General features: G+C 35.3%; 51 protein-coding genes, 1 tRNA gene and 1 pseudogene (1 of these 53 running past the window's edge). 28 read left to right on the top strand and 25 right to left on the bottom strand.

The features are described 5' to 3' along the window. From H603_RS0107585 to H603_RS0107575, 3 genes are all read left to right on the top strand, one after another. Nucleotides 1–599, top strand: the 3' end of a protein-coding gene (locus H603_RS0107585) for a dihydrolipoyl dehydrogenase family protein (RefSeq protein WP_051219221.1). 877 nt of this gene lie to the left of the window's left edge; the window shows 599 of its 1,476 coding nt (coding positions 878–1,476); the start codon falls outside the window, past its left edge; its stop codon occupies nt 597–599. A gap of 196 nt (nt 600–795) precedes the next feature. Continuing rightward, nucleotides 796–1,875 (top strand): glycoside hydrolase family 113, encoded by a 1,080-nt coding sequence (locus H603_RS0107580; protein ID WP_026708018.1) that lies wholly within the window; start codon nt 796–798, stop codon nt 1,873–1,875. Nucleotides 1,876–1,889: 14 nt separating this feature from the next. Continuing rightward, on the top strand, nt 1,890–2,576 hold the full coding sequence (locus H603_RS0107575) for a haloacid dehalogenase type II (protein WP_026708017.1): 687 nt from the start codon (nt 1,890–1,892) through the stop codon (nt 2,574–2,576). An 87-nt stretch (nt 2,577–2,663) separates the two neighbouring features. On the opposite strand, the gene msrB is transcribed toward H603_RS0107575, so the two are convergent. From msrB to H603_RS0107545, 6 genes are all read right to left on the bottom strand, one after another. Further along, nucleotides 2,664–3,221 carry a peptide-methionine (R)-S-oxide reductase MsrB gene (gene msrB / locus H603_RS0107570; protein ID WP_026708016.1) on the bottom strand — a complete coding sequence of 186 codons (558 nt, stop codon included), beginning with the start codon at nt 3,219–3,221 and terminating at the stop codon, nt 2,664–2,666. A gap of 6 nt (nt 3,222–3,227) precedes the next feature. After that, complete coding sequence (gene msrA / locus H603_RS0107565; protein ID WP_026708015.1) at nt 3,228–3,860, bottom strand: peptide-methionine (S)-S-oxide reductase MsrA; 633 nt, start codon at nt 3,858–3,860, stop codon at nt 3,228–3,230. Nucleotides 3,861–4,010: 150 nt separating this feature from the next. Then, nucleotides 4,011–4,973, bottom strand: a complete 963-nt coding sequence (locus H603_RS0107560; RefSeq protein WP_026708014.1) for a nucleoside hydrolase — start codon at nt 4,971–4,973, stop codon at nt 4,011–4,013. 20 nt (nt 4,974–4,993) lie between these two features. Continuing rightward, nucleotides 4,994–5,983: a phosphotransferase gene (locus tag H603_RS0107555; RefSeq protein WP_026708013.1), complete on the bottom strand. Its 990-nt coding sequence runs from the start codon at nt 5,981–5,983 to the stop codon at nt 4,994–4,996. A 180-nt stretch (nt 5,984–6,163) separates the two neighbouring features. Then, complete coding sequence (locus H603_RS0107550; protein ID WP_026708012.1) at nt 6,164–9,163, bottom strand: TonB-dependent receptor; 3,000 nt, start codon at nt 9,161–9,163, stop codon at nt 6,164–6,166. Nucleotides 9,164–9,207: 44 nt separating this feature from the next. Next, on the bottom strand, nt 9,208–9,903 hold the full coding sequence (locus tag H603_RS0107545; protein WP_026708011.1) for a TIGR04282 family arsenosugar biosynthesis glycosyltransferase: 696 nt from the start codon (nt 9,901–9,903) through the stop codon (nt 9,208–9,210). A gap of 502 nt (nt 9,904–10,405) precedes the next feature. On the opposite strand from H603_RS0107545, the gene H603_RS0107540 reads away from it, so the two are divergent. The 4 genes from H603_RS0107540 to H603_RS0107525 all read left to right on the top strand — a co-directional run bounded on the left by H603_RS0107540 (nt 10,406) and on the right by H603_RS0107525 (nt 14,610). Then, a complete protein-coding gene (locus H603_RS0107540; protein ID WP_026708010.1) occupies nt 10,406–11,080 on the top strand; it encodes a cupin domain-containing protein in 675 nt (224 codons plus the stop codon). 322 nt (nt 11,081–11,402) lie between these two features. Beyond that, nucleotides 11,403–12,566, top strand: a complete 1,164-nt coding sequence (locus H603_RS0107535) for a hypothetical protein (RefSeq protein WP_026708009.1) — start codon at nt 11,403–11,405, stop codon at nt 12,564–12,566. 465 nt (nt 12,567–13,031) lie between these two features. Next, nucleotides 13,032–13,370, top strand: coding sequence for a P-II family nitrogen regulator (locus H603_RS0107530; protein ID WP_026708008.1), 339 nt, complete (start codon nt 13,032–13,034; stop codon nt 13,368–13,370). A 34-nt stretch (nt 13,371–13,404) separates the two neighbouring features. Beyond that, nucleotides 13,405–14,610: an ammonium transporter gene (locus tag H603_RS0107525; RefSeq protein ID WP_035675652.1), complete on the top strand. Its 1,206-nt coding sequence runs from the start codon at nt 13,405–13,407 to the stop codon at nt 14,608–14,610. A 51-nt stretch (nt 14,611–14,661) separates the two neighbouring features. On the opposite strand, the gene H603_RS0107520 is transcribed toward H603_RS0107525, so the two are convergent. Next, a complete protein-coding gene (locus H603_RS0107520; protein ID WP_026708006.1) occupies nt 14,662–15,021 on the bottom strand; it encodes a hypothetical protein in 360 nt (119 codons plus the stop codon). A gap of 220 nt (nt 15,022–15,241) precedes the next feature. On the opposite strand from H603_RS0107520, the gene H603_RS0107515 reads away from it, so the two are divergent. The 16 genes from H603_RS0107515 to H603_RS0107435 all read left to right on the top strand — a co-directional run bounded on the left by H603_RS0107515 (nt 15,242) and on the right by H603_RS0107435 (nt 35,422). Further along, complete coding sequence (locus H603_RS0107515) at nt 15,242–15,502, top strand: heavy-metal-associated domain-containing protein (protein ID WP_026708005.1); 261 nt, start codon at nt 15,242–15,244, stop codon at nt 15,500–15,502. A 180-nt stretch (nt 15,503–15,682) separates the two neighbouring features. Continuing rightward, on the top strand, nt 15,683–16,015 hold the full coding sequence (locus H603_RS0107510; protein WP_026708004.1) for an ArsR/SmtB family transcription factor: 333 nt from the start codon (nt 15,683–15,685) through the stop codon (nt 16,013–16,015). A gap of 18 nt (nt 16,016–16,033) precedes the next feature. Continuing rightward, nucleotides 16,034–16,504, top strand: a complete 471-nt coding sequence (locus H603_RS0107505; RefSeq protein WP_026708003.1) for a DUF6428 family protein — start codon at nt 16,034–16,036, stop codon at nt 16,502–16,504. Between the two features lie 16 nt (nt 16,505–16,520). Continuing rightward, on the top strand, nt 16,521–17,153 hold the full coding sequence (locus tag H603_RS0107500; protein ID WP_026708002.1) for an arsenate-mycothiol transferase ArsC: 633 nt from the start codon (nt 16,521–16,523) through the stop codon (nt 17,151–17,153). A gap of 2 nt (nt 17,154–17,155) precedes the next feature. After that, a complete protein-coding gene (arsB, locus tag H603_RS0107495; RefSeq protein ID WP_026708001.1) occupies nt 17,156–18,226 on the top strand; it encodes an ACR3 family arsenite efflux transporter in 1,071 nt (356 codons plus the stop codon). An 867-nt stretch (nt 18,227–19,093) separates the two neighbouring features. Continuing rightward, complete coding sequence (nirB, locus tag H603_RS0107485) at nt 19,094–21,604, top strand: nitrite reductase large subunit NirB (protein ID WP_026708000.1); 2,511 nt, start codon at nt 19,094–19,096, stop codon at nt 21,602–21,604. A 49-nt stretch (nt 21,605–21,653) separates the two neighbouring features. Beyond that, on the top strand, nt 21,654–22,031 hold the full coding sequence (nirD, locus tag H603_RS0107480; RefSeq protein WP_026707999.1) for a nitrite reductase small subunit NirD: 378 nt from the start codon (nt 21,654–21,656) through the stop codon (nt 22,029–22,031). 187 nt (nt 22,032–22,218) lie between these two features. Next, a complete protein-coding gene (locus H603_RS0107475) occupies nt 22,219–22,806 on the top strand; it encodes a DUF4202 domain-containing protein (RefSeq protein WP_026707998.1) in 588 nt (195 codons plus the stop codon). Between the two features lie 10 nt (nt 22,807–22,816). After that, nucleotides 22,817–24,613: a sensor histidine kinase gene (locus H603_RS0107470; protein WP_026707997.1), complete on the top strand. Its 1,797-nt coding sequence runs from the start codon at nt 22,817–22,819 to the stop codon at nt 24,611–24,613. Between the two features lie 93 nt (nt 24,614–24,706). Then, entirely contained in the window at nt 24,707–25,369 is a 663-nt protein-coding gene (locus tag H603_RS0107465; RefSeq protein ID WP_026707996.1) for a response regulator transcription factor, read from the top strand. Nucleotides 25,370–25,545: 176 nt separating this feature from the next. Then, entirely contained in the window at nt 25,546–27,024 is a 1,479-nt protein-coding gene (locus tag H603_RS0107460) for an MFS transporter (protein WP_026707995.1), read from the top strand. 279 nt (nt 27,025–27,303) lie between these two features. Beyond that, entirely contained in the window at nt 27,304–27,951 is a 648-nt protein-coding gene (locus tag H603_RS0107455) for an HAD family hydrolase (RefSeq protein ID WP_026707994.1), read from the top strand. Nucleotides 27,952–28,010: 59 nt separating this feature from the next. Beyond that, nucleotides 28,011–28,646 carry an HAD family hydrolase gene (locus H603_RS0107450; protein WP_084157728.1) on the top strand — a complete coding sequence of 212 codons (636 nt, stop codon included), beginning with the start codon at nt 28,011–28,013 and terminating at the stop codon, nt 28,644–28,646. Nucleotides 28,647–28,874: 228 nt separating this feature from the next. Next, a complete protein-coding gene (locus H603_RS0107445) occupies nt 28,875–30,131 on the top strand; it encodes an alginate export family protein (RefSeq protein ID WP_026707992.1) in 1,257 nt (418 codons plus the stop codon). Nucleotides 30,132–30,343: 212 nt separating this feature from the next. Continuing rightward, nucleotides 30,344–33,853 carry a nitrate reductase gene (locus H603_RS0107440; RefSeq protein ID WP_026707991.1) on the top strand — a complete coding sequence of 1,170 codons (3,510 nt, stop codon included), beginning with the start codon at nt 30,344–30,346 and terminating at the stop codon, nt 33,851–33,853. 141 nt (nt 33,854–33,994) lie between these two features. Then, nucleotides 33,995–35,422 carry a rubredoxin gene (locus H603_RS0107435; protein WP_026707990.1) on the top strand — a complete coding sequence of 476 codons (1,428 nt, stop codon included), beginning with the start codon at nt 33,995–33,997 and terminating at the stop codon, nt 35,420–35,422. A 133-nt stretch (nt 35,423–35,555) separates the two neighbouring features. Here H603_RS0107435 and H603_RS0107430 read toward each other — a convergent pair whose 3' ends face one another. The 13 genes from H603_RS0107430 to rocD all read right to left on the bottom strand — a co-directional run bounded on the left by H603_RS0107430 (nt 35,556) and on the right by rocD (nt 50,122). Further along, entirely contained in the window at nt 35,556–36,860 is a 1,305-nt protein-coding gene (locus H603_RS0107430; protein WP_026707989.1) for a M28 family peptidase, read from the bottom strand. 485 nt (nt 36,861–37,345) lie between these two features. Further along, a complete protein-coding gene (locus H603_RS0107425; protein WP_026707988.1) occupies nt 37,346–39,967 on the bottom strand; it encodes an AAA family ATPase in 2,622 nt (873 codons plus the stop codon). Nucleotides 39,968–40,374: 407 nt separating this feature from the next. Beyond that, nucleotides 40,375–41,382, bottom strand: a complete 1,008-nt coding sequence (gene moaA, locus H603_RS0107420) for a GTP 3',8-cyclase MoaA (protein WP_026707987.1) — start codon at nt 41,380–41,382, stop codon at nt 40,375–40,377. Further along, entirely contained in the window at nt 41,369–42,283 is a 915-nt protein-coding gene (gene moaCB / locus H603_RS0107415; protein ID WP_026707986.1) for a bifunctional molybdenum cofactor biosynthesis protein MoaC/MoaB, read from the bottom strand. Before moaCB ends, moaA begins: the two co-directional genes overlap by 14 nt. A 126-nt stretch (nt 42,284–42,409) precedes the next feature. Further along, nucleotides 42,410–42,847, bottom strand: a complete 438-nt coding sequence (locus tag H603_RS0107410) for a molybdenum cofactor biosynthesis protein MoaE (protein WP_026707985.1) — start codon at nt 42,845–42,847, stop codon at nt 42,410–42,412. A 10-nt stretch (nt 42,848–42,857) separates the two neighbouring features. Continuing rightward, nucleotides 42,858–43,937 carry a HesA/MoeB/ThiF family protein gene (moeB, locus tag H603_RS16610; RefSeq protein WP_035675650.1) on the bottom strand — a complete coding sequence of 360 codons (1,080 nt, stop codon included), beginning with the start codon at nt 43,935–43,937 and terminating at the stop codon, nt 42,858–42,860. A gap of 45 nt (nt 43,938–43,982) precedes the next feature. After that, nucleotides 43,983–44,219, bottom strand: coding sequence for a MoaD/ThiS family protein (locus H603_RS0107400; RefSeq protein WP_026707984.1), 237 nt, complete (start codon nt 44,217–44,219; stop codon nt 43,983–43,985). Continuing rightward, a complete protein-coding gene (cobA, locus tag H603_RS0107395) occupies nt 44,216–45,013 on the bottom strand; it encodes a uroporphyrinogen-III C-methyltransferase (protein WP_026707983.1) in 798 nt (265 codons plus the stop codon). Before cobA ends, H603_RS0107400 begins: the two co-directional genes overlap by 4 nt. A gap of 9 nt (nt 45,014–45,022) precedes the next feature. Beyond that, nucleotides 45,023–45,583, bottom strand: a complete 561-nt coding sequence (locus H603_RS0107390; RefSeq protein ID WP_026707982.1) for a molybdenum cofactor guanylyltransferase — start codon at nt 45,581–45,583, stop codon at nt 45,023–45,025. A 42-nt stretch (nt 45,584–45,625) separates the two neighbouring features. Then, nucleotides 45,626–46,372 (bottom strand): sulfite exporter TauE/SafE family protein, encoded by a 747-nt coding sequence (locus H603_RS0107385; protein ID WP_026707981.1) that lies wholly within the window; start codon nt 46,370–46,372, stop codon nt 45,626–45,628. A 6-nt stretch (nt 46,373–46,378) separates the two neighbouring features. Then, nucleotides 46,379–47,551 (bottom strand): molybdopterin molybdotransferase MoeA, encoded by a 1,173-nt coding sequence (locus H603_RS0107380; RefSeq protein ID WP_026707980.1) that lies wholly within the window; start codon nt 47,549–47,551, stop codon nt 46,379–46,381. A gap of 312 nt (nt 47,552–47,863) precedes the next feature. Next, nucleotides 47,864–48,826: an arginase gene (locus tag H603_RS0107375; RefSeq protein WP_026707979.1), complete on the bottom strand. Its 963-nt coding sequence runs from the start codon at nt 48,824–48,826 to the stop codon at nt 47,864–47,866. 12 nt (nt 48,827–48,838) lie between these two features. After that, a complete protein-coding gene (gene rocD / locus H603_RS0107370) occupies nt 48,839–50,122 on the bottom strand; it encodes an ornithine--oxo-acid transaminase (RefSeq protein WP_026707978.1) in 1,284 nt (427 codons plus the stop codon). A gap of 232 nt (nt 50,123–50,354) precedes the next feature. On the opposite strand from rocD, the gene H603_RS0107365 reads away from it, so the two are divergent. The 3 genes from H603_RS0107365 to H603_RS0107355 all read left to right on the top strand — a co-directional run bounded on the left by H603_RS0107365 (nt 50,355) and on the right by H603_RS0107355 (nt 52,729). After that, complete coding sequence (locus tag H603_RS0107365; RefSeq protein ID WP_026707977.1) at nt 50,355–50,807, top strand: Lrp/AsnC family transcriptional regulator; 453 nt, start codon at nt 50,355–50,357, stop codon at nt 50,805–50,807. Between the two features lie 110 nt (nt 50,808–50,917). Further along, on the top strand, nt 50,918–51,691 hold the full coding sequence (locus tag H603_RS0107360) for a dienelactone hydrolase family protein (RefSeq protein WP_026707976.1): 774 nt from the start codon (nt 50,918–50,920) through the stop codon (nt 51,689–51,691). A 57-nt stretch (nt 51,692–51,748) separates the two neighbouring features. Further along, nucleotides 51,749–52,729, top strand: a complete 981-nt coding sequence (locus H603_RS0107355; RefSeq protein ID WP_394359125.1) for a M28 family peptidase — start codon at nt 51,749–51,751, stop codon at nt 52,727–52,729. 209 nt (nt 52,730–52,938) lie between these two features. On the opposite strand, the gene H603_RS0107350 is transcribed toward H603_RS0107355, so the two are convergent. From H603_RS0107350 to H603_RS0107335, 4 genes are all read right to left on the bottom strand, one after another. Then, a tRNA-His gene (locus H603_RS0107350) sits at nt 52,939–53,014 on the bottom strand. Nucleotides 53,015–53,090: 76 nt separating this feature from the next. Beyond that, a complete protein-coding gene (gene bshB1 / locus H603_RS0107345) occupies nt 53,091–53,807 on the bottom strand; it encodes a bacillithiol biosynthesis deacetylase BshB1 (protein WP_026707974.1) in 717 nt (238 codons plus the stop codon). 53 nt (nt 53,808–53,860) lie between these two features. Then, nucleotides 53,861–54,943, bottom strand: coding sequence for an isochorismate synthase (locus H603_RS0107340; RefSeq protein WP_026707973.1), 1,083 nt, complete (start codon nt 54,941–54,943; stop codon nt 53,861–53,863). Between the two features lie 40 nt (nt 54,944–54,983). Beyond that, nucleotides 54,984–55,415 carry a PaaI family thioesterase gene (locus H603_RS0107335; RefSeq protein ID WP_026707972.1) on the bottom strand — a complete coding sequence of 144 codons (432 nt, stop codon included), beginning with the start codon at nt 55,413–55,415 and terminating at the stop codon, nt 54,984–54,986. Between the two features lie 381 nt (nt 55,416–55,796). Between H603_RS0107335 and H603_RS17740 the strand changes: the two are divergent. Both H603_RS17740 and H603_RS17735 read left to right on the top strand, forming a co-directional pair. After that, nucleotides 55,797–56,516: pseudogene (locus tag H603_RS17740) on the top strand (HNH endonuclease signature motif containing protein); the annotation flags it as partial. Beyond that, complete coding sequence (locus tag H603_RS17735) at nt 56,511–57,377, top strand: T9SS type A sorting domain-containing protein (RefSeq protein WP_262487957.1); 867 nt, start codon at nt 56,511–56,513, stop codon at nt 57,375–57,377. The pseudogene H603_RS17740 and the gene H603_RS17735, both read left to right, overlap by 6 nt. A 72-nt stretch (nt 57,378–57,449) precedes the next feature. Here H603_RS17735 and H603_RS0107325 read toward each other — a convergent pair. Next, nucleotides 57,450–57,671, bottom strand: a 222-nt coding sequence (locus tag H603_RS0107325) for an IS3 family transposase (protein WP_026707971.1), incomplete at its 5' end; no start/stop codon positions are given.

Below are 57,671 nucleotides of genomic sequence, written 5' to 3'. Positions count from 1 at the left end.
ATATCGAAGTCGAAAAGGAGCATATTGTAGTGAATGACTATTTGCAGACGACTAATAAAAATGTCTTATTGTGTGGTGATATTGCTGGAAATTTACAATTCTCACATGCCGCAGAGCAACACGGACGTTTGATATTAAATAATTTGATTTCGCCTTTAAAGAAAAAATTAAATAACAAGCACATGTCTTGGGTCACTTTCGCTGATCCTGAATTGGCTACTTTTGGCTTAAACGAAAAGCAACTAAAAGAGCAGAATATTACTTTCGAAAAAGTAGTGCAAGACTTCGCTAATGATGATCGCGCTATTGTAGATGATTATCGCTATGGAAAACTAATTCTATACATTTCGAAAGGGTTTTGGTTCCAGAAGCAGCGCATTTTAGGAGGAAGCATGATTGCCCCAAAAGCAGGTGAATTAATTCAAGAATTAATCTTGGCAAATGTATCTGGAATGTCAATTAACACTATTGCTGGAAAAGTGTACCCTTATCCTGTGGCAACAAGAATAAATCAGAAAGCAGTAGGACAATTGAAAATGAAATTAATTACTGACAATACTAAGAAGTTAATTCAGCTAGCTTTTAAAATGTTTAGTTAATTACCTTCAATAGCTCAGTTTTAGGAAAATTTAAAGATACTGTCTAAAATTAAAATCTTAAATTTCGAAAACGAGACATTTGATTGTACTAGTTAAACCGCATTCGTATTAGTGGCAACATGAACTATTTCGAATAAAATAAAAAATTGACCATTTATAATATTTGTAGTCAAGCAAAATAAGAACATTTCCTTTTATGAAAAAAAATATACTTTTATTTTCTTCTATAGTACTCACGTTAAGCATAGGCTATCACTTTTTCAATAATCAAAGTAAAAGTGAGGCTCCTGCCAAAGTAAAACCAGTTTTTGCGTTAACAGAAACTACCAGTACTAGTGACGTAGCAAAACCTATGGAATTTAAAGGGATGAACCTCGTTGCTCCTATCAATACGTTAAATAAAAGCACACTAGAAGATTTAGAAAGCAATTATGTAAATGCAGTTTCAATTATCCCTTACGCTTATGTAAATATGGATGAAGCAACTGTAAACTATAATAACAAAAGGCAATGGTGGGGCGAACGTACAGAAGGAATAATCACTAGTGCAAAAATGGCGCACAGTCACAATATGACAGTGATGTTAAAACCACATTTATGGGTCAATCACAATTTTTACACTGGTAATTTAAATTTTGATACCGAAGAAAAATGGCAACGCTGGGAAACTGATTATGAAGAGTACATTCTGAATTTTGCTGAACTTGCAGAACAACAAAAAATAGAAGTTTTTTGTTTTGCTACTGAATTAGGGAATTCGGTCGCAAAAAGACCTACCTATTGGAATCAACTAATTGCTAAGATTAAAAAGGTATACAAAGGGAAATTGACCTATGCCGCTAACTGGGATGATTATGATAAGGTTCCTTTTTGGAGTGAATTAGATTACATAGGCGTTGATGCTTATTTTCCGTTGTCAAATGAGCAAAATCCATCCTTAAAATCGGTGAAAAATGGTTGGTCAAAACACTTAGAAAAAATGCGTGTAATTCAAAAAAAAGAGGATAAGAAAATTATGTTCACTGAGTATGGATACCGCAATTCTGACTATGCTGTAGAAGCTCCTTGGACCGAACATAAAAACGAACTAAACAATGAAGCACAAGCAATCGCTTATGAAGCATTGTATCAAACGATGACAAAAGAGAGTTGGTTTCTAGGCGGTTTTGCTTGGAAATGGTACGCCGATGATTACCATAGAAAACCAACAAATAAAGTAGATTATACTCCGCAGGAAAAACCTGCTTTAGCAATTATAAAAAAATGGTATAAATAATTAATTAAATAAGCATGAGCACAATAAAAAATAAACCCGTAATAGTATTTGATGTAAACGAAACTTTACTCGATATGACACCTTTAAAAAAATCAGTGAATGATTTATTAGGGGAAGAGCAAGGATTTAAGATATGGTTTGGAATGTTACTACACTATTCTACGGTATCTAACAATATAGAAGAGTATAATGACTTTACTACAATTGCTTTGGCAACCTTAAAGATGGCAGCCGTTTCAATGAAAATAGAAGTTAGTGATGACCAAATTAAAAATACGTTATCACTAATCAAGACGCTGCAAACATATCCTGATGTAGAGAAAGGACTAACCTTATTGAAAGAAAGCGGTTTTAGATTAATCACATTGACCAACTCTCCTGATGGTGCTTTGCAAGCACAATTAGAAAATTCTAAATTAACGCATTTTTTTGAGCAAGCTTTGAGTATTGACGCTCTAGGAAAATACAAGCCAGCTCCAGAAACCTATCGCTGGGCAGCTGAAAAACTAGATGTTACACCCGAAGAAATGCTACTTGTAGCAGCTCACGGATGGGATATCGCTGGCGCGTCACACGCAGGACTAGCGACTGGTTTTGTAGCCCGTGAAGGTCAATCACTTTATAGTCTGTCTAAAGATCCCGATTTTATAGCAGACGACATTTTAAAAATGGCTGAGAAATTAGTTGCTGCTTATAAGTAAGAACAACTCACATATAAAACCCAAAAGGGCGTTTGTTTCAATGAAACAAACGCCCTTTTTTCGAACAAAACAATTAACCAAATCTAATTACTTGGACTCTTGAAACAACATTGCTCCTGAGTTCATGCAATATCTCAATCCCGTAGGTTTAGGTCCGTCATCAAATAAATGACCTAAGTGCCCTTCACATCGTGCACAAACAATTTCTCCACGCACCATTCCTAGGCTTTTATCTACTACTTCTTTAACACGGTTTTTATCAATCACATCATAAAAACTTGGCCATCCTGTCCCTGAGTTGAATTTAGTTTCAGATGAAAATAATGGCAGTTTACAAGCAGCACAAAAATAGTGTCCCTTTTTATGATTCTCATTGAATTCATTTTGAAAAGGACGCTCCGTTCCTTTCTTACGTAAAATGTAATATTGATTATCAGTAAGTTGTTTTTTCCACTCTGCTTCCGTTTTTTCCACCTTTGTTAATGAGGTATCATTTAACGAAAGACCAATCTGCTGCATAGTAATATTTGTATCATTTGCAGCTACATCTCCAACTTCCTTTCCCTCACTTTTATTTGCTTGCATGCAGGCCATAAAACCAAATGCAATCAATGCTAAAGCGGCAATCTTTGTATATCTTTTCATAATTGTTTAAGAATTAGGTTTTAAAGCTCCTTTATAAGTCTTTTTAAATTTATTGTATCTTGGTACAGAAACTCCTTTTACATAAGGCTGATTGGGATTATGCTTTACATAATCTTGGTGGTAATCCTCAGCTTTATAAAATGCAGTCACTGGTTTCACTTCAGTTACAATAGGATTTGCAAATGCTTTCTTAGCTGTTAACTCTTTGATTTTATCTTCGATGATTTTCTTCTCAACTGCATTTGCGTAAAAAGCAATAGAACGGTAAGATGATCCACGATCTGGTCCCTGTTGATTAGGTGTTGTAGGATCTTGGGATGCGAAAAACACATCTACCAACTGGCTGTAAGAAACTTTTTTTGGATCATAAAATACAGCTACTGCCTCAGCATGACCTGTTTTATTAGAACCAACTTGTTCATAAGAAGGATTTTTCATAGTTCCCCCAGAATATCCTGAAACTGCTTCATCTACTCCTACAACCGCTTCAAAAACATGCTCACTGCACCAGAAACATCCCTCAGCAAATACAGCAACGGCTTTTCCTGCTTTGGGTGTTAACGATAATTTTTCAGTTTGTGCTTTACAACTTAATATTGTAAACATAACCAAAGCTAAACTTGCTATCTTCATTTTCATATCCTATTCTATTTTTAATTATAAAGTTCTATTAATCAATTTACTAAACTAAAAGAATACTGTTTTATCAGCAGTTTTTTTCTTTATGTATTGTTTAGTAATATACGAACGATTTCATGTAGCGGTTTTATAACAAGTCCTAAAGTTTTGTTAGTTTTTGACACTCATCGTTTCTAAAATCTTTTCTTCAAAACCTTGTAGTGCACGAATAGCATAATCTACTTTCCTTTTGGCTTTATATTTGTAAGAGACTTCTAAGAAATTTTTATAAGGCGTATTCGGTTGTACTTCTAGAGCGTCATTCTTTCGATAATTAACTTTGATAGGAATGTCTTTGTAATAAGTGAAGTATTCTGGATGCGTAATTACGCCAAGTGTAGAACAATCAAAAGGAATGAATCCTCTCACGCCAAAATACTTTTGGTTTTTATCCATCCATGGTTGCACGACATCAAATAGCCATTTGTCTGCTTCTAATGATTGGTCTAAACTAGCCAAGTCAATATTTCCAATGTGCGTATACGAACTAGGCTCATATCCAGCAAAAACTAAAGGAATTGAAGAGTTCAAAACGACATCCATAGATTTATAATCCAATTCATAATTGTAATCGAATACATTTAATTTTCCGTTCCCTGGGTTAAAAGGCAACCCTTCTGTTCTTGCCGCACAAATAGAGATTTTTTCAATTTGAGGAATAATATCAGGATGATTCTGAATCAAAGTAGCGATATTCGTCATTGGTCCCAATGCTAAAATCGTCAATTTCTCTTTTTTCAACGCTTTATATAGTGCTCTTGTACCATCATTTTCTACCCCTAAATCGTCAGCATTTGGTGATCCTTTATATACTGGAATTGCAGCGCCTTTGTTGTGCCAACCTAAAATTTTATTGATAATAGGAAAACTATAATCAACATACGTAATTGAACTAATTCCTACGATTTCAATCTGTGGTTGCTTTAATGCCATAATCAAAGTAAAACCATCATCTACTTCACGTGCGGTTTTATCAGGCATCCCAATCATAATATCGGTATCAAACCAAACTTTCTTCTGTGCTTGTACTGCCGCCGAAAGTAAAAGTGCTAGTGCTATTATTTTAATTTTCATATGTATTGTTCTTGTTGTTTCTATTCTATTATTAAATTCTGTGCAAAAATAAGCAACGCTCCTTTTGTTTCTAAGTCCATTTTTAATGGCAATTGTGCCAGACCAATCAAGCGTCTCATAATTTCAGTTCCAATAAACCCATTCAAAATTGTAAAGTTCAAATCGTTGAAAGCGGTGTAATGTTCTTTAATGTAAGCAACTGTATTTGGGTCTTGCTGTGTTAAATATAAATGTGCAATAAATACCCCTAAATCGAATTCGCGCATTCCATAAAAACAGAATTCTGGATCGATAATTTTAATTCCTGAATTAGTTTTCAACCAGCTTCCTGGATAAAAATCACCGTGTAGTAAATACTTTCCTTTCGATAAATACAAAGATCCCAAACGCTCTACTTTATCTTTTAATTCTCTATTTTGTTTGTAAGGCATGGCTAGTGCTTGCAATCCCTCTTGAACGACATCTAGATCAAATCCATTCTCTTCTTTAAAAGGATATTCAAATACATGTTCGTAATTTAAAGTACGCATGGCAGTATTAGCGAGTTCGTCATCAACGACCGTTTTTTGAAAATCAGTATGCAATCCATTTAAATAGATCACTATTTCTTGCAGCTCTTCTTCTTTAATTTTTTGGTTCAAACCATATAAAACAGCATAGTCATTAGTTTTACCTAAATCCTCTAATGCTATTAAATTATTTACAACATCTGTGCCCATTAAAATAGGCATAGCATCTTGAACATTTTTAGACGCAGCAATTTTATTATAAAAAGCCCCTTCGGTAATAGCGCGTTCTGCCGGCGCCGCTACTTGCGGATATTTTTCTACATAATCACGAGACTGCTTTACTATAAATGATCGTGTTTCTGTTTCAACACGCAAAACACAATTCATATTGCCTTCTCCCGGTTTATTTAAGGAAACGATTGTTTCATCATCCTGCAACCACTGTTGTTGCTTTAAATAAACTGCCAATTTCTCTGGCTCATTTGCATTTAATATAAACATAACTCTAATTTTATTTTAACGTGTTCGCTTTACTTAGTAAACAAACATCTTGGTTTTACTGTAGATCGAACTCTTATAATTTTCGAAAATAAATCTAACACTATTTCTGTTGTTTAAACATAAGCTGTTATCGAGTGATAAAACTTGCAAGACATTACTGCCTTGCAAGTATCATTATTTTTAAAACAAGTAACGAACACCAAACTGAAACTGTCTTGGTGGAGACGCATTTCTTTGTGTGAACAATCCGCTAGCGCTTGAACCGCCTTGAATTTGGTTACTTTGTGTTGCGTTATTACTGTATCCGCTCAAGTTTTCTGCATTGAATAAGTTGAAGATATCAGCACGCAATTCGATTTTATTGTTACCTGAAATTGTGATTTGGTGTTGCACTCCTAAATCAAATGTAGTACTCCATGGCAAACGATCGTTGTTTCTACTTTCTCCTGGAAAACGGTCACTATTACCTTGATATGCATCAGAAAAACTAGCGCCATCACCATTTAAATCAGTGGTACCAAAACCTAGTGGAATTCTATTAATAGGTTGTCCGCTTTGTAGCAATCCTGCAAGGGTAACAGTAGTTCCTTTAAAAGGATAATAACTATAAATTCCATTAATATTATGCGTTCTATCATTTACAGATGGTCCCCATTCGTTAGCAAAATTATTCCCATCAGATGCTCTAAAGTTAATTCCCTCGGTATCATTTTTACTTGAAGACAAAGTATAATTCAATCGGTAAGAATAATCATCAGTACCTCTCGTTTTTTGATAATTAAAACTCATGGCATAATATCTTGACTTCCCTTCGTTTTCACTAACAATCACGCTCCTAGCGATACCCGTTACGGTTTGACCATTAATCACAGCACTACTCACACCATTAACATTAGTAGATATAGGAATAGGTCTTGTTGCATCTGCTTCATTACGAGTTCTAATAACCACATTATCTGGATCAATAGGATATTCTGCCACTGCGTTTAAGTTGCGTAAACGTGATAAATTTTCTCCACGATTGTGAACTAAATCCACAAAAAACATGCGCTCATCAGTCAATTGCAATTGGTATCCTAAAGCAAATTCATGAGAGTACGAATTCTTATATCCATTTGGGTTTAAAATACGTCTTTCATTCGAAAAAATATTTTCTCTTTGCCCTTGCAAATCACTTGCTGAAGGTCCTTGTAAATAACCAACATTTGATACCGTTGCAGCCAAATTACCATTGTAAGTAATTCTATCTATATTAGTATCTGCTGGTAATATTCCCAATCGTTTTAACTCCTCTAATTGCAATTTATAACTCGCTGAAGTAGTGTTTTGTTGCAAAGCATCACTATACAAAGCATAGTTCACTTTGTCATACGAGATTCCGTAACCTCCTCTTAAACTACTTGAGTTATTTAATTTATAGTTAAAATTAAAACGAGGTGCTAGATTATTGAAATCACCTTTATCGCTTCCACCTTTTGACAAATTATCATAGTCATAACGCAAGCCTAGCGTTACATTTAAACGAGCAGAAACTGCCCATAAATCCTCTACATAAGCAGAGTAAATATCTTGATTTGTTCCAAAAGAGGCTGGACGTAACTCAACAACATAATCTAAAACTGCCGCGTCAAGCGGAATATCATTTACATTCAATGCTCCTCCTACTCCACTAGTTCGTATTCCATCGATCTGGTTCTGGTTCAATTTCACACGGTAGTTTCCTACTGGATTTCCACCACCAAACAATTGATGATCTCCTCTAATGAAATTTACTCCCGCTTTTATCGTATGATTTTCTGCATAGTATTTAACTTTTTGCTGAATTTGGATCGTATTTTCGATAGCATCAAATACATATCCTGGATTCCCAATTACTCCTAAAGTTTCGTCGTTAACGCCTAAAATAGTAACCTGCGAAGCACCTGGATTAAATGGTTTTGCATAGTTCCATCTAAATCTGCTGTACTGCACGTTTGTCTCTCCTGAGAAGTTGCCAAATTTATAACTGTTCTTTAAAGCCAACAAAATACTGTTGCGCTGTTGCGAATTTCCAGCTGAAGCAAAAGTTGATCCGCCATCTAAACCACCACCTTGTCTCTCAACATCGATAACTCCCACGTTTGCACGTAAAGACGAGTTGAAGTTAGAATTCCAAATTTGATCGATTTTTGTCGAAAAATAATTGAAAGTATTTGTACCACGCACCGATTCAGAAACACCTAATGCTGGTACGTTTAATAAATTGTCTTTGATGTCTGTAGTGTGCTCAAAATTCACATAGTAAAAAGTCTTATCTTTTACTAAAGCGCCACCAATTCCTCCACCCGCTTGGTAACGAGCAAAACCATTTTTAACCTGATTTCCTGATAAATCTCTTTGTGCAAAACTTGATTTTCCATCAATCGAAGGACCAGGTCTTGAGATAAAAAATACTTCTCCAGTTGTTTCATTCGATCCTGAACGCGGTGTAATATTGATAATTCCACTTCCTGTCAATCCGTATTCTGCAGAAAAGTTGTTTGTTAAAACGGTAATATCTTTTACAAACCCAGACGGAATTGCAAATTTTTGCCCTCCTAGAAAGCGTTCGTTATTATCTAAACCGTCAATTAAATAAGATGTATATCCTGAGCTTGCTCCATTGATACTCACATTTGGTGCCTCAGCATAAAATCCTGTTGCTTGGGAAACGTTAGGCAAACGATACAAGACACGGGTGATATCACGACCTTCAACCGGTATTTCCTGAATCTCGGCAGCTTTCATTTCGAAAGAAACCTCAGCATCGCGACGGTTAATTTGAGCTGTAGCACCCTTGGTAATAACAACTTCGTTTAATTGGTTAGAGTCATCGCCAGCACGAGACGATAAAAGTAACGTTACATTAGGTGCCTGATTAGAACGCACACTAACAAATTCTGATTTTTGAGCAGCAAAAGTAGCTGTTCCTTCAAATACAACTTGGTACCCATCTAATGCTGGAATTCCGCGAAAAGTCACCTTTCCTTGAGCGTTTGAGGTTTGCTGTAAGCTGCTGTTCCGCGAACTATTTATAAGTAATACTTGAATATTTTCTAATGGTGCTTGCGTGTTAAAGTCTATGACAGACACTGACAAGTCTTCTTGAGCAATGGCAATAGTGCTCACGCTCAGTAATAAAAACAGTAAAAATTGTTTCATTTAAAGGAAAGTTTTGGATAAATATTTTAATATGATTTTGGACATTAAGCCAAAACAGGCGAACCTTTATTAAAATTAAATCCAACAATTTCAAATGTATAGCGTTTTCTAGTAACTCTATTTAATGGATGTTGATACCTTAAAAGCGACAATAAATTTGCCATAAAGAGGCTATAAAAAGAAAATCCTTTTACAACGTTGCGCAAATCTTTTAGGGTATTAAAATCTGACAATGGTTGAAGTAGTAAACCACCATTTTCATCGAGGTTTTTTAAATCTGCAAATGTGTGCTTAGACTGCCAATCAATATTTGCAAACTGTTCTTTGTTAAAAAGAGATCGCGATATAGCGATAAGATAAGTTCCGCCATTGTAATCCGGACCTAAAACCAAATCATTATTTGTAAGTCCGTTACATGCTTGTTCGAAATGTTTAGTAGTAAGACCCGGTGAATCATTACCTACAATAATTACTTTCTCAAATCCTTTATCAAATAACGATTGAACCGCATGACTTAATTTATCCCCAAAATGAATTCCTTGCTGTGTTTTCTCATTAGAAACAAAAAATGGCAAGCTCGTTTTTTTAATAGTCTTAAGAACTTTTTGATTTAGATTATGCCACAACAAATCATTTTGCTTTCTAGTAGAAGCAATTGGTTTTAAAGCACTGTCGACTGCATCGCTTTGTGCGAAGAGCAATATTGCCGTTGAAGAAGCATGTCTATTATCTAAATTCATACACTAAAAGAGACGTGTGTTTTTACTATTCCTGACAGAAATAAAATTTTTTATTATTTAATAAGAATATACGGGTTCAAATATACAATCAAAAAGCCTTGCAAACACTTACGTAATGATTTGTAATCTAGTTTTAAAAACTACTACTTTTTATCTACGAACGATCTTACAAATTTATTAACCCTATTTCGAAATTTAAAAAGTATCTCGTAATCATATAAAAATCAATTGATTTCGATAAAAATAGGAGAAAATTAATTCTTCATGATTTTTAAGTGAATTTTTATTTTCAAAAATAAATCTGCCACTAACATTCGTTTAATGATGGATGGACACAACTCAGTTTTATTCTCTTTTTCGAAAAAATCGAATAGTTCACAGCCCTATTGTCCTGAAAATAAAACAAGTCATAAAGTTATGCTAAATACTTTATAGGAATTTACTTAACTAAAAAGATATAGTAATTTAGCAGAACTACTATTCGAACATAAAAAAACAGACTATGAGAAAATTACTTTTACTATTTACAATGAGCACTTTACTATTAGGCAAGGCAAGTACCGCGCAAACTCCAGCAATAGCGACTACAAACACGACCAAAGAATTAACTTTTACAAATGAACAATTCTATGATAGCAATGGTACATTTTTAAAGGAGAAAGCAAAGGATGCGATTATGGAGCTTCTTGCTTATCATAATTACCCTGTATTTCCTGGAATGCGTGAGAAAATCAACGTTACAGATTACAATGTGGGTAATTTTGCAAAGCTAGGTTTGTCTTCATTAACATTTGTCAACAATGAGAAGGACCAATACATGTTAATGGAATTATTTGTTCTACCAGGTCAAATGCTTGGAGAACATAAACACTTAGCAGCCAATGGAAATCCTGCAAAAATGGAAGGCTGGTTAGTAAAATATGGTAAAAGTTACATTGCTGGAATAGGTGAAGACAACCGCGATCAATTTCCACAAGTAGTTATTCCTAAGGAGCACTGGAACGGTAAAGTATCTTCAAACAACATTATTGAATCAAATCCAGGTGACTTTGCTCAATTAAAAGAAAAAGGATCGTACCACTGGCAGTTTGGAGGATCTGAAGGTGCCATTCTAGCCGAAGTTGCTAATGTACATACTGCCGAAGGCGTAAAGCGTCCCGATCCAAAAATGGAATAATTAATTTTAAGGTAACTGCACTGTAAAATACGGCAGTGAAATCAAAATGACTCAACACTAGTTGGGTCATTTTTTTTGGACTAAAGTTTCTTAAAAACTCCTTTAAATAGCTCTCAACTTAGGCGATCACCGAGCAAATTAGTCTAAGTAATATTATTTTATACCTTTGCTGCATGCAAATGAAAAAAAACACATTGTCTTTTAAAGTAAAAACCAATCCTAATCCACAGCTATTCTACACTCAGAATGGCAGAGTGAATTGCTTTTAAGTACACTTTTTCATTTATTATAAACTCTTTTTTTAAATTAAAATAAACCTTAGATGTTTTCAAAAATTACTTTGATAGTAAGCTTTATGCTGCTGTCATCATCAACTATTATTGCCCAAGACAAACCCGAAGTAGAAATAGGCGGTGCTTTACGATTTAATTATAATTTATCGTCATGGAAAGAAGGTCAAAAAAAACGTGGCGGTGATTTTGGTTACGATGTATTTAGGCTTAACGCCAAAGCAAAATATAAGGGAATAAAATTAAATGCAGAATACCGTTTGTACTCTGACGGTTTTGGTGGCGGAATGTTAAAGCAAGGCTGGCTAGCTTATGACTTTGATGAGAAAAACGAAATCCAAGTTGGTTTAACCCAAGTCCCTTTTGGTAACACCACATACAATTCACACAACTGGTTTTTTAGTATCAATTATTATATTGGACTAGAGGATGATCATGACATGGGAGTGAAATTCACTCACACAGATAAAAAGTGGAATTATGCTTTGGCTTTTTTCAAAAATGCTGAGGAAATGAATTTCGGAAATAACTCCGATATTTCGAACAGTCGGTACTCTTATGACGTTGCTTCAATTGACTTAGATGGAGATGGCATATTGGATTTGCGAAATAAAGAAGTAAATCAAGTAAATGGTAAACTGGATTACAATTTTGGTAGTGATAGCATTAGCCATAAAATTGGAGGATCTGCACAATATGGTGGACTCTATAATTTAGATACCGAAAAAATGGGTTCTCATTATGCACTGGCTTTGCAATACCAGTTAAAGTACAAACGTTTTGGTGTTAAAGCTCAAGTATCAAAGTATAAAAAATCAACAAGAGGTCCTGAAGGTGAAAATAAAGAGATTGTAGCGATGACTGCTTATGGAGCTCCTTACCTAGTGGCTGCCTCAGGAAACACATATACTATAGGAGCGTCTTATACCCTTCCCGTAAATTGGGGACCAGTTTCGTCATTACAGTTCTACAACGATTATGGATATTTAGAAAAATTAAACACTGATTTTGCTGATAGTATAATGAATGTAACGGGAGTATTAGTAACTGCTGGAAATGTGTATACCTATTTTGATGCAGCAGCAGGAAAAAACCAACCTTGGCTAGGACCAGTTTGGGAACCTGCTTTAGCAAATGGAACCAATGCTGCCAACTGGGAAGTACGATTCAATATGAATATAGGGTACTACTTTTAATAGTATAGTGCATTTACTTATAAGTCCTCCACTCAAGCATGAGTGGAGGACTTTTTTTTTGCAGTTATAGTAATACTCAAATATGCTATAAACTTTCAAGTAAACGATCATTAATACTAACATAAAATAAAATATACCCCCATTTTACACATGTTAAATTCGACTAATTACCATTTTAATCTCTTAACCCCCCTAAAAACGGCTTGCGAATATTACATTTTATCGTTTATAAAATCAATTATTGCTATTTTTTGAATTTCATTTTTTCTAATTGATAATTCTTCCAGTCATAGAGGAAAAAGGACTCTTATTTTGAGCAACGGTTTCCAAAAGTTAATAAATTCGTAAATCTATTACGCTAAATATCTTATTAAATAAAACTTAAAAAAATAAGCTGTCTTAGCAAAAATCTTTTAAAACGACTAAAAACCAAAACCAAATAAGAACCAAAACCATTAAAAAACAATGAAAAAAATCGAAGCCGTAATCAGGAAATCTAAATTTTCTGATGTTAAAAAAGCATTACATGAAATTGGAGTTAATTTTTTCAGTTACTGGGATGTTACAGGAGTGGGAAACGAAAAAGAAGGACACGTTTATAGAGGTGTAACCTATAGCACCAGCGATATTCAAAGAAGGTATTTATCTATTGTAGTTTCTGATGATTTCCTAGATCGTACCGTAGCTGCGATTTTAGAATCAGCTGCAACGGGATTAGTAGGAGACGGAAAAGTATTTGTGTCTGAAATCCAAGAAACATATAGAATTAGAACAAAAGAAAAAGGAAACGACGCAGTTAACTAATGCGACTTTACATTAATATATAAAAATAGACAATATGGATACGAATACTGCAATGGACTTAATGTGGGTATTAATTTGCGCAATACTAGTTTTCTTCATGCAAGCTGGTTTCACCTTGGTGGAAGTTGGTTTTACAAGATCAAAGAATACTGGAAATATTATAATGAAGAATTTAATGGATTTCTGTATTGGGAGTCTTGCTTTTTGGGCTGTGGGGTATTCTCTAATGTATGGAGATTCTATAGGAGGGTTTATAGGTAACATGAGTCAATATGCTTTTTTTGACAGCTTGCCTGATATGCACAGTTTGTTTTTCCAGACTGTATTTGCTGCTACTGCTGCTACTATTGTTTCTGGAGCAATTGCTGAAAGAACAAAATTTACAACTTACTTGATTTTTTCTTTACTGATGACCTTAGTAATATACCCTATCTCAGGAAGCTGGGTTTGGAATGCAGGAGGATGGTTAGCTCAAATGGGCTTTACTGATTTTGCAGGTTCGACTGTTGTACATGCTGTTGGAGGATTTGCTTCTCTTGTTGCTGCTGCACTTGTAGGACCTAGAATAGGAAAATATACTGACGGAGAATCAAATGCGATTCCTGGACACAATCTAGTTTTAGGTGCATTAGGAGTTTTCATTTTATGGTTAGGGTGGTTTGGATTTAATCCCGGATCACAACTAGCAATCTCTGGAGACAATGCTTTCAAAGTAGCTGAAATCTTTATCACCACAAACTTAGCTGGAGCAATGGGTGCACTAGCAGCAATGTTTATCACTTGGATTTTTTATAAAAAACCAGATATTTCAATGACATTAAATGGAGTGCTTGCAGGTTTAGTGGGCGTTACTGCTGGTTGTGCTGCTGTGAGTCCAGTAGGTGCTTTGTTCATTGGTTTTATCTGCGGAATCGTGGTTGTATTTTCAATCGAATTCATTGATAAAAAATTAAAAATTGATGATCCAGTTGGAGCGATATCTGTACACGGAGTTTGTGGAGCATTAGGAACAATATTAGTTGGATTTTTCGCTACAGATGGTGGTTTGTTTTATGGTGGTGGCATAGACAAATTAATTGTACAAATCACCGGTGTAGCGGCAATCGTTGCTTGGGCTTTAGCTGCCTCTTTCATTGTGTTGTTTATCTTAAAGAAAACAATGGGATTAAGAGTTACTAAGGAGGAAGAAATCGACGGACTTGATATTCACGAGCACGGTACAAATGTGTACAACGATTAATCATTTTATTTCATAAAAAAAACCGCCGTAATTGGCGGTTTTTTTATGCTTTTAAATCTCGTCTCTACTTTCTTCGAGATCATTGTGGTTATCACCACCTATACTATAATAATTATTTTCCTCATCTTCATTTCCTATGCGCTCTTGAGCATCATCCAGTTCAGATCCTGGAACATCTAGGTCAGCTCCACTCATGTCGTCTTCAAAACTTTTTTCGTTTAAACCTGTAATTGATTCGTCTACTGGAACTTTCATTTTTGTGATATCATCAGGACTTATATCTGCTTCCTTCTCTAACTTATTGTAGATATCCTCGCTTGGCGGATACAATAATGAATCTGGAATTTTTTCGTCTTCGATTTTATTGGTAATATTTCTTTCGTGTTCTGAGTTGTTATTTTTATTTTCCATGATCTAAAATTTTGTAGTTTATTTTTCGAGTAAAATGGCATTTTAATATAATTTTATCTCTTTACTGCCTCTATCAAAGTTAGAGAACTTCATTGATATAATTCACTATACATTTAGATATTGTAACATATAATAACTACATTATAAACTTGGAAGGCTATTACGGTAGTAATTTTATGAAACCAAAAAAATCGAGAATAATTAATTAAAAATAGATGTTATGAGCTTAATGAAAGATAATGTAATTCCAGGAAATTACGGAAAAGTATTTGGTACAAATGCAAATGAAGCAGGCGATTTACAAGCAATTAGAGAAGCTCTCTTGAAGCTAGACGGAATTACATATGTGGCAATCGATGATAATATTTTCCCTAAAGAATTTAATATACATACGGATAAAATAGTGAAAATTGAAGCAATAGAGGACGTAGTGAAATCATTAGGATTTCATGCTGTCCCTAAATCATTGTTCGAATTGTAAACCGATTTGAAATCGATATCTAAAGCTCCAATACAATAGTGTTGGAGCTTTTTTATGCTCAAATTTTATTCTAAGCAAACATGTAATGTTTTCTATTTTCGAAAACAAATTATAATTTTTACTAGTAAATTGTTGTCAATATACTAGTTTATCGTAATATTGCAATATAAATATATCACAATGGGAATTACTAAGACAGAACATTTTACAGAACAGCAAAATGAACTCTCCGTTCTAGCAAAAGCAATTGGACACCCTGCTCGTATAGCCATTATCCAACACTTAATAAAAGTAAACAGTTGCGTGTGTGGCGACATTGTAAACGAACTTCCGCTTGCACAGCCTACCGTTTCACAGCACTTAAAAGAATTAAAAAATGCTGGGTTAATTAAAGGAAACTTTGAAGGAAACGCAATATGCTATTGTCTTAATGAAGAAGGTTTCGGAAAAATCAAAGTTTTTTTCGAAAGCATCAATACTTATTTAGAGAATCAAAAAAACCAATGTTGCTAATTTTTAAAAATAAAAATCATGAAACTATCAGAAATTAAAAACCAACTTGCTACTCTTGAAAACGTAACTTTTCAATTGCCAGACGGAACGCATGTTCCAGAACACTTTCACGTTACAGAAGTAGGTTTAGTCACCAAAAACTTTATTGACTGTGGTGGAAAAGTTAGAAAAGAAACTGTCGTTAATTTTCAATTGTGGGATGCTAACGATTTTGAACATCGTTTAAAGCCACAAAGATTATTGGACATCATCACGCTTTCTGAGAAAGTATTAGGGATTGGAGATTTCGAAATTGAAGTTGAATATCAATCAGGAACAATAGGGAAATATGATTTAGGATTTGATGGTACTAGTTTTATACTGTTGAACAAACTTACGGCCTGTCTTGCCGAAGATCAATGTGGGATTCCGCAAGAAAAGACAAAAACTAAATTATCTGAAATCCCAGTGCAAAATAATACTTGCACACCAGGCGGAGGATGTTGTTAAACTAAATCACTAGAAAATGTTACCATCAAAAACCCAAATTTTCTCAAAAATAGAACAAGAAATTTTAAGTTTTCATCCAGAGAATATCACTGAAGAACGACGCACAATTCTACAGCCTTTGATTGATTATATCCAAATCAAAGTTAGCAACAATGATGAGGTTAGATTGAACTTTATTTGTACACATAACTCAAGGAGGAGCCATTTCTCCCAAGTTTGGGCACAAGTAGCAGCATCTTACTTCAATTTTAGCAATGTTTTTTGTTATTCAGGAGGCACTGAGGCCACTGCTTTATTTCCGGTTGTTGCAACAACCCTATCAGCTTCTGGATTCAAGATATCTAAATTGTCGCAAGGAGACAATCCCGTCTACGGTATAAAATACACTGATAACGAACATCCAATCATAGGATTTTCTAAAAAATTTGAGGACCAATTTAACCCAAAAGCAGAGTTCGCTGCGATACTAACATGCTCTTCTGCAGATCAAGGATGCCCGTTTATCGCTGGTGCCGAAAAAAGAATTCCAATTACATTTAAGGATCCTAAAGCTTATGATGGAACAGAGCAGCAGACTGAAAAATACCAAGAACGCAGCATGCAAATCGCAACCGAACTGTTTTATGTTTTCTCACAAATTAAAAAATAAATATGTCGGCAAATAATTGTGCTCCCGTTGCAAATCGCAAAAAGCTTTCCTTTCTTGACAGTTACTTAACACTGTGGATTTTTCTAGCTATGGCTGTAGGTGTTGCTATAGGATATTTCATTCCTTCAAGCGGTAATTTTATCAATTCCTTTTCTAGCGGCACAACCAATATTCCATTGGCTATTGGTTTAATTTTGATGATGTACCCACCACTTGCCAAAGTTAAATACGAGCAAATGGGTCAAGTATTTCGAAATACAAAAGTATTGGGTGCTTCGCTAATACTCAATTGGATAATTGGTCCCATTTTAATGTTTTTTCTAGCCTTAGTTTTCTTAAATGGCTATCCCGAATACATGATTGGTGTGATTTTGATTGGTCTTGCTCGTTGCATTGCCATGGTTGTAGTGTGGAATGACTTAGCAGATGGAGACCGAGAATACGCAGCAGGTTTAATCGCACTAAACAGCATCTTTCAAGTACTGCTTTACAGCGTTTACGCTTATCTATTTATTACCGTACTTCCACCCTATTTTGGTTATTCTGGTTTTGAGGTGAATATTAGTATCGGACAAATTGCTGAGAGCGTGGGTATTTATTTAGGAATCCCCTTCGCTCTAGGAATTATCAGTAGATACGCATTAATCGCATGGAAAGGAAGCCATTGGTTCGAAAACAAATATGTTCCCTTTATTTCCCCCATTACTTTGATATCACTACTATTTACAATTGTCTTGATGTTCAGTTTAAAAGGAGAATTGATTGTCCAAATTCCATTAGATGTGGTTCGAATAGCGATCCCGCTTGTGATTTACTTTACGATTATGTTTGTAGTAAGCTTTTTCATTGGGAAATACTTTGGTGCTGATTATTCTAAGAGTACAGCAATCGCATTTACAGCTACAGGAAATAACTTTGAACTCGCCATCGCAGTGGCAATAGGTGTATTTGGAATCAACAGCGGACAAGCTTTTGCAGGAGTCATAGGCCCACTAGTTGAAGTTCCAGCTCTAATAGCTTTGGTGAATGTTGCTTTCTGGTTTAGAAAAAAATATTTTACAACTAATACGTAATTTTAGTCGATAAAATCATAGTAAGAGTTAGCAAGAAAATTGCAAACTACTTAGCTTTTTAATTTGTGAATTTGCGATTACTAAATATCTTGACTCGAAGGTGCTAAAAAGAAATTTACCGCAAATTCGCAAATTATTTTTTTTGTACTTTAAAATCCAGGCTTCGACCCTGCTCCAATTATACTACTATATAATAAAACACTTAATGCAAAACTAACTATCAGTATAATTTACGAATGTATGGTCTCATACAATTTGATAAACAGCTTAAAGTAATTTACCGCAAATTCGCAAATTATTTTTTTGTGCCTAAAAATCTAGGCTTCAACCCTGCTTCAATTATACTACTAGATAACAAAACATTTATCGCAAAATTAAGCATCAGTATAATTAGCGAATTTGCGGACTAAAACAAATTCAAAAGATTTTACCGCAAATTCACAAATTATTTTTTTTATATTCAAAATTTCAAGTTTTGAACGAAAAAATAAGGGTCCTGACTATTCTTCAATTATACTATTAGATAACAAAACATTTATCTCAAAATTAAGTATTCTGTATAATTTGCGAATTTGCGGTTGTTTCAGATCTATTATGGTCAAGGCAAACTTCTGTAAAATTACAATTTGCGAATTTACGGTCCTTACCATTCTGCTATCTCTTCTATTAACCCAAAATAGCTTCTGAACCGCCTCACTTCTTCTTTGTAGATTTCGATTTTGTCATAATTCACATCAATTTTTACCAATACACTATTTTCAACTCTTCATTTTACGGATACTCTAATTAATTTTCGAAACTATAAATTAAGTATTAAAATTAAGTACTTATACTTATATTTGATACGTAATACTTAATTCTTTTAGTATGATTAATATAATAGTAGTCGGTAACGGCATGGTAGGTTTCAAATTTTGCGAAAAGTTTATTTCGAAACTAGGACAAGAAAAATATCAAATTACGGTATTTGGTGAAGAACCTAGACGCGCTTATGATCGTGTCCATTTAAGTGAATACTTCACGGGTAAATCAGCCGATGATTTGTCGATGTCGACGCTAGAATGGTACGACGAAAATAATGTTATATTAAAAACTTCAGAATTAATTACTGATATTAATCGAGAGACTAAAACAGTACACACGCATCATGAAAAATCTTATTCATACGATTACATCGTTTTGGCAACCGGATCTTCTGCTTTTGTACCTCCGATTGTAGGTGTCGAAAAAGAAGGCGTTTTTGTTTATAGAACAATCGAAGACCTTGATGCTATTATGGCTTATGCCAAAAAAATCAAACAAAATGGTGCTACTGAAGCCGCTGTTCTTGGTGGTGGATTATTAGGTTTAGAAGCAGCCAAAGCTGTCCGTGACCTTGGATTGAACCCACATGTTGTGGAGTTTGCTCCCCGCTTAATGCCTAGACAACTTGATAAAGGTGCTAGCGATATGTTGCAATCAAAAATCGAAGAACTTAACATAGGGATTCATCTCAATAAAGCAACCCAATATATCGCGGGAGAGACGCAGATTACAGGAATGATGTTTGCCGAAGATGAATTATTAAAGGTTGATATGCTAGTAATATCAGCAGGGATAAAACCTCGCGACGAACTCGGTCGATTATGCGGACTTGAGGTGGGTGTACGTGGAGGAATAACCGTTAATAATAAAATGCAAACCTCTGATCCTTTTATCTACGCCATCGGTGAGGTCGCATTATACAACCAAATGATTTACGGACTCGTAGCTCCAGGTTACGAAATGGCTGATGTTGCTGCTGAGCAAATTATGCAAGGCAATAAAACAATGCGCGAGTCCATCGACATGTCAACGCAACTTAAATTAATTGGTGTTGAAGTAGCTAGCTTTGGCAATCCTTTTTTAGAAAATGATAATGTTACCGCTATTGTATTCGAAAATAAATTTAGTGGCATTTACAAAAGAATCAACGTAAGCAAGGATGGAAAAACACTTTTTGGCGGAATACTCGTTGGTGATTCAAGCGACTACAACGGCTTATTCCAGATATACAGTAACGCTTTGGCTTTGCCACAGGATCCTTCTGATCTTATTTTAGGTTCGCGATCTGGTGAAAGTTCGACGATGGGTAGCGTCATGGATTTACCAGACACTGCCGTTATCTGTTCTTGTGAAAATGTAACAAAGGGAACAATTTGTTGCTCGATTACCGATGGAACTTGCGAAACTTTATCTGATGTGGTGAAAACCACTAAGGCGACATCAGGTTGTGGAGGCTGTAAACCAATGGTCGTTGACTTAGTAAAAGAAGCACAAAAATCGATAGGTAAAGAGGTAAAAGAATCACTATGCGAACATTTTCAGTACACGCGCCAAGAACTATTTGACATCGTAAAAATAAATAAATATACTAATTTCTATGAAGTAGTTGATCATCACGGTAAAGGTGACGGTTGCGAAATATGCAAACCTATAATTGCCTCGATTTTTTCGAGTATTTATAATGATACCGCTAACAAGCATGTCACTACACAAGACACAAACGATCGTTTTTTAGGGAATATACAGCGTAACGGAACTTATTCTGTAGTGCCTAGAATTGCAGCTGGAGAAATCACTGCCGAAAAGCTAATAGTCATTGGGGAAGTGGCAAAACAATTTGATTTATACACCAAAATTACTGGCGCACAACGTGTTGATTTATTTGGTGCACATTTGAGCGATCTTCCTAAAATATGGAAAATATTAATCGATAATGGCTTTGAAAGTGGCCACGCTTATGGTAAGTCACTGCGAGCCGTAAAAAGTTGTGTGGGTAATGCCTGGTGTCGTTACGGTATGGATGACAGTGTAAGTTTTGCTATCGAATTAGAGAATCGTTACAAAGGAATTCGTTCTCCGCACAAGATAAAAGGTGGCGTGTCTGCTTGTATTCGAGAATGTGCCGAAGCTAGAGGTAAAGATTTTGGGTTAATTGCTGTAGAAGGCGGCTGGAATTTGTACATCTGCGGGAATGGTGGTGCCACTCCTAAACATGCCGTTTTATTAGCAGAACAAATTGACAAAGCTACTGTGATAAAATACTTAGACAGATTTTTGATGTATTACATTAGAACTGCAGGTCCATTAGTACGTACAGCAACATGGTTGGATAAATTAGAAGGCGGAATGGACTATTTGAAAGAAGTCATTATTCATGATCGTATCAATATTTGTGAAGCGCTAGAAACCGAAATGGAAACATTAGTTGGAACCTTTGAATGTGAGTGGAAACAAGTTATTGAAAAACCAAGATTGTTAGAGCGTTTTAATCACTTTGTAAATTCAAGTGATAAAGATGATAACGTGGAATATGTTCCCATGCGTGATCAAAAAATGCCAAAACCTTGGAATTGATAATCAAAGCTGATAAAATAAGTAAATTCAAAAGTTTAATAACAAAATCATGGAAAACATATTAGATAAGTACACAACTGTTTTGGCCGCCGATGTTACCGTTTGGTTCAAAGCGGGCACAGTTAAGGATTTCCCTAGCAATCGAGGAGGTTGTATTAAATACAAAGACAAGCAAATTGCCATTTTTAATTTCGAAAGAAGAAATGAGTGGTACGCTTGCCAAAATGCTTGTCCGCATAAATTAGAAATGGTTTTATCTAGAGGAATGACGGGATCTGCAGATGATGTTCCAAAAATTGCTTGTCCTATGCATAAAAAAACCTTCTCATTGATTGATGGAACCAACTTAAATGGTGAAGAATACAGCATTGCCACTTACCCTGTAAAGATTATCAATGATGAAGTTTTAGTGGGTTTTATCGAATAAAAAAATACAATCGTACCTGAATTAATTTTCGAAATTAAAGGCTATATGAAACTATTTCTAGCCAATATTTTCGAGATCAGTTGAGTCACTATCGGTCAGTAATTTGCTATAGTTTTTAATCAAAACCTTTCTTTAAGATTACTTTTAAAAATATTAAATATGTACCTTTGGTAATATACCTTTCCAAATGACAAACACAGCTTTTAATACCGCTTGCGAACTTATAGATGCAGAAAATGCATTAGATCCCAATATCGAACTATACCAATCTGTTAGTTTTCCTAAAGAGCTCTTATACTCTGATCGAATGTTTGAAAAACTGATGAATTTTGAACCAGATGCACCTGAAGAAGTAAAAATTGCTTCAAAAGCACAGCACATTTGCAGATGGAAAATTGCTCGTGATAGCTACCCAATGGATCGTGTGGGCTATTTAAAATGGCGAGAAGATTTGAAAAAATTTCATGCTAAAACTACTGCCGATATTTTAGAAAAGGTAGGATACGATGCTGAATTTATCGCCAGAGTTACTTTTCTTATCGAAAAAAAGCAATTAAAAAAAGATGCTGGAACGCAATTACTTGAGGATGTAATATGCTTAGTTTTTTTAGAATTTTATCTTGACCCATTTGTGCAAAAGCACGATAGAGAAAAGATGAAAAATATCATTTTAAAAACTTGGAATAAAATGTCAGAGAAAGGACATCAATATGCTTTAAAATTACCCTACTCTGTTGAAAATCTTCAGCTCATTAAAGAAGCTATTGGAGCTTAATAAGTTTTAAATGAGTATCAAAGACCAGCCAACCACTGCTAACTTAAATTTCAAAAAATTAAAGCGAATGTACCTATTCGCTTTGGTTACCATTGCGATTACAGTGCTTTTAAGTCAGTTACTTATTCAATCCAACTTAAAAAGCCAGTTACACGATTCTCGATTAATTAATATTTCTGGTAAGCAACGCATGCTTAGTCAAAAGTTAGTCAAAGAAATTCTAGTCTATACAACTACTACAGATAGCACTAAAAAAAACAGCGAACTTCAAAAAATTACTGCCACATATTCAACCTGGAAAAACACTCATTTTGCTTTAAAAAACGGCGACGATGATCTTCACTTTCCTAAAGAGAACAGTCTCAAAATCGAAAGCTTATATAGCCAAATCCAACCTCATTTTGATGCAATTGTAGTTGCTACAACTGATTTGATATCTAGTAAGAACAACGTCATTCAGTCTAAAAACGTCTCTACAATTTTGGATAACGAAAGTGCTTTTCTTTCGAAAATGAACCAAATTGTAGGTCAATATGAAAAAGAAGCTTTAGAAAAAGTGCGACTGCAACGCAATACTGAATATGGTATTCTCAGTTTCACCCTCTTTTTATTATTACTAGAATTTCTTTTTATTTTCAAGCCCACAACCCAACGAATCGAGATACTCATTGCCAAATTACTTTCTTCAGAAAAAAAGGCAATCAAGTTGGCTTATGATACAGAGGTGTTAAGTGAGATAAAAGAGGATTCGGTTAAAGAATTGAAATCCCTAAACTATGCTTTAGAAAACAGCTTACTTTACTGTCGCTTGACTCCTGACGGAAAAATAATTCACATGGGAGAGCAATTTTGTAAACTATTGCAATACAATATGCTTTCAGCAGAAGATAAGTTTTCGCAAGCGCTTAGCTCATTATCACAAGAGCAAGCATATATCGATCATTTAATTAAAGACAAACACAGATCGAGTTGGCACGGCGAACTAAAAACGACTACTAAAAATGATGTTGTCGTTTGGCTAGACCTTTCTATTGTTCCTGTAACAATTAAAAAAGGAAATTCTGAATTGCTAGTGATTTGCTTTGACATTACGGAACGTAAAAAAGCAGAGCAAGAAGTCGAGCGCCTGAATAAGGCACAAATTGCAGACAAGTTAAACCAACAAAAAACAATTTCGAGTAAAATCGTTGAAAATCAAGAGCACGAGCAGAATCGAATTGCGCGAGAAATTCATGACGGGATAGGCCAAATGCTAACTGGTCTAAAATTTAGTTTAGAAAGTATCGATGTCAACGACAAGGACAAAACAGAACAGAAAATAACCTATTTAAAAAAGCTCTCTCTAGACATTATAAAAGGGGTACGAACGGCGACTTTCAACTTGATGCCGCCAGAATTAAGCGACTACGGAATCGCAGCTTCACTGAGTAAACTAACCACTGAGCTAGGGAAGCTAACTGGTAAAAACATCGTTTTCTACAATAAAACTAATTTTGATAAACGATTAGATTCTTTAATCGAAATCAACTGTTATCGCTTGACTCAGGAGGCGGTAAACAACGCTATTAAATATGCTGAATCAATTGATATTGCAGTGCAACTTTCGCATAGCAATTCGATACTAAGTATTATAATCGATGACAACGGTAAAGGCTTTGATGTGACTCAAGTGGAGGCAAAACGCAATAGCGAGTCTGGTATGGGTTTGTTATTCATGAAAGAAAGAATTCAATACATCAACGGACGCGTATTTATTAACTCCATCCCCGGTGAAGGCACTCGCATCACCTTTAATATTCCTATTTAATATTCGACTTTTTAAATTTTTAATTATTACGTATATTAGCAACTTATTGTAGTTAGATATACTTAACTATTTCGTTTATAAAGTAAGTAAATTATGGAGAATCCTATTCGAGTATTGTTGGCCGATGATCATGTTTTTGTTAGAGACGGAATCAAATCTTTGTTGGAAAACGAAAAAAACATAGAAGTCGTTGCCGAAGCAGTCGATGGTTTAGAAGCCTTACAATTTATCGCTGACGCTACTCCTGATTTGGTTATTCTAGATATTAGAATGCCAAATATGACTGGAATTGAAGTGGTCGAAAAACTACGTAGTCAAAATAACAATATTAAGATCGTTATGCTTTCTATGCATGACTCTGAAGAATATGTTCTGAAATCTATCAAAGCAGGTGCCGATGGTTATTTACTGAAAGGTTCTAGCAAAGAAGAATTCTTAAAAGCTGTGAATACCGTAGCAAATGGAGGTAAATATTTTAGTGGAGATATTTCAAATATTTTAATTAACCAGCTAACTAACACATCTACGACGGCTCATCAACCTAAACCCGTGTTAGCTGAAAGTCTATTAATTACTAAACGTGAGAAAGAAATTTTGACGCATTTACTTTCAGGAAAAGGAAACAAGGAAATCGCAGAAGCATTATCAATTAGTAAAAGAACAGCCGAAGTTCACCGCTTCAATTTAATGAAAAAATTAGAAGTGAAAAACTTGATTGAATTGGCTAATAAAGCAAAGGAACACGCTTTGATCTAGCATCTTAGTAAATGCTATAATACAACTTAATAAAAAAAGTGGCTGATTTTTGATGAATTAATAAAGGGAATTAAACAAAAAAGCAATTTCGCAAAACGTAGACAAATTAAGTATAAATACTTAATTTTAATACGTATTGTTTCGCATGGTACTTATATTTGTTAAAAATATGTACTATGAAAAGCGAAAAATCCTTAAAACAATCTCACAAAATTTTATTTTTAAACACCCTTGCTTTTACAATTTGCTTTGCATGTTGGACATTAAACGGTGTATTAGTAACCTTCTTAGTAGACAACGGCATCTTTAATTGGACTATGGTTCAGGTGGGCTGGCTATTAGGAATCCCTATTTTAACAGGATCACTAATGCGATTGCCTGTGGGGATTTTGACTGATAAATTAGGAGGTAAAGTAGTGTTCTCAACTTTGTTAATCTTATGTTCGATTCCACTATTTCTATTACCATTTGCAGACAGCTTTATCATGTTTGCCATTTTGAGTTTTTTCTTCGGACTCGTAGGAACTAGTTTTGCAGTGGGAATAGGTTACACCTCAGCATGGTATCCTAAAGAATGGCAGGGTCGCGCTTTAGGAATTTTCGGAATGGGAAACGCCGGAGCCGCTATCACTACCTTTGTAGCTCCTTCCCTATTGAATCATTTCTCTGTAGGCGATTTACAAAATGGCTGGAAAATTCTACCGGTCCTTTATGGTTTTTCACTACTAATTATCGGAATACTATTTATCATATTCGCCCAAAACAAAGTCGTTGAAAAACAAACGAGAACACTGCCACAAATGCTTTCGACCTTAAAAAGCGCTCGAGTTTGGCGTTTCGGAATCTACTATTTTCTTGTCTTTGGATGTTTTGTGGCTTACTCACAATGGCTATTACCCAACTTCATGAATGTCTACCAAACCAGTCTGGTTATGGGTGGTATGTTTGCTACTTTATTTAGTTTACCTTCTGGAGTAATTAGAGCTTTTGGAGGTTACTTATCAGATAAATTTGGTGCCCGAAAAGTAATGTATTGGGTTTTGAGTTCGTCAGTAATTTTAAGTGCACTATTAATGATTCCTAAAATGGAAATCATTACTGCAGGAGCTGGAATCATGGCAAAGAAAGCAGGAATAGTAACTGCAATTACTGCAAATAACATACAAGTGGACCAAAATAATTTCCCTATAACTGAAAAGAAAACACAGCAAACATCCAATAACATTTTTCCAACAAAAAGCTCTTGGCAGAAAATAATAGTGACTCAAAATCAACAAGTCGCAAAAAAAGAATTACTAGCACAAGGCATCACTTCGATAAAATTTGACGCAAATATGTGGATTTATTTATTGCTAGTCGTGCTCATCGGAATTTCGTGGGGAATTGGTAAAGCTGCCGTTTACAAACACATCCCTGATTATTTCCCAAACGAAGTAGGCGTCGTTGGCGGAATGGTGGGATTACTGGGCGGACTCGGTGGCTTTTTTTGCCCAATTATCTTTAGTTATTTACTCACGTTCACCGGTTTCTGGTCAAGTTCATGGATCTTCGTACTACTATTATCTGCAGTATGCCTAATCTGGATGCACCACACCATCACTAAAATGATGAACAACACACAACCCAACTTATCCAAACAGATAGAAACAAAATAAATAATTTTTATCAGGAGCACTTTCCTGCTATCCGCTGTATTCCTACTTTGTAAATTCTGGCTAACGCCATAACTTACAAAGCAGGAGATGCCGCTACTATCAGGGCTAGGCACTCGGATTTTTAATTACTATTCGATAATAAAATCAATATCCCATCTCTTAAAAAAGTGATAAAACAAACTATTTACAAGAGCAATGAAAAGCAATTGGCTAACTTTGTAAGACAACTATAAAAATAAAACGCTACAACATCTTTGTGAAGCGATATAAAATTATATTATGAATTATAAAGCAGTAATTTTTGACCTTGATGGTACCTTAGTAAACTCTTTAGAAGACATTGCCGATGCAATGAATACTGTATTAAAAAACAGCCATTATCCTACGCACGATTATGCTGCATACAATTACTTTATAGGTCACGGATTACTCAATCTAGTTTCCAAAGCAATTCCACAACAGCACAATAATGCAAATGAAGTTAACCGTTGCTTTGAAGAATTGATGACTGTTTACAGCGAAAATTGTGTGAATAAAACAAAGGCATACGGAGGAGTCAACGAACTACTCGACACTTTGAAAGAGAAGGAAATTATAATAGCAATACTATCCAATAAGGCAGATGTTCTTACAAAAAAAGTAGTCCAAAAATTATTTCCTGACTATTTCAAAATTGTTATTGGATTAACCACAGAGGAACTAAAAAAACCCAATCCAGCAACTGCAATCCAAATAAGCAGCGACTTAAACATTCCTGTTTCGCAAATTTTATATGTGGGAGATAGCGGTGTTGACATGCAAACTGCAACTAATGCAAACATGCATGCCGTAGGAGTTTCATGGGGTTTTAGACCTGTAACGGAGTTGCAAGAAAACGGAGCAAAGACCATAATTAATACTCCTTTAGAACTGCTGGAATTACTTTAATTAATCCAATTTTAAAAGTGCAGAATTGCATTTAATCCTTATCCAAATTATTTACAATTATGAAATACAAATGCATATTATTTGACTGCGATGGCGTACTTGTTGATAGCGAAAAAATCTCTATTGGAACACTCGTTAGCATGGCACAGGAATTAGATATTCCGCTTCAAGAGGAAGAGGCAATGCGTCTTTTTCTTGGTAAGTCATTGGAATTTTGTTTCGAATACATCCAAAGTTTGACTGACAAAAAAATACCAATCAACTTTGAGGAAGATTTTAGAATGCGATCATTTAAAGCTTTCAAATCTAATCTCCAACCAGTAGCTGGAGTCCCTCAATTAATAAATAAATTAAAAGTACCTTTTTGCGTTGCTTCAAACGGTCCTGCAGATAAAATACGTCTCAACTTAGAAACTACACATCTTTTAGAGCAATTTGAAGGCAATATTTTCAGTGCTTATGATATTAATAGTTGGAAACCAGATCCACAGCTATATTTGCACGCAGCAAAAACAATGGGTTTTGAACCGAAAGACTGCGTTGTAATCGAAGACAGTCCGGTGGGAGTTCAAGCAGCAATCGCAGGTGGATTTGCTGTTTACGGTTATGCCCCTCACGGATCTGAAGGACATTTTAGTGATCACGATATTCCGTTATTTGATGATATGAACAAATTATATGATTTACTGCAGTAAAACTATCACTTATACAATTAAGCCCTCTTTTATTTAATTAAAAGAGGGCTTTTTTTATTTTAATAAAGCAGCTACAATTTGAATATAATAATGTAGCCTCTTAAAAATTACCGACACTTTATAATTTCCCTTTCTAATTATCATATTCTTAAAAATACAATTAAGTATAATTACTTAAAATTTAATAAGTATTTTTACTTAATATTAATATTTTAAAAAATGATAATTATGAGTCCGCAAAAATTACTTTCTAGCTTGTTTTTTCTTCTTGGCTGTATCGCCTATTCTCAAGAATTTGACGCAGACATTCAATTGCGACCTCGATTTGAATACCGCAACGGATATAAAAATTTATTAAAGGAAAACGAGAGTCCCACTTCTTTTATTTCGCAAAGAAGCCGACTCAATATAAATTTTAAGAAAGAAAATCTGGTAACAAAATTAAGTCTTCAAAATATACGTACATGGGGCGAAGTGCCGACAATAGCAACTAACGATAAAAACGGAATCCAAGTTTATGAAGCGTGGGCACAATATGCGTTCGATAGTAAATGGAGTGCGCGTTTAGGCCGCCAAATCATCTCTTATGATAATCAGCGTATTTTTGGAGCGATAGATTGGTTGCAACAAGGCCAAAGTCATGATGCAGCAGTTGTAAAATTCGAAAATAAAAACACTAACCTAGACATCGGATTTGCTTTGAATGCTAGCGCTGAAAATCTAGTGGCACCCGCCGTTGCTTATACTACCACCTATAAGAATATGCAGTATGCACATTATAATTTTGCAAGAAATAATCTCAATATGAGCCTTCTGTTCTTGAATACTGCTTATGAGTACAGTGATGCAGCAAACGATATTAAGCTCGATTACAAACAAACATTCGGAACTTTCATTACTTATAAAAAAACTAAATGGAACACTGACCTTAGTCTTTATCAACAAACAGGAAAGAGCAATGGTAATACGCTCAATGCTTTAAATGCAGCTATTAACTTCAACTACAAACTAACAAATAACTTACAAGCAACTATAGGTTATGAATATCTATCTGGTAAGGATCAGGATGATAGTAATTCTAAATTACGCTCTTTTACACCTCTTTTTGGTACCAACCATGCCTTTAATGGCTTGATGGATTATTTCTATGTTGGCAATCACATCAATAACGTAGGTTTAAAAGATGCGTATCTCAAACTTAGTTACAATGCTCAAAAATGGCAGTTTGCATTGAGTCCGCATTTGTTCCATGCTGCAGCCAAAGTGCTTGACGAAAGCAGTACCAAAATGAATAGCAACTTAGGCTCTGAAATTGATTTTACAACCTCTTTTAAAGTGCAAAAAGACATTCTCGTTCAAGCTGGCTATTCTCAGTTCTTTGCTACTAAAACATTAGAAAGATTGAAATCAGCACCAGATTCTAAAACCAATAATTGGTGCTGGATTATGGTAAACATCAATCCAAAAATCTTCAGTTCGAAATAAATTGAACGCTTTACTCATTGACAAAAATTGCTTATCACCATGCTAAAATGAGAATACAATAATATTTTTCGAACAAATCTTGAAAACGATAAAAGACCGTACTATACAAAAGCATCACGTCAATTATTACGTATAAATACTTACTTTTGAATAAGCACAGAATTGAAGTCAAATTTCAAACATGATTTCATCAACCCTTAAGAATTGAAAAAATGCAAAGCACAGAAACTAAAACAACTTGTTCGTATTGTGGTGTAGGTTGTGGTATTATTGCCACTACCGATGCAAAAAACTACGTGAGTGTTCGTGGTGATGAAAATCATCCTGTGAACAAAGGAATGCTTTGTTCTAAGGGAATGAATCTACATTACGTTGCTAATGATACTTCGGATCGAATTTTGTATCCTGAAATGCGTTGGAGTAAATCCCAACCTTTACAGCGTGTCGATTGGGATACAGCAATGGACCGAGCTGCTGCTGTATTTTCTTCTATTATAAAAAAATACGGTCCAGACAGTGTGGGTTTTTACGTTTCAGGACAATGTCTCACTGAGGAGTATTACATCGCAAATAAGTTGGTTAAAGGTTTCTTGAAAACAAATAACATTGACACAAACTCCCGTCTCTGCATGAGTTCGGCGGTGGTGGGATATAAAAAAGCATTTGGTGAAGATGCCGTTCCTATTTCCTACGACGACATCGAACTTGCCGATACTTTTTTGATTACAGGCGCAAATCCTGCCTGGTGTCATCCTATTTTATTTCGAAGATTAGAAAATCACAGAGAAAAAAATAAGAAAGTAAAGGTCATTGTTATTGATCCCAGAAAGACAGATACTGCGGCAACTGCCGATCTTCATTTACAAATCACACCCGGAACCGATGTTCTTTTATACCATGCTTTAGCCAAAAGAATTATCGAAAAAGGTTACAACGATAGCCATTTTATAAAAAATCACACGCAAAACTACGAGGCATACAAAGCGATCATCATGGCCACTTCGATCGAAAATGCCGCAAAAGTTTGTGGTATTCCCATGATTCAAATAGAACAAGCGGTTGATTTAATTGGTAAAGCGGAAGGCTTTATGACGCTATGGGCGATGGGATTAAATCAAAGCGCAATTGGAGTCGATAAAAACACTGCGCTGATCAACTTATCATTACTTACCGGTCATGTGGGCAAACCGGGTTCGGGACCGTTTTCATTAACGGGACAACCCAATGCGATGGGTGGTCGTGAAGTGGGTGGTATGGCTAATTTACTTGCTGTTCACAAAGATTTAGCCAACCCAGAACACCGCCAAGAAGTTGCTGATTTTTGGGGAGTAGACAGCATCTCACCCAATCCTGGATTGACAGCTACAGAAATGTTTGAAGCGCTAGATTCTGGAAAAATGAAAGCAATCTGGATTATTTGTACCAACCCACTAGTGAGTTTGCCAGATGCACGAAAAGCTGAGGCCGCTTTGGCGAAAGCCAAATTTGTAGTAGTTCAAGATATTTCGCACAAAGCCGAAACTACGAAGTATGCTGATTTATTGTTACCTGCTGCAGGGTGGTTAGAAAAAGAAGGGACCATGACCAACTCTGAAAGAAGGATTTCCTACTTAGCCAAGGGAATTAATCCACCAGGAGAAGCACTAGCAGATGTCGATATTTTACTGCGATTTGCTAAAAAGATGAAATTCTCTGGTTTTGATTATAACTCAACAGAAGAAATCTACAAGGAATATTGCCGCATGACACGTGACACCAACATGGATATTTCATTCTTGAATTATGACCGCTTAAAAAATGAAGGAACGTTTCAATGGCCCGTTTCTGACTACCGCCATCCTGGAACTCCGCGCCTATTTGAAGATAAAAAATTCTTTACGCCTTCGCAAAGAGCCAATTTTACTGTGCCTGCAGCTATTGAAAACACTTCTGGAGAACCAAATGATGAATTTCCCTTTATTTTAACCACAGGACGCATTCGGGATCAATGGCACACCATGACCAAGACTGGAAAAGTGTCTCGATTAATGACCCACAAGCCAACACCTTTTTTGGAAATTAACCCCATTGATGCCTATAAAAAAGGAATAAAAGAAGGTGATTTAGTCGAAATTACAAGCAAAAATGGCCTTGTACGCGTTAAAGCAAATATCACCACCACCATTAAAGAAGGCGTAGTATTTTTACCGATGCACTGGGGCAGGCAACTAAATACCGATTTAAGCAGAGCCAATAATTTGACCAATACTATTGTAGACCCCGTTTCTAAGGAACCTGATTTTAAATTTACCTTGGTCGCTGTGACTAAATATGTGAAACCAAAAAGTAAAATTGCAATCGTGGGTGCGGGCGCTGCAGCTTTTAGATTTATACAAAATTATCGTGAACTAAATACAGCTGACGAAATTGTCGTTTTTTCGAAAGAAGAAAACCCTTTTTACAACCGCGTTTTACTTCCTGAATATCTAACCGAAGAACGCAGTTGGGAGCAACTCTCAAAAATTAATGCTGTAGAGCTTAAAAAACTAAATGTTACTTTAAAAACAGCTATTGGTATAGACGCTATTAAGGCTACTGAAAATACAATCATAGACAGTAACGGAATTGCACACAGCTACGATCAATTGATTTTGGCTACGGGTAGTCGGTCATTTGTGCCTGAGAATGCTCAGTTGCATCTAGCGGGGCGTTTTACCATTCGAAAAAAAGAGGACGCTGACCAACTCAAATATCACTTAGAGCAAACTGGCTTAGCACCCACAGAGCAACATGTGGTCATTGTAGGTGGTGGTTTACTCGGACTTGAATTAGCAGCTGCTTTAAAACATAAAAAGGTAAACATCACAATAATTCAGCGTGCCTCACGATTGATGGAGCGTCAATTAGATCGAATATCTAGCAAACTACTTGCCGAAGAAGTGCAACTCAGGGATATCCAAATCTACTTTGATAATGAAGTGAGTACTGTTTTTGACAGCAATAAAAACGAACTCGAGATCAGCCTGAAAAGTGGGCGGGTTTTGACTGCTAATGCTATTGTGTATACTATTGGGACGATTCCTAATATCGAAATTGCAAAAGAGGCGGGGCTTGCTTGTGGTCGTGGAATCAAAGTGAATCAGTATTTACAGTCTTCGATACCAAATATTTTTGCCATTGGAGAAATCGCAGAATTTAACAACCAACTTTTCGGAATCACCTCAGCTGCAGAAGAGCAAGCGGGATTACTGGCAAATTATCTTAGCGGAGATGTGAACAGCAGCTATAATGGATCAGTATTGATGAATATTCTAAAACTTGAGGATATCAATCTCTGCAGTATTGGTCAGGTTACGGTTCCTCACAATGATGATTCCTATGAAGAAATCGTATTTGCCGATTTAAAAAAGCGCTACTATAAAAAATGCATTGTTAAAGACGATTTGCTTGTAGGTGCCATATTAATGGGTGACAAAAATGAATTTGCAGAATTTAAAACAATGATCGAAAGCAAAATCGAACTCGCCGATAAGAGAGATTTATTATTGCGAGGACGCGCTACTGCAAAAGCAGTTTCAGGACGACTAGTATGCTCCTGCAGCCAAGTAGGAAGCGGAAACATCGAAGACGCCATCAAATCAGGAACCATTGATTTCACCGAACTCTGCAACAGCACCGGTGCAGGATTAGGCTGCGGAAGTTGCAAAACTGAAGTAAAAGAGCTGTTAGCAAAATGCAAATAAAAAGATGAGATACATCAATCCTAGTCAATTCAATCTAAGAAAACAGAATCTAATGGCTGAGACTGAAAACTACAAGCCGAAACAGTAAACTGAACACTGCAAACTGAGAATAAATACTAAAAAAACATAACACCAGAAAAGATGAAGCTAACGAGATTAATAGTAAAAGGAGGCGTGATTTCACCGGGAGAATTGCGTGATATTGTAAACCTAGCTTTAGATCAAAATTTAAAAAACCTCTCTTTTGGATCGAGACAAGACATTATTTTTCCCGAGGCTTTTATTGAAAATAGTGATGTAAAAAATAGCGCTCACAAATTTATTTTCCCGGATAGTTTTGCAGTTAATAATATCGTTTCCTCTTATGTTTCTACAGATATTTTTACCAATACCTCTTGGCTTACTGGAAACAAATTTCTCTATGTTTTAGAGCAGTTTCAAGAACAACCTAAGCTGAAAGTCAACATCACAGACCCTAGACAACAGCTTGTTCCTTTATTCACGGGACATATTAATTTTATCGCTTCTGAACATGATGATTATTGGTTTATGTACATTCGGTTGCCGGGTTGGGAACGCATGGAAGTCTATCCCGCGTTAATTTACAGTTGGGACATTGCTACCATTTATTATTACATCGAAAAGTTAGTTGCTAACGAGGCGATAGGAATCAGCAAAATATTCAATATTGTCAGTGAAACTCTAGATACTAATAACCGAACCATCGACAAATCATTGCAAATTCCGTTTCATCCTTTTCCATACTATGAAGGTATGAATCGACTGGGAATCGACCAATATTGGTTGGGATTGTACTGGAGAAACAACTTGTATGATTTGGAGTTTTTAAAAGAAATGTGTGATTTGTGCTTCGAATGCAAGATTGGAAAAATCAGCATCACTCCTTGGAAATCCTTTGTGATAAAAGGGATTCCGAAAGACCGAAAATTAGACTGGGAAAAATTTTTGGGTAAGAAAGGAATCAATATTCGTCACTCTTTATTAGAATTGAATTGGCATCTCCCCGTGGCAGAGCAATGGGCACTGGAATTGAAGACTTTATTGGTGCGAACATTAGATCAGTTTGATATAAGTACTTACGGACTTACGTTTGGAATTTCTAATTACAATCGAGACGGCCATTATTTTACTTCGATTGTCGTAGAAAAAAACAGTTTACCACAAGATTTACAATCGATAAAAATTAGAGACACTTACAATGTTTTGTATGCTCGCAATTTTGATCCCAATACAAGAAAGTATCAGGTGCATGTTCAAGATGTGGATAAATTAGAGTTGCCTACTATTTTAATCGAACTAAGTAAAAAATATTTTGAAGAATTAGGAAGTGAAACTCCATCGAGAAACATAGAAACTAGCGTTCAAGAGAACGAAATGCAAGAAGTATATCAATGCCAAGATTGCCTTACTATCTACAACGCTAAATATGGTGATCTTACACAAAACATAGCAGCAGGCACCCTTTTTCAAGATTTAGCTGAATCCTACTGTTGTTCTATTTGCGAAGCTGCAAAGGAAAATTTTGAAGTATTGCTTATCGAAATGTAAAACTCTTTGTCTTGCATTTTTATCGAAAAAAGAAACCATTTAAAAAACAAGATGGATTAAGTAACTGACTTAATTTCTTATTTCTTAAATGGTTTCCCTGAAATATTTTTTGCGCTTTGAGCGAAATCTACGCTTATCTCAATTGCGTCGTATCTACTCTTGTAGGCGTATCTTCACCACTAATAATAGTCGAAGAACTAATTGCAATCGCTTTGATAATTTCGGTCATGTTGTTCATATCTAACGTTCCTATCTCATCACTCGCTTTATGGTAATTTGCTTCACTATCCATTTTAGAAGTCGAAATTGTATGTGCAGGCACTCCTAATTTCGCTAGTGTAGCATTGTCTGATCTGTAGAACAATTGTTGGTCTGGATACGGATCTGGATGAAATTGAAACTGCGAACCTTTTAAATTCTTCTGTAAAATTTCGCCCATATTTGACTTATCAAATCCCGTGATGTACGCTGAGTTTTTTCCCCATTTAGATTCTGTTCCTATCATTTCGAGATTAAACATCGCTGTTACTTGTGCCGCATCCATCTGTTTCGAAAAATGCTTTGAACCATAGCCACCTATTTCCTCCGCTGTAAAAGCAGTAAAAATTATCGAGCGTTCGTTTTTATTCATTTTCTTAAAATAGTCAGCGAGCATAATTACCGCAGTCGTTCCTGCAGCATCATCATTGGCACCGTTGTAAATAGAATCTGTTTCGTTTTGGTTGGCATCCGCCGCAACGGATTCAATTCCTAAATGATCATAATGTCCTGAGAAAATCACATATTCATTTGGTTTACTCTTCCCTTTCAAAACACCTACAACATTGTTTAATTTGTTTGTGCTAACGGTGTTTTTTACATCAATTTTAAAATGTGCTGCTTCACTAGGACCAAACACAAAAACTACCGTATTTTTCCCAGGAGTTGCCGCCACTTGATTCATGTGTCGCAAATTTGGCATCACTCGCTTAAACGAGTTGTCTACAAGAACCAGTAGGTTTTTATCACTCTGGTAATACTCATAAAACTTCGGTCCAAAAGAGTCTCCAGCTCTAATATTCACCACAGCAATAGGACTGTCTTCTGTAAAAGAGGCCTCCGGCTGATATGAAAAAGCAATCATATCGTCTTGCTCAATAGTCTTTCCGTTAATTTGAACGTTCAGACTTTTAGTTTTGGATTCGGTCATTTCGAACTCTTGGCGGAAATCTTTGGCACCGTTAAAAGTCTCTAAACCTATCATTTTAAATTGGTTTTCGATATAACCAGAAGCCTTATCGATTCCTTTAGTAAAAGTTGCACGCCCTTGCATATCATCTGCAGCAAGTATCGTTTCTACCTCGGTAACTTTTTTGACTGTGATGATCTTGTCAATTGATTGCGCCTGAGAAACCATCCCCGCACAAAGCATAAGACCACTTATAACAATTCTTTTCATAGCTGTATTTTTGTTTGTACTAATCGTTTTAATATAAGAGTGTGTTTTTTGAAATCTGTTACAGTGAATTTAATAAAATAACCAACATTTATACATCACTACTTCTTATTTTAGGAGCACTGCAACCGCAGTTTTTAAGAACTTCCCTCCTGCTGTCCGCTGTATCTCTCCACTACGTTACGAGGATGCCGCTCCCATCAGGGCTATTACTTACGACTCTTTTCCAAAACAACGGTATTATGATTGTCATCGCCACAAAGTAAACTAATATATCTACAACAATAGTACACTTTAACTCGAAATGGCTTGTGGAAGATTTTATGAGGAAACTTGGTAGCTAGATTGGATTTTTAGATTGTTGGTAAATCATACAGTTTAGGATTTATGTATTAGAGATAAATGAAATAATTTTAAATGTTGGCCTAACCACTAACTTAAGATTTGAAGAGAATTTTGCGGCAATGGGAAGAAAATATTATGACTGGTTATGTTCTACGTTTTCTAATTTGACCTATGTACTGATCTAAAGTCGTCACGTCAACAAGAAATTCGGCAGAATCAGGCATTTCCTCAATTAAAGTTCCTGCGGTATCGTGTCCCGTGAAATAAGTAGAACATTTACTCATGTTTTTTTCAACAAGGTTATAATCCTCATCCGATAAATCTACAATTTTTGATAAACGCTGAGTTTGTATTGCTCTGCCAAATCTTTGAATTGCTCCATTTAAGAATACTTCTTCAACAAAACGCTCCCAAGTTTCTCGAAGTTTTCCATATAAATATTTTGCTCGTTCTTTATAAACTTCATCAGTTTCCGTTCGCTCAATTTTTTCTAATTGTTGATATTCACTTTTTAGCAATCTGATACGTTTTCCAACAGGTAAAGCATCCCATGGCGGGTTGCTTGCAATTAGTCCTGTTTCTTGTTTCTTTCTCGTGAGACTCTTTATGTCTAAATTACAATTCAGATTTTCAGAATGTTCTTGAATCATTAGTAAAAAAGTGATATCGTGAGTAAAAACTATAACTTGTCGTTCTAAAGCTTCTTCTGCAATTCTTTTTGATATCTTATTTCGCCATTTATGGTCTAGAGATGAAACTGGATCGTCAAAAATTATAGCACTTTTATGTTCTGAAGTGGATAATTCAGACAAGAACGTTGCTAATGAAATGCATCTATGTTCTCCTTCACTTAAAATGTCTTTTAATACAATTCCATTTGAATTTTGTTCGTCAAGTCTTAAATAATGGTATTGTTTTCCTCTTTGACCTTTAGTTTCGGTTTCTATTTTAATATTTTTAAAACCTAGTTTTGAAAGTTCAGTTTTGAAGTTTTGTTTAAGATTTTGACTGACATATTTTGTAGCTAACTCATTACTATGTGTCGTAATTGTTCGAGTAGTACATTTACTGATGCACTGATTAAGTAAATTTATTTTTTTCTGACGATAAATTTCGCGTGCTAATTTGGGTTTAAAATCGAAAATCTTTTTTTCTCCTTTTAATTGATTTAATTCTTTATTGAGTGGAATTAAATCATCTTCAATTGATAGAACTTTCAATTTTTCATTTGCTTCTATTAAACTTTTAATTGATTGTTGAATCAATGTCTTAGGCGTATTTTCTATTTCAATTGAGTCAATTACTTCAATTATTTTTTTTCTTTCAAAAAGAGCTGTTAAATTATCCCTTTGATTTGAAAGCAATTCCAAATATTTTATTTGAATTTGTGAATAATCATCAATTATTTCATCAAGTTCAATGGCTGTAGGATTTTGTTCCTTAAATGAGAAATCTATTTTATTTAAATATTCATTTGCTAAATTAAATTTATGAAATGCTACATCATGAGTTTTTTGAATGTCATTTTTTACAAAAGTTTCAAAAGACACAAATCTGTTTTTTGCATCTTCATCTAAATCTTGTAGACAAAGTGGGCAATTGCTGTCTTCATTTACTTCTGGGAAATTTTCTGTTTCGGTACTTATATTGTAGAATTTTCGAGCACTCTCCCAAAGTAATTTCCAAGAACTATTACCAACACCTTCAATTGGCAATTCAGTGAATGCTTTTTCAGAAGATTCTTTTAAAGCTTCGCATGTTGTTACAAAATTGTTTAATGTTAGTTTTAAATCTATTAAAATCGAACCTGTTAATTGATTTTCAAGGGCTTGAAATTTGTTTTGTAAAATTTCGAAACGCTTTATTTTTTCTTCATTTTCTTTTAAACTTTTCTTTGGATCTGTTGCTTTTAACTTATCAATTTCTATAATTAATTCTCCAATTCTAGAACTTTTAGTTGAATTCCAAAATGATTCAGCTCTTAATTCGTCAAGAGTTGAATTTGAATTTAAGTTTTCGAGAAATGTTTTTGCAGTTGAACAATCAGAGACTTCCAAAAGTGTGTGGTCGAATTTCTGTAAATCCAGACTCAATAATTCTGCCTTTAGACCGTTTTCAACCCTTTTTAAATCTATTGCTAATTTTTCTACAATAGATAAACCTTGAGGAATGAAAGCAATTTCATCTTCTCCGTCAATGTAATGATTTGCACTGAATGTATCAAAAACGTCAATACTTTTTAAAGCAGAATTATTTACTTGTTCATTAACGAGACATACTGTACTGAAATTTGTTCCATCAGTTGTGTACTCTATATCTGCTTTTTTATCTTTTCCATAACAAGTTGGATCGTATAAGTTAACATTTATTTTTGGTTTACGACCTCTTGTATTACAAGCGTGTTTCAAAATACTCACATAACTAGATTTTCCTGATCCATTGTCTCCATAGACGATTGTTAGGCCATTTGGTGCGAATTCTAATTCACTAGTTTTTGAAAGAGCGTTAACATTATCTACATTGGAAATTCTAGAAAGTGTCACATTATCAATATTAGTTGAGTTATTTGCAAAATTTCTTAAATCACCAAAATCAACTTCAGCAAAATCAGCTTTAGATAATCCATAATCTACTTTACAAATTTCTTTAAGCTCTGAAATGTCATTTCCAGTTAGTTCATTATTTCGAATTAAGCGGTCAATTGCTACTTGCCAAAAAACTGGTTTGTTTTCAGCCCAATCAATTATGTCGTTTAGTATTGGCATCGTATACTAGTTTGTTAAATTATACGTTGTTCTTCATATATTTAATTGTTAATTTTTAAATATATAAGGCTTAAATGTAAATAATATGTAATGCAAATGCGCGCAAAATTATACTTCTTTACACTCCCAAACATACAAATAAATATCCGAAAAATCTGAACATTAATTCCAAATAGATACCATAAGTCGTGCTGTCATTTAATGTACGTGTTAAATTAAAATAATTGTAATTACCCCACAACTCCCCTAGCCCCGGGAGAAGTGAAAACCCCATGCAGCTGGAAAATTGCTTTTACTGCAGCTGGCAGAGCGACCAGAGGAAGCTCCTGCCAGCTGCTAGAAAAAGGATTTGAAAGCAAATGTGTTGTAACGAATGACGGGAATTGCTCCTGATTATTCTAATGACATTATCCGCCTATGCTGATCATGCTGCGGTTGTCTTGATTTAAGGTGGGATCATTGATTTCGGCGGTGGTAGTCATGCCGGCTCTGACCTTCTTTTTACTTTTTATAGCGGCCGAAATCGCATCCTCTATTGGTTGGTTATTGCGGAAAGGCGTTAGCAAGTCAGTCTCAGAATTTGAGAACAGACAGTTTTTTATTTTGCCGTTTGCAGTCAATCGAATGCGGTTGCATCCATCACAAAACGGATTGCTTATCGAACTAATGATTCCGAAGCTTCCTTTGTGACCTTTGATCTTGTATTCCCTAGCGGTAAAGTTAGCTTCATCAATTAATTTATCGACGTGTTCAGGCGTGTAATGCGCTTCTACTTGGCTCAAAATTTCCTGCTGCGTCACCATTTTACTGCTGTCCCATTCATTACCCGCAAAAGGCATGAATTCTATAAACCGAATCGAAATAGGCATCTCTTTTGTTAGGGCAATAAAGTCGATAATTTCGTCCTCATTGAATCCCTTGATAAGGACTACATTTATTTTTACTTTGAAATTATGCTCCAGTAACAATGCCAGGTTATCCATGACAATCGAAAACTGATTGCGTAGGGTGATGGCATTGAATTTTGTTGCCACCAAAGTGTCTAAACTTAAATTGATTTTAAAAACGTTACACTCTTTTAAAACGTCTAAATGCCTGTCGATTAGAATGCCGTTTGTAGTTATTGATATCTCGGTTTCTAGCGATGACAACTGCTTGATTATTGCTGGAAAGTCTTTGCGTAATAAAGGTTCGCCACCAGTAAGTCTGATTTTATCGACGCCATAATCCACAAAGGTTTTAGCGATTTTAAAAATTTCATCGGCAGACATGATGTCGGCTTTTGGAGATAATGGGATTCCGTCTGCAGGCATGCAATAGGTACAACGCAAATTGCATTTCTCTATTAAAGAAATGCGCAGGTAGTTGTGCTTTCGTCCAAAATCGTCCGTTAAAAGGCTGTTATTTGGCGTCATGATTAGTGCCTTTAAATATGTGAAAAATGTGCAGAACATGCGGAAAAATAGCATCCATAGATTCTTTTGCACCGTTTGTAGAACCCGGTAATGCCAGCACTAAACTGTCTCCTAAAGTTCCCGCAACTGATCGCGATAACATAGCATATGGCATGCGGTCTTGACCGTAATTACGAATGGCCTCTTCGATGCCCGGAATGCGGCTTTCTAGCAAAGGCTCTAAAGCTTGCGGTGTTACATCGCGTGGCGAAAGTCCAGTTCCACCTGTGAAAATAACCAATTGATTGTCTTGGCTGTATTTTCTTGTACGCTCTTGAATATAATCAATTTCGTCAGGTATGATTTCGTAATGCGTGGTTTCGACTCCGTAAGAATCTAATTTCTCTACGATAACTTTTCCTGAACGATCTTCTTTTTGACCTGCAAATATTGAATCTGAACAAACAAAAACGGCTGCTTTTATAGGTTTGTCAAAGTTGTTTTTAAAAGACGATTTTCCGCCCTTTTTTTCTACAAGTTTGATAGTCGAAATTTCGATTTGCTTGTCGATAGGTTTCAGCATATCATACATGGTTAGCGCCACAATCGAAGCGCCATGCATAGCCTCTACCTCTACTCCTGTTTTATACACTGTTTTTACTGTGAACAAAATATCGATACTTAAATCATGTATTTCATAAGCGACAGCAGTATACTCTATAGGTAACGGGTGGCAATCTGGAATAGCCAAATGGGTGTTTTTTACTGCAAATAATCCTGCAGTTTTTGCCATTTCGAGCACATTCCCTTTTGGAACCAAATTATTGACAATTGCGTCTATTGTGTTTTGATGACTGACTAAAACAGTAGCCATCGCTGTTGCTGAACGCAACGTATTTATTTTATGTGTGATATCTACCATTCTAATAATCTAGTGGTTTTAAAGTTGGCTAACAAAATGTAAAGCAACAGTAAAACTATTTTTATGTGTTTATTTAAAATCAAAAGCATTTGTTGGTCCAAAAACGCATTACTTCTGAGCTAATCGCTATAAAGTATTCACTTTCCAAGTGCTTTCCTCGTTTTCGAAAAGTTCTTTTCCAAAAATAGGCACATCTTCTTTAATCCCGTTTACAATTGATTCTGTGGCTTCATAAACCTGTTTTCTTCTTACAGCAGAGACAAAAACAAATAAGCAAACTTCTCCTACTTCAACAACACCTAAACTGTGATAAATGTGCATGCAAACAAGGTCATATTTGGCGAAAGCCTTCTCTCTAATGGCGTCTAGTTTTTCGTTTGCCATTTCTTCATAAGCGGTGTATTCTATGGCTTTTACCTTTGTATCACCATGAACATCAGCGCGAACCTGCCCTAAAAATATGTTATGTGCCCCAATGCTGTGTTTGCCTTGATGCTTTGCGATTGATTGTGCAATAAATTCACTTGAAATTGCCCCTTGTATGAAAACTGTTTTCTTACTCATGGTTCTATTTTTAAGAAGTAAAGACTACTTCATTATTTTTAATTTTATTGATGGCGTTCATCCCGCCTGCTACGTTTAGTAGCTTTTTAAAGTCAGCTTTTACTAATATTTCAATGGCTTTTTTACTTCGAATACCTGATTGACAAAAGACAACTATTGTTTTAGTAGCGTCTATTAAATCTAGTTTCGAAGGCAACTCTGACAACGGAATAGCAATGCAATTACTAGCGATCAATTTTGGTACTTCTTCGGGGTTTCTAACATCTAGAAGAAGGCTGTTTTCATCGTTAATATACTGCTCTAGTGCTATTGCAGAAATAGTATCAAAAGCTGATTCTGTGCTATTGTATTTTTCATCGAAAGCTTCATTATCAGTGATCAAAAACTCTTTTTTACTCACATTGAATTTTTGCTGTTCGTTTGTGAGCATGTTGTAGACTAGCAATTTTCCAGACAATGTTTGACCAATTCCTAAAACCATTTTCAGCACTTCATTTGCCTGAAACATACCTATAATTCCAACTGATATCCCCATTACTCCTGCCTCATTGCAACTTGCAGCGGTAGCATTATCTTCTGGAAAAACACAGCGATACGACGGTCCGTTCTTATAATTAAAAACAGCGACTTGCCCTTCAAATTTGTACACTGATCCATATACAAACGGTTTATTAATTGCGCAACAAACATCGTTGATTAAATATTTGGTGTTCAAATTATCAGTACCGTCTACAATGATATCGTACTGATTGAATAAGGCGATGGCATTTTTACTAGACAATCTTTCGGCAACAGTATTAATAACTACATGTGGGTTTAGTTCTGACGCCATTTTTGCAGCCTCAGCTACTTTTTGATTGCCTATTGCCGTCGTTTTATAAATAACCTGACGTTGCAAATTACTCACATCAATAACATCGTCGTCTAGCAATCCTATTTCGCCAATTCCAGCTGCAGCCAGATAAGGCAATATAGCAGCACCCAAACCACCTAATCCTATAATTAAGACTTTGGTTTGTTTGAGTTTTTCCTGACCGCTCTCGCCTACTTCAGAAAGTATGATTTGTCGGTTGTAACGTTTTGATTCCATGAAATTATCGCTGGACTATTATTTTATAATTTAATTATTTATTCTTTAACCCCCTGCAAAGGGTGGCAGTAAAGCAACTACATCATTGCTTTGTAAATCGTATGTGGCTACATCTTGAATAAGCTCATGGTTGACCGCTACGCTGTAAGAAACCGTATCAAAATTGTGCTTGGTGGTTACCGCTTGTATTAGATCAACTAAAGACTGCTCAGCAAACAAAACCATTTCTTCTGCTACATTAGCTTGTGCTGCGATTGCTCCAAAATATTTTACTGTTATCATGCTATTTCATTTAAATTTTGAAAAACAAATTCATCATTTGAAGCTACTTCGCTATACAAAGCGCTCAGTTTAGAAGGGTTTTTCACAACTTCACCAATGATAATAATCGCTGGAGAAGCTAATTCATGTTCTTGAACCACGGCCACTATCGAACTCACAGTTCCTATGACCATTTTTTGATTTTCGGTAGTACCATTTTGAATTATGGCTACCGGCAAATCGTCGGTTCGATTATTTTGGTATAAAGTTACAATTTCTTTTAGTTTATGCATCCCCATAAGGATAACAACTGTCGCAGATGATTTTGAAGCCAAATCAACATCTTTAGACAACTTATGGTTTGAAGTTGTTCCAGTGATTACCCAAAAACTCTCAGAAAAAGATCGTTGTGTAAGCGAAATTCCATTAGCAGTAGGCACACCCAAAGCAGAAGAAATACCTGGGACAATTGCAGTTTCTAAACCGTGTTCTTCGGCGAAAGCTATCTCTTCACTTCCACGTCCAAAAACAAATGGATCGCCACCTTTTAATCGCACTACGTGACCGTGCTTCTTGGCCATGACAACAATTAATTCGTTAATTTGATCTTGGCTATAAGCATGACATCCAAAACGTTTTCCAACGAATATTACCTCAGCATGTTCAGCATGTTCCAATAATCCTTCATTTACCAATGCATCGTATAAAATCACATCGGCATCCTTCAAAGCCTTTACCGCTTTAATTGTAATCAAATCTACATCTCCTGGTCCTGCTCCTACAATCGTTAGTTTGGCTGTCTTTGAATTTTTCATCTTTGCTTTTTACTTATTAGTCAGTTCGTTTAACGCTGCCACGGTATTTATATTTCGAAATTGCTCGCTTCTATGATCATCAATTGTTATAAATTCTGCTTCAACCGAATCTAGAAAACGCATCATTTTTAATTCGTCATTTTCAATGGCAACTTTTAATTTGGTCATCACTTTTTTAGAATAACATCCTATTAAAGGATGTGTTCGGTCTGTATCTTTGAAAACAGTCGCCGTGACATTTTCATTTTCGAACAATAATTTTAATAAAGACGCTTTTATTAATGGAATGTCACAACTTAAAATCAAACAATTTTGATGCTTAGCATACGTTAGCGCTGTATAAATTCCGCCTAAAGGTCCTTTATCAATTTCAATATCTTTTCTTTTTTCGAAAGGCAAGTAGTCATAATCACTGCTATTTGTAATCAAAATAATATCTGTTGAAACCTCTTTTGCAGCAGCAATAATGTGTTCGATAAACGGAATGCCATTGTATAGCACCAGTCCTTTTTCAGACTGCATTCGGCTGCTTTTACCACCGCATAAAATTGCTATACTTACACCATTCATTGTTTATTGCTGTATATTATTGTACTTTAAAAGTCCGTTATTTTATGGAAAAATCAACTTGACACTTGCTGACAAAATCACCACTCCCAAAACGTATTTAAGCGTTTTATTTGAAAATTTGCCACTTCCATAATAAGCTCCTAGCATTCCTCCAACCATCGCAACGGGAACAAAGTATAGACTTTCAATAGGGAACGAACTCCCATTTAAAAGATAACCCGATATTCCTGCAAGCGAATTCACAAAAATAAACAGACTCGAAATTGCCGCTGCTTCTTTGATATTTGCCCAACCTAATAATAAAATAATCGGACTCAGGATTATTCCTCCTCCTATACCCAACATCCCAGATAACAATCCTATCGTGGCTCCGGATGCTAAGGCTAATGGAATATTAATTGCCGTTATTTCTTTTTCTTTAGTACTAAAAAGTCCAAGTAATCGTAAAGCTGCAAAAACCAAAACTACTCCTAAAATTGCTTTATAAATAGTCGTATCTAAGGTAATGTAACCTCCTAGAAACGCTGCGGGTACTGATGCTATTGCAAAAGGATAAAACAGCTTGGGTTTAAAAAAATTTGCTTTATAATAAAACCAAAAGGACGTACTAGACACAAACAAATTCAGTAATAATGCTGATGGTTTCATCACCATAATAGGCACTGCAAAAATTGCCATTAAAGCCAAATAACCTGATGCGCCACCATGACCTACACTAGAATATAAAAAAGCTACAATTATTAAAGCAAAACAAAATACGATTAAATCGCTGTTAGATACTAAATCCATTTGGTATTAATTAAAGGGAATAATTGTTACCTCCTCATTTGCTGCTATTGCTGTAACGTCATTAGGAATGGTAATAAAACAATTTGCTGTAGAAAAAGTATTCAGCATCGCTGAGCTCTGACTTTCTAAAACTCGAACATCATGATCGTTATAAAATCCTTTTAGAAATAATGTTTTACCAGTCGTATTGTTATATGCTGCGCTTATTTTTCGGCTCATTTTTGGTAAATGAATATTGGTTAAACCCAATCGCTTTTTTAAAGCAGCAAGAACATAAACATAAAAGCAAGTCAATGACGAAGCTGGATTACCTGGCAAAGCAAACACTAATTTGTCCTCCTTTTTTCCAAAGAACAATGGTTTCCCTGGTTTTTGGTTGATTTTATAAAATAACTCTTCGACTCCATTTTGTACTAATGCTTCTTTGACAAAATCATAATCTCCCACAGAAATTCCTCCAGAAATTAAGATGACGTCAAATTGCGTCAAACAGCTTTCGATAACTTTAGCAGTTGCTTTTAAACTATCTTTTACTTTAAAAATAACTGGTTTATTAATTCCTACAGATTTTAAAGCAGCCGCTAACATTACTGCGTTGCTCTCATAAATCTTTCCTTTAGGTAATTTTTTACCCACAGCTACTAGTTCGTTTCCAGTAACAATAATCCCTACTTTAGGTTTAGAATACACTTTAACGGTTACAATCCCAAGACCTGCTAAGAAGCCAACCGCTGCTGCCGAAATCACTGTGTTTTTTTCTAAAACAACAGCATCCTTCTCTATTTGCTCGCCTTTGTTTCTAACATTTGTTGTTACCGCCGGAACTTTATCGATGGTTATAGAATCACCTTTTACAGTAACGTGTTCCTGCATCACCACAGTATCTACAGCATCAGGAATATAGGCCCCCGTGAATATTCTAATCGCTTCATTTTTTTCTAAAGTACTATTACTAAAATCACCCGCTTGTGAAGTTCCCACGACAGCTAGCGACGTCAAATCACTGTGTATAAATGCATAACCATCCATTGCTGACTGGCGAAAAGGCGGCATATCGATTGGTGAATAAATCGTTTCAGCCAATACGTATCCTAACGCTTTAGCTACTTTTATTTTTTTTACCGGCATTTTACTACTATTGGCTGCTATAATAGCCAACGCCTGATCAACTTGAATCATAAAAATTATTTTAAAACTACGTAAAAGTACTTATTACAAATATAAATAAATCCTTTAAGCTTAATTCAGAATTAACTGTTAAATACTGCGAAATATATATTTGGAGATATACGTCTAGTATTTTATTAAAAAGGGATTACAATATAAAAATACTGCATTATTATTAATTATAGAGAGAGAAAGTCACAAGTTAATAGTGCCAATCAAGAAATCAATAATACCAAGTTGATTGACAATACATTGCCACTAAAAAAAACAAACCCCAAACAATAGTACTATTGCTTGGGGTATTCATTATTTTAAGAAAAAAGTCTATGCAATCCAGAGATCAATTGTTTCTGTTACATTCTCAAGAACATCAAAAGCTGTTTCAGCCATTTTATTTCCTTTAGTGTCTAATAGCGGATTTACCTCAACAACTTCCAAACAAGCTACTTTTTTAGATTTGATGAAGCGATTAATAATTTCCATTACTTCAAATTGGTCAAATCCTTTAGAAACCGGAGTTCCAGTTCCATAAGAAATCATATCGCAATCCATTGAATCAACATCAAATGAAATATAAATAAGATCGCAGTTTGCCAGCCTTGCAAGCGCTTCGTCTACACAAGTTGCTAATCCGCGAAAGCGAACTTCATCTACTTTATAATTGCGAATATCTAATTTTTCAATTTGCTTGTCTTCTGCTTCTTCCGTATCGCGAACACCAAAGTAAATTAAATTCTCAGGTTTGATTTTGGTGCCTTCGACACCTATATTTTTCATGTTCTCCCAGTGTTGCACCGTTTCAGGAGTGATGTCATTGATTTTGCAATCTAAATTATCATTCGCTAAAGCGGCAGATAAAGGCATACCATGAATATTTCCTGATGGCGACGTATAAGGAGAATGCAAGTCAGCATGCGCATCGATCCATACAACGCCAAGAGTTTTTGTAGGGTACACTGCTTTAATACCGCTTATTGTTCCCAACGCTGACGAGTGATCGCCAGACAAAACAATAGGAAAGTAATTAGCTTGTAAATTGTGCTTTACAGCATAACTCACACGGGTGCACTGCTCCACTACATGTTCGATTCTTTTGGCAAAAGTATTTCGATTTTTATCATAAATACTTTCATTATGGGTTTTCACATCCTCAAATGGAAAAAGATTAAAGTAGTCGCTGTTTTTATTGATTGCAGCAATTTCTATCGCATCAATCCCCATATCAGAACCGCGTGTTCCGGCCCCAATATCAGATCTATTTTTAATTAATTTTATTGCTCTTTCCATATTGACATGAAATTATTTAAAGTCGTTAAGTGCTTTTTCGATAATAGCAAGACAATCATAAATTTGCTCCTCAGTAATTACTAGTGGTGGTGCAAATCTAATTTTGTTACCATGCGTAGGTTTTGCTAACAAACCGTAATCTCTAAATTTCAAGCAGATATCCCAAGCCAAGTCTGACTCTTCATCGCTATTAATTACTATTGCGTTTAGTAAACCTTTTCCTCTCACTAAGGTAATCAATGGATTTCTAGCAGCAATATCATTTAAACCTTTTCTTAATATAATTCCAAGACGCTCTGCATTTTCAGATAATTTTTCATCCTTAACAACTTCAAGAGCTGCCATTGCAACCGCTGCCGCAACTGGGTTTCCACCAAAGGTAGAACCGTGTTGTCCCGGTTTAATCACATTCATGATCTGGTTATTGGCCAACACCGCAGAAACTGGATAAACACCACCAGAAATCGCTTTTCCTAGAATTAAGATATCTGGTTTTACCTCTGGTTTGTTCTCACAAGCATGCTCACATGAACAATTACCACAAGTTGCTAACAACCTTCCTGTACGCGCAATTCCTGTTTGTACCTCATCGGCAATAAACAATACATTGTGTGCTTCACACAAGGCTTTGGCCTTTGCCAAGTAACCTTCAGTAGGTACATAAACTCCCGCTTCCCCTTGAATAGGCTCTACTAGAAATCCAGCAATATTTTTCGAAGATTTCAATGCTTGCTCTAAAGCATCAATATCATCATAAGCGATTTTTATAAAGCCATCGGTAAACGGACCAAAGTTTTTACGCGCATTTTCATCATTCGAAAACGAAATAATTGTAGTTGTTCTTCCATGAAAGTTGTTCTCACAAACAATAATTTCAGCTTGGTTCTCAGCTATACCTTTGACCTCATAAGCCCATTTTCTACATATTTTCAAAGCAGTTTCTACAGCCTCTGCTCCAGTATTCATTGGAAGTACTTTGTCAAAGTCAAAATATTTAGTTACATACTCTTCAAAAACACCTAGTTGATCATTATGAAAAGCTCTTGATGTTAGTGTTAACGTTTGCGCTTGTTTTACCATAGCACCCACAATTTTTGGATGACAGTGCCCTTGATTCACCGCTGAATATGCTGATAAAAAATCGTAATATTGTTTTCCATCTACATCCCACACATGCACGCCCTCTCCTCTTTCAAGTACCACGGGTAACGGATGGTAATTGTGTGCTCCATGATTGTTTTCTTTAGCGATTAATGCTTCTGATTTACTTGAAAGTTTTTGCGTTGCGTCTTGCATAAATGTGATTTTTTAGATTATTTTATGAATTACAAAGCTATACAATTTAAATTATTTAACCCAATATTTAAGAACTTTTGACTTAAATACCTTGATAAAAAGTCAACTTATTTATTAATACAAAATACAAAAGTCAAATTTTTTATTTTAATTCAAAATACAACCTTTAAAATCAAAATTTACTTTACATTTATATTCGAAAAAATGATTTCGCAAATTTAAACTACAAAATATGGATGCAATAGATGAATTTGATATTAATATCATCAAGGAATTAGAAAAAGATGGTCGCGTACCCTATTCTACTATAGCTTCTACCTTGAAGATTTCTAACACTATGGTGCACCAGCGCATCAATCGATTGATCGAACAAGGAATTTTGACTGGAATAAAACCTATTATTAATGAGAAGAAAGTAGGCTATGACTGGGGAGCCTTTACAGGATTAACACTCAACAAAGATCAAGATTCGAATAGAGTGATTGAAGAGCTTAAAAAAATCCCTGAAGTGACAGAATGTTATTTTATAACTGGTTCGTATACCTTGTATATTAAAATGATTGCCAAAGATCACGAACACATGCGAAAACTACTTTACGAGAAAATTGACAACATTCCTGGCATTGCAAAAACCGATTCAATGATTGAACTAGGTTGCGCTTTTAAAAGAAACATTAGTCTTTAAAGATACTGCACAGTGATTGCTAAACAATTATTAAAAAAACTGTAAATTAGTGCTCTAAAAAAAGGTTCGTTGTTTATTTTCGGATATTTGTCTCTAAAAAACTTAACATTATGAAAAGCATAAAATTTTTTATTTTAGGAATATTGATCTGTTCCACTGGCGCTTTTGCGCAGTTAAAAGCGGTTACTTATAAAGATGACGCGCAAGTCTTACACGGTTTTGCTGTTCAAGCAGAGAAAAAATCCACTAATAAACCCGGAATCTTAATATTACCCGCTTGGAAAGGGATAGACCAAGCATCAAAAGATTATGCTGTTGCATTATCTAAACTAGGTTATAACACTTTTATCGCTGACATTTATGGAGAAGGAAACTATCCAAAAGACAATGCAGAAGCAGCTAAAAGTTCTGGTTATTACAAAACCAATTACGAAAAATACCAACACCGCATTCAACTAGCCTTAGACCAATTAATTAAATCAGGAGCAAATGCAGATAATATCGTAGCAATAGGATACTGTTTTGGTGGTACAGGAGTACTTGAAGCAGCACGCGGACAGATGAAATTTCAAGGTGTGGTTTCGTTTCACGGTGGTTTAGGTAAAGACGTGTCAAGACCTACAGAGCCTATCACAACTAAAGTTCTCGTTTGTCACGGTGCTGACGACCCTTATGAGTCTCAAGAAGAAATCCTTGCATTCCAACAAGAAATGCGCGATGCAAAAGCCGACTGGCAAATGATCTATTATGCAAATGCCGTTCACGGATTTACAAATCCAGAATATGGTGACGACAATTCAAAAGGTGCAGCCTATAATGAAAAAGCATCTAAACGATCTTTTGAACACTTAAAATTATTTTTAAGCGAAGTTTTAAAAAAGTAAAAAATCAACCAAATATAAATGAGAAACTTAATTCCAATTTTAGCTATCGCAGCAGCAATGACGTCTTGCAGTAGTGTAAAAACCCAAAAGCAAGTCGATAATTCTAATCCTACAAAGTATTTGAATTCGATCACGGCAGCCGACTTAAAAACGCATTTGTACATTGTTGCAAATGATTCTATGGAGGGTCGCGAAACAGGGTCAGAAGGTCAAAAGAAAGCAGGGCGCTACTTAATCAGTCAATACACTAAAAATGGCATCTCCTTTCCAAAAGTAGCCGAATCCTTTTATCAAAAAGTGCCAGCCGCTTTTTTAAATAGAAGAAAAGGCGACAACTTAAACGATTCAGAAAATATTTGGGCTTTTATCGAAGGTTCAGAAAAACCTGAAGAGGTGGTTGTAGTTTCTGCACATTACGATCACGTAGGTGTAAAAAATGGCGACGTTTACAATGGTGCCGATGATGACGGATCAGGAACAGTTGCCTTACTAGAAATTGCCGAAGCATTTGCCAAAGCAAAGAAAGATGGGCACGGACCTAAGCGTTCGATCTTATTTTTTCACGCTACAGGTGAAGAGCACGGATTGCTAGGATCTAGCTACTACTCTGAGAATCCATTGTTCGCTTTTGAAAACACAGTTACTGATATTAACATCGACATGATTGGTCGTCGTGATGCTGCTCACGAAGCCTCAAATAATTATGTTTACTTGATTGGAGCAGATCGTCTGTCAAGTGATTTAGACAGTATTTGCACTGCTGTAAATGACAAATACACAAAGATTGACTTAGATTATAAATTCAACGATAAAAACGATCCTAATCATTTCTACGAACGTTCAGATCATTATAACTTTGCTAAGCACGGCATTCCTTCTGTATTCTTGTTCAATGGTGTGCACGCTGACTACCACAGAAAAACAGATACTGTTGATAAAATTGAATTTGATGCTTTGACTAAAAGAACACAACTAGCATTTTCAATCGCATGGGAAGTAGCCAATCGTGAAAACAGACCTATAGTTGATAAAAAGTAATTAAAATCATTAGGGCACATCCTAGCTTTCACTATCGTTACAGCTAGGTCAGGCTATTTGTTACAATCTCCCGAGAAAATTCGGGAGGATTTTCACTTCTATCCTTTGTGCAAAAAAAAGAGCGCTTTGATTTACTCAAAGCGCTCTTTTTTATACCAGAGTTTATCTCACAAAAAAAGCCTCTCATTTCTGAGAGGCTTTTGCTTTCTGGGTGGAAGACGGGGCTCGAACCCGCGACCCTCGGTACCACAAACCGATGCTCTAACCAACTGAGCTACAACCACCATTTGCTCTTAGCGGTGGCAAAGATACAACTAAAGTTTACTTCTGCAAACATTTTTTGCAGAAAAATGCAATAAATTTACATCAAATCCGCTAAACTATTGACAGCCAAATACCTCTCAACTGTAAAACCTTCGGCATGATCTACGCCTGCTAAACGTCCTAAGTCTCTTGAACGATAATTCAAGCTTTCTAGGAAATTCTTTGAGCTAATAGGCGACTCCGGTTCTTTAGAATTTGGATCATAAAATTGCGACCCATAAGCCAATATTGATTTAATCTTAGTATCTGTAAATCCTGTGATATCAACTACAAAATCAGGTTCGATATTTTTCCATTGAATGTAATGGTAAACTAATTTAGGCCTCCATGCCTCTTGCTTCACACCATCGATTTCCGTTTCGATTCGCACAAGTCCCGATAAAAAACAAGCGTCAGAAACTAACTTGCTCCCTTTTGCATGATCAATATGTCTGTCGTCGATTGCATTACACAAAACAATTTCTGGTTTGTATTTGCGAATCATTTTAATTACTTCTAATTGATGTTGCTCGTCGTTAAGAAAAAATCCGTCACGCATGTCTAAATTCTCTCTAACAGCGACTCCTAAAATATCAGCCGCAGCAGTCGCTTCTTGATGGCGTATTTCAGCAGAACCTCTTGTTCCTAATTCTCCACGTGTTAAATCTACAATCCCTACCTTCTTCCCTAGCGAAATCTCCTTTAATATTGTTCCTGCACAACCTAATTCTACATCATCTGGATGTGCCCCAAAAGCTACTATATCTAGTTTCATTTAATCTAATTTAATTATTCTCTATTCTGTTTAATTATGCTTTGTACTCTCAATTAGAGTACTATTTTTTTCATTGTAATTGATTTGTTCTCGCTTTCCTTCCACTCGTCTTCAGGAACGCTGTCTTTCGTGATTCCGCAGCCCATATACAAACTTGCTTTAGTGATCTCGCTTGTATTGTTATTTTCGATTTTCATGCAACGTAAATTCACATACAAATCAGATTGTAGTTTTCCGTTTCCGCTACTCTTTTTATTGAGTTCGCCTAAAAAGCCGGTATAATATTCTCTGTGATAATTTTCGTTTTCGAGAATAAAATCTTTGGCTACAGCCTTAGGTAATCCACAAACTGCAGGAGTAGGATGCAACACAGCGACTACTTGCTCCAAATTAGAATCTTGGTCTAATATTCCTTCTATATCCGTTTTTATATGCAGTAAACTTCCTGCCTGTAATGTATACGGACTAGAAACTGAAACTTCTGTGGTAATATCTTTGAGGTTATCAATAATAAAATCGGTTACAAATTGTTGCTCTTCCATTTCTTTTCTACCCCAATTCACATCAACGGTATCAACATACTTTTGGGTCCCTGCTAATGCCATAGTATAAAAACTCTTCTTCTTTGAATTCAACAAATGTTCTGGCGTCGCTCCCATCCACATTCCTATTTTTGGATGGTACCAGCAATAACAAAAAGCCGTAGGGTATGTCTGCACTAATTTAGTAAAAACCGAAACCAATTCAAATTCGGGAAGCTCGATAACTTCTTTTCGAGATAAAATAACTTTATTGATACTACCGTTTGAAATCGTTTCCACCGCTTTTTTTACGATGGCTTCAAATGCAGCTTTGCTAGATTCATCTCTCGGGATAGCCTCTGTTGCTATCGTATCAAATTTTACGACACTCATTTTTGACTCCAGTTTTACTGCTTGATCTTTTGGAATCAATAGCTTTTGATTGTTATCAAATGGCGCAAATACAAAACCACTTTCTTCTAAATTCTCAGAAAAATATAAGTGATCATTCTGCTGAAAGTATCCAATTAATTTATTTTTATTGGGTTTTCGATATATAACAAATGGCAAGTTTTGTGCTTCTTGTTGCTTTACTTTAATAAAAAAATCGATCATAACACCTCTAATTTTTTAGCCTACATTATTACTAACACTATTATTTATCGGTGGTTTTTGTCAAAACCATATTGGTCAATTTACAAAGCGAAATCAAATTTCCTTCTTCATCAGTAATTTTAATTTCCCATAAATGCAAGCTACGCCCTTTGTGAATTATTTTTGCAGTACCATAAACCATACCTGTGCGAATGCTTTTTAAATGGTTTGCTGATATCTCGATTCCGCGAATTTCTTGTTTTGCTGCATCTATAAAAAAATGAGAAGCGGCACTACCCACACTCTCCGCCAGCGCCACTGATGCACCACCGTGCAACAAACCCATAGGTTGATGAACAGCAGCATTTACAGGCATCTTTGCGACAAGAAAGTCATCACCAGCATCTATGTATTCAATTTGCAAGGTTTCCATCAAAGTGTTTTTTGAAAACTTGTTGCAGTATGCCACTATTTTATCTTTATCTAAAGCCATTTTTCAAGTCTAATAAGAATGTAAAAATAAATAAAAGATAAGAGACACCACAGTAATTGCACGGCTTATTCTCTAAATGTAATGGGTTTATGGGATTTTTAATAAATAAGATCACATTTATAACCATTTAATGACCTTAATTTAAAATTTAGCTCACACGAGTAGTCAATATATAATATTAAAAATACACACTTCTTTTATTGTTTTAATTCTCGTACTACCCCTATTTAAAGGCATCTTATATAGTAGAAATTAAAAGATTTATTCTGTAAAAAATAATTACTATTTGCATGCTGAAATTATATAGTTTTGGCGCCAATTGAAAGCTACTGCAGAATTTAATTACAACTTAAATCACAACCCTAATTTATTACTACCTACATGAAACAACTTTACACATTTGCTCTGATTTTCATCATCACGACGGGGATGGCACAAATTCCATCCGGCTACTACAATAGCGCTACAAGTAGCGGTTACACTTTAAAAACACAGCTCTATAACATTATTAAAAACCATACAGACAAAGGTTATAATGGACTCTACACTACTTATCAAACATCAGACGTAGATAATTTTTACGAAAAAGATGGTTCTGTCTTAGATATGTACTCTGAAAATCCTAAGGGAACGGATCCATATACCTATGCCACAAATTCAACGCAGCGATGCGGCACCTACACTAAGGAAGGTGATTGTTATAATAGAGAACATATCATTCCACAATCAACTTTTAACTCTAGTGCTCCAATGGTTTCAGATGCACATTTTATCATACCAACTGACGGAAAAGTAAACGGGCAACGCTCTAATTATCCACACGGCACTGTTGCAACTGCAACTTGAACCTCATTAAATGGCAGTAAATTAGGATCTAGTTCTGTTTCAGGATATTCAGGAACCGTTTTTGAACCTATTGATGAATTCAAAGGTGATATTGCCCGCATGTATTTCTATTTTGCCACTCGTTATGAAACAACCGTAAGTGGTTACTCTTACCCTACTTTTAATGGAACTTCAAACCAAGTTTTCACGACCGCATTTTTAAATATGTTACTCGCATGGAATACACTTGATCCCGTTAGTGCGAGGGAAGTGGCACGTAATAACGCAATATATGCAATCCAGAACAATAGAAATCCTTTCATAGATCACCCAGAATACGTACAAAAAATTTGGGGTAATAGTACATTACCTACCGCCACAGAGTTGTACTTTACAGAATATATTGAAGGTTCTTCAAACAATAAAGCATTGGAAATTGTAAACGCCACTAATAGCGCGGTGGCTTTAAACATTTACAGCATTAAAAAACAAACTAATGGCGCAGGAGGATGGAGTGCAGGAATTACACTAACTGGAACTTTAAATAAAGGAAGTAAATATACCATCGTGAATAGCGCCATCGCATCAAATTGTTTTTCAACCTCAGCAGCAAATATCAGCACAACTGCCAGCGAAATGGCTTTTAATGGTAATGACCCTATAGGCCTATTTAAAAATGGTGTATTAATTGACATTATAGGAACATTCAATGGTGGGACTGCAAATTTTGGTGCCGATGTAACTCTAAGAAGAAAAAGTAATATAACGGGACCTAAGACTACATTTGATAAAAATAACGAGTGGGATTCTTTCTCATCAGATACTTGCGGTAATTTGTCGAGCAGAGCAATACAAGGCAATACAAAAACAGCAATTAATATTGAAGAAGACCATACAGATAAAGATCTTTTAGATCAAACGTTGATTTATCCGAATCCTTCAAGTGGCGATTTTATAATTTACAACATTACCAAACAATATGCGGTAACAATTTACAACCTTATAGGTCAAGTAGTTTTTGAAGAAAGCAACAGAAACACCAGTACATTATCCGTCACTAACTTACCTAAAGGAATGTATCTCGTTAAAATTACAGACGAGTCTCATACAGTCCTTAAAAAAATAATAATCAACTAGTTAATTACAAAACAATCTACATTTAAAAAGCGGCGATATAGACTGCACCCAAAAGTTTAGACAAATTTATAATTAATTTTGATAATAGTGAGCTCGATATTGTATCGGGCTCATTTTGTTTAAATTTGATTTAATTCTGTCGTTATTGTAATATAATATGTACTCTTTAATCTCTTTTTTTAATTGATTTATAGAGTTGTACTTTTTAAGATAAAACAACTCCGATTTTAGTATTCCAAAGAAGTTTTCAATGATTGCATTATCTAGACAATTGCCCTTTCTTGACATACTTTG

The sequence above is a fragment of the Flavobacterium frigidarium DSM 17623 genome (genome assembly GCF_000425505.1).
GTDB lineage: Bacteria > Bacteroidota > Bacteroidia > Flavobacteriales > Flavobacteriaceae > Flavobacterium > Flavobacterium frigidarium.
The sequence above is the reverse complement of the archived record's forward strand: the minus strand, read 5'-3'. Positions and strand labels throughout refer to the sequence as shown.

What these genes read in the sequence shown, in the direction of transcription:
- H603_RS0107450 (WP_084157728.1), top strand. Translation starts at nt 28,011, where the DNA reads ATGAAATACAAATGCATATTATTTGACTGCGATGGCGTACTTGTTGAT.
- H603_RS0107540 (WP_026708010.1), top strand. Translation starts at nt 10,406, where the DNA reads ATGAGAAAATTACTTTTACTATTTACAATGAGCACTTTACTATTAGGC.
- moaA (WP_026707987.1), bottom strand. Translation starts at nt 41,382, where the DNA reads ATGACGCCAAATAACAGCCTTTTAACGGACGATTTTGGACGAAAGCAC.
- H603_RS0107445 (WP_026707992.1), top strand. Translation starts at nt 28,875, where the DNA reads ATGAGTCCGCAAAAATTACTTTCTAGCTTGTTTTTTCTTCTTGGCTGT.
- nirD (WP_026707999.1), top strand. Translation starts at nt 21,654, where the DNA reads ATGGAAAACATATTAGATAAGTACACAACTGTTTTGGCCGCCGATGTT.
- H603_RS0107455 (WP_026707994.1), top strand. Translation starts at nt 27,304, where the DNA reads ATGAATTATAAAGCAGTAATTTTTGACCTTGATGGTACCTTAGTAAAC.
- H603_RS0107510 (WP_026708004.1), top strand. Translation starts at nt 15,683, where the DNA reads ATGGGAATTACTAAGACAGAACATTTTACAGAACAGCAAAATGAACTC.
- H603_RS0107500 (WP_026708002.1), top strand. Translation starts at nt 16,521, where the DNA reads ATGTTACCATCAAAAACCCAAATTTTCTCAAAAATAGAACAAGAAATT.
- H603_RS0107555 (WP_026708013.1), bottom strand. Translation starts at nt 5,983, where the DNA reads ATGTTTATATTAAATGCAAATGAGCCAGAGAAATTGGCAGTTTATTTA.
- H603_RS0107470 (WP_026707997.1), top strand. Translation starts at nt 22,817, where the DNA reads ATGAGTATCAAAGACCAGCCAACCACTGCTAACTTAAATTTCAAAAAA.
- H603_RS0107410 (WP_026707985.1), bottom strand. Translation starts at nt 42,847, where the DNA reads ATGAGTAAGAAAACAGTTTTCATACAAGGGGCAATTTCAAGTGAATTT.
- H603_RS0107505 (WP_026708003.1), top strand. Translation starts at nt 16,034, where the DNA reads ATGAAACTATCAGAAATTAAAAACCAACTTGCTACTCTTGAAAACGTA.
- H603_RS0107550 (WP_026708012.1), bottom strand. Translation starts at nt 9,163, where the DNA reads ATGAAACAATTTTTACTGTTTTTATTACTGAGCGTGAGCACTATTGCC.
- msrA (WP_026708015.1), bottom strand. Translation starts at nt 3,860, where the DNA reads ATGAAAATGAAGATAGCAAGTTTAGCTTTGGTTATGTTTACAATATTA.
- H603_RS0107545 (WP_026708011.1), bottom strand. Translation starts at nt 9,903, where the DNA reads ATGAATTTAGATAATAGACATGCTTCTTCAACGGCAATATTGCTCTTC.
- H603_RS0107535 (WP_026708009.1), top strand. Translation starts at nt 11,403, where the DNA reads ATGTTTTCAAAAATTACTTTGATAGTAAGCTTTATGCTGCTGTCATCA.
- H603_RS0107440 (WP_026707991.1), top strand. Translation starts at nt 30,344, where the DNA reads ATGCAAAGCACAGAAACTAAAACAACTTGTTCGTATTGTGGTGTAGGT.
- H603_RS0107400 (WP_026707984.1), bottom strand. Translation starts at nt 44,219, where the DNA reads ATGATAACAGTAAAATATTTTGGAGCAATCGCAGCACAAGCTAATGTA.
- H603_RS0107520 (WP_026708006.1), bottom strand. Translation starts at nt 15,021, where the DNA reads ATGGAAAATAAAAATAACAACTCAGAACACGAAAGAAATATTACCAAT.
- H603_RS0107525 (WP_035675652.1), top strand. Translation starts at nt 13,405, where the DNA reads ATGGATACGAATACTGCAATGGACTTAATGTGGGTATTAATTTGCGCA.
- arsB (WP_026708001.1), top strand. Translation starts at nt 17,156, where the DNA reads ATGTCGGCAAATAATTGTGCTCCCGTTGCAAATCGCAAAAAGCTTTCC.
- H603_RS0107390 (WP_026707982.1), bottom strand. Translation starts at nt 45,583, where the DNA reads ATGAATGGTGTAAGTATAGCAATTTTATGCGGTGGTAAAAGCAGCCGA.
- msrB (WP_026708016.1), bottom strand. Translation starts at nt 3,221, where the DNA reads ATGAAAAGATATACAAAGATTGCCGCTTTAGCATTGATTGCATTTGGT.
- H603_RS0107435 (WP_026707990.1), top strand. Translation starts at nt 33,995, where the DNA reads ATGAAGCTAACGAGATTAATAGTAAAAGGAGGCGTGATTTCACCGGGA.
- H603_RS0107515 (WP_026708005.1), top strand. Translation starts at nt 15,242, where the DNA reads ATGAGCTTAATGAAAGATAATGTAATTCCAGGAAATTACGGAAAAGTA.
- rocD (WP_026707978.1), bottom strand. Translation starts at nt 50,122, where the DNA reads ATGCAAGACGCAACGCAAAAACTTTCAAGTAAATCAGAAGCATTAATC.
- H603_RS0107385 (WP_026707981.1), bottom strand. Translation starts at nt 46,372, where the DNA reads ATGGATTTAGTATCTAACAGCGATTTAATCGTATTTTGTTTTGCTTTA.
- H603_RS0107365 (WP_026707977.1), top strand. Translation starts at nt 50,355, where the DNA reads ATGGATGCAATAGATGAATTTGATATTAATATCATCAAGGAATTAGAA.
- H603_RS0107430 (WP_026707989.1), bottom strand. Translation starts at nt 36,860, where the DNA reads ATGAAAAGAATTGTTATAAGTGGTCTTATGCTTTGTGCGGGGATGGTT.
- H603_RS0107335 (WP_026707972.1), bottom strand. Translation starts at nt 55,415, where the DNA reads ATGGCTTTAGATAAAGATAAAATAGTGGCATACTGCAACAAGTTTTCA.
- moaCB (WP_026707986.1), bottom strand. Translation starts at nt 42,283, where the DNA reads ATGGTAGATATCACACATAAAATAAATACGTTGCGTTCAGCAACAGCG.
- nirB (WP_026708000.1), top strand. Translation starts at nt 19,094, where the DNA reads ATGATTAATATAATAGTAGTCGGTAACGGCATGGTAGGTTTCAAATTT.
- H603_RS0107355 (WP_394359125.1), top strand. Translation starts at nt 51,749, where the DNA reads ATGACGTCTTGCAGTAGTGTAAAAACCCAAAAGCAAGTCGATAATTCT.
- bshB1 (WP_026707974.1), bottom strand. Translation starts at nt 53,807, where the DNA reads ATGAAACTAGATATAGTAGCTTTTGGGGCACATCCAGATGATGTAGAA.
- H603_RS0107475 (WP_026707998.1), top strand. Translation starts at nt 22,219, where the DNA reads ATGACAAACACAGCTTTTAATACCGCTTGCGAACTTATAGATGCAGAA.
- H603_RS0107465 (WP_026707996.1), top strand. Translation starts at nt 24,707, where the DNA reads ATGGAGAATCCTATTCGAGTATTGTTGGCCGATGATCATGTTTTTGTT.
- H603_RS0107575 (WP_026708017.1), top strand. Translation starts at nt 1,890, where the DNA reads ATGAGCACAATAAAAAATAAACCCGTAATAGTATTTGATGTAAACGAA.
- H603_RS0107560 (WP_026708014.1), bottom strand. Translation starts at nt 4,973, where the DNA reads ATGAAAATTAAAATAATAGCACTAGCACTTTTACTTTCGGCGGCAGTA.
- moeB (WP_035675650.1), bottom strand. Translation starts at nt 43,937, where the DNA reads ATGGAATCAAAACGTTACAACCGACAAATCATACTTTCTGAAGTAGGC.
- H603_RS0107360 (WP_026707976.1), top strand. Translation starts at nt 50,918, where the DNA reads ATGAAAAGCATAAAATTTTTTATTTTAGGAATATTGATCTGTTCCACT.
- H603_RS0107460 (WP_026707995.1), top strand. Translation starts at nt 25,546, where the DNA reads ATGAAAAGCGAAAAATCCTTAAAACAATCTCACAAAATTTTATTTTTA.
- H603_RS0107580 (WP_026708018.1), top strand. Translation starts at nt 796, where the DNA reads ATGAAAAAAAATATACTTTTATTTTCTTCTATAGTACTCACGTTAAGC.
- H603_RS0107380 (WP_026707980.1), bottom strand. Translation starts at nt 47,551, where the DNA reads ATGATTCAAGTTGATCAGGCGTTGGCTATTATAGCAGCCAATAGTAGT.
- H603_RS0107530 (WP_026708008.1), top strand. Translation starts at nt 13,032, where the DNA reads ATGAAAAAAATCGAAGCCGTAATCAGGAAATCTAAATTTTCTGATGTT.
- H603_RS0107375 (WP_026707979.1), bottom strand. Translation starts at nt 48,826, where the DNA reads ATGGAAAGAGCAATAAAATTAATTAAAAATAGATCTGATATTGGGGCC.
- cobA (WP_026707983.1), bottom strand. Translation starts at nt 45,013, where the DNA reads ATGAAAAATTCAAAGACAGCCAAACTAACGATTGTAGGAGCAGGACCA.
- H603_RS0107425 (WP_026707988.1), bottom strand. Translation starts at nt 39,967, where the DNA reads ATGCCAATACTAAACGACATAATTGATTGGGCTGAAAACAAACCAGTT.
- H603_RS0107340 (WP_026707973.1), bottom strand. Translation starts at nt 54,943, where the DNA reads ATGATCGATTTTTTTATTAAAGTAAAGCAACAAGAAGCACAAAACTTG.